General features: G+C 38.7%; 50 protein-coding genes, 1 tRNA gene and 3 pseudogenes (1 of these 54 running past the window's edge). 23 read left to right on the top strand and 31 right to left on the bottom strand.

All coding sequences use genetic code 11. The annotated features are described in order from the left end of the window. The 7 genes from EA365_13560 to EA365_13530 all read right to left on the bottom strand — a co-directional run. Nucleotides 1-347, bottom strand: the 5' end (the start) of a protein-coding gene (locus EA365_13560; protein TVQ43092.1) for a hypothetical protein. 394 nt of this gene lie to the left of the window's left edge; 347 of the gene's 741 nt are visible here — the first part of the coding sequence; the start codon lies at nucleotides 345-347; its stop codon lies beyond the left edge, outside the window. 76 nt (nucleotides 348-423) lie between these two features. Beyond that, entirely contained in the window at nucleotides 424-1,230 is an 807-nt protein-coding gene (locus tag EA365_13555) for an SDR family oxidoreductase (GenBank protein ID TVQ43091.1), read from the bottom strand. After that, on the bottom strand, nucleotides 1,227-2,300 hold the full coding sequence (locus EA365_13550; protein TVQ43090.1) for an N-acetylneuraminate synthase: 1,074 nt from the start codon (nucleotides 2,298-2,300) through the stop codon (nucleotides 1,227-1,229). The genes EA365_13555 and EA365_13550 overlap by 4 nt, the downstream gene beginning before the upstream one ends. A gap of 415 nt (nucleotides 2,301-2,715) precedes the next feature. Beyond that, nucleotides 2,716-3,648, bottom strand: a complete 933-nt coding sequence (locus tag EA365_13545) for a glutathione S-transferase family protein (protein ID TVQ43089.1) — start codon at nucleotides 3,646-3,648, stop codon at nucleotides 2,716-2,718. A 24-nt stretch (nucleotides 3,649-3,672) separates the two neighbouring features. Then, a complete protein-coding gene (locus tag EA365_13540) occupies nucleotides 3,673-3,771 on the bottom strand; it encodes a GTP-binding protein (protein ID TVQ43088.1) in 99 nt (32 codons plus the stop codon). Between the two features lie 150 nt (nucleotides 3,772-3,921). Continuing rightward, entirely contained in the window at nucleotides 3,922-4,866 is a 945-nt protein-coding gene (locus EA365_13535) for a GTP-binding protein (GenBank protein ID TVQ43087.1), read from the bottom strand. A 166-nt stretch (nucleotides 4,867-5,032) separates the two neighbouring features. Next, nucleotides 5,033-5,980, bottom strand: coding sequence for an asparaginase (locus EA365_13530; protein ID TVQ43086.1), 948 nt, complete (start codon nucleotides 5,978-5,980; stop codon nucleotides 5,033-5,035). Nucleotides 5,981-6,096: 116 nt separating this feature from the next. Here EA365_13530 and EA365_13525 point away from each other — a divergent pair, with 116 nt between their 5' ends. The 4 genes from EA365_13525 (at nucleotide 6,097) to EA365_13510 (ending at nucleotide 10,840) form a co-directional block, all read left to right on the top strand. Then, the gene (locus EA365_13525) at nucleotides 6,097-8,208 is read left to right on the top strand and encodes a TIGR00300 family protein (protein ID TVQ43085.1); all 2,112 of its coding nucleotides are present in this window, start codon (nucleotides 6,097-6,099) and stop codon (nucleotides 8,206-8,208) included. A gap of 174 nt (nucleotides 8,209-8,382) precedes the next feature. Next, nucleotides 8,383-9,342 carry a hydroxymethylbilane synthase gene (locus tag EA365_13520; GenBank protein TVQ43084.1) on the top strand — a complete coding sequence of 320 codons (960 nt, stop codon included), beginning with the start codon at nucleotides 8,383-8,385 and terminating at the stop codon, nucleotides 9,340-9,342. Between the two features lie 114 nt (nucleotides 9,343-9,456). Beyond that, nucleotides 9,457-10,332, top strand: a complete 876-nt coding sequence (gene ppk2, locus EA365_13515; GenBank protein TVQ43083.1) for a polyphosphate kinase 2 — start codon at nucleotides 9,457-9,459, stop codon at nucleotides 10,330-10,332. Between the two features lie 121 nt (nucleotides 10,333-10,453). Further along, nucleotides 10,454-10,840: a hypothetical protein gene (locus EA365_13510; protein ID TVQ43082.1), complete on the top strand. Its 387-nt coding sequence runs from the start codon at nucleotides 10,454-10,456 to the stop codon at nucleotides 10,838-10,840. Here EA365_13510 and EA365_13505 read toward each other — a convergent pair. Together EA365_13505 and EA365_13500 are read right to left on the bottom strand one after the other, a co-directional pair. Further along, complete coding sequence (locus EA365_13505) at nucleotides 10,821-11,804, bottom strand: hypothetical protein (GenBank protein TVQ43081.1); 984 nt, start codon at nucleotides 11,802-11,804, stop codon at nucleotides 10,821-10,823. The genes EA365_13510 and EA365_13505 overlap by 20 nt on opposite strands. 45 nt (nucleotides 11,805-11,849) lie before the next feature. Next, nucleotides 11,850-12,653: a phosphorybosylanthranilate isomerase gene (locus tag EA365_13500; GenBank protein ID TVQ43080.1), complete on the bottom strand. Its 804-nt coding sequence runs from the start codon at nucleotides 12,651-12,653 to the stop codon at nucleotides 11,850-11,852. A 102-nt stretch (nucleotides 12,654-12,755) separates the two neighbouring features. Here EA365_13500 and EA365_13495 point away from each other — a divergent pair, with 102 nt between their 5' ends. The 5 genes from EA365_13495 to EA365_13475 all read left to right on the top strand — a co-directional run bounded on the left by EA365_13495 (nucleotide 12,756) and on the right by EA365_13475 (nucleotide 18,996). Then, nucleotides 12,756-13,745 carry an NAD-dependent epimerase/dehydratase family protein gene (locus tag EA365_13495; protein TVQ43079.1) on the top strand — a complete coding sequence of 330 codons (990 nt, stop codon included), beginning with the start codon at nucleotides 12,756-12,758 and terminating at the stop codon, nucleotides 13,743-13,745. Nucleotides 13,746-13,763: 18 nt separating this feature from the next. Beyond that, nucleotides 13,764-15,023: a colanic acid biosynthesis glycosyltransferase WcaL gene (locus tag EA365_13490; protein TVQ43078.1), complete on the top strand. Its 1,260-nt coding sequence runs from the start codon at nucleotides 13,764-13,766 to the stop codon at nucleotides 15,021-15,023. Nucleotides 15,024-15,093: 70 nt separating this feature from the next. After that, nucleotides 15,094-16,413 (top strand): 30S ribosomal protein S12 methylthiotransferase RimO, encoded by a 1,320-nt coding sequence (rimO, locus tag EA365_13485; GenBank protein TVQ43077.1) that lies wholly within the window; start codon nucleotides 15,094-15,096, stop codon nucleotides 16,411-16,413. A 58-nt stretch (nucleotides 16,414-16,471) separates the two neighbouring features. Continuing rightward, nucleotides 16,472-17,878: a DEAD/DEAH box helicase gene (locus EA365_13480; GenBank protein ID TVQ43076.1), complete on the top strand. Its 1,407-nt coding sequence runs from the start codon at nucleotides 16,472-16,474 to the stop codon at nucleotides 17,876-17,878. 26 nt (nucleotides 17,879-17,904) lie between these two features. Beyond that, on the top strand, nucleotides 17,905-18,996 hold the full coding sequence (locus tag EA365_13475; GenBank protein ID TVQ43075.1) for a threonine synthase: 1,092 nt from the start codon (nucleotides 17,905-17,907) through the stop codon (nucleotides 18,994-18,996). On the opposite strand, the gene EA365_13470 is transcribed toward EA365_13475, so the two are convergent. The 5 genes and pseudogenes from EA365_13470 to EA365_13450 form a co-directional block, all read right to left on the bottom strand. Then, nucleotides 18,977-19,810 carry a sulfotransferase domain-containing protein gene (locus tag EA365_13470; GenBank protein TVQ43102.1) on the bottom strand — a complete coding sequence of 278 codons (834 nt, stop codon included), beginning with the start codon at nucleotides 19,808-19,810 and terminating at the stop codon, nucleotides 18,977-18,979. The two genes, EA365_13475 and EA365_13470, sit on opposite strands and share 20 nt — an antisense overlap. Nucleotides 19,811-19,849: 39 nt before the next feature. Continuing rightward, nucleotides 19,850-20,809 (bottom strand): annotated as a pseudogene (locus EA365_13465) (phosphoglycerate dehydrogenase). Next, nucleotides 20,806-22,764, bottom strand: coding sequence for a single-stranded-DNA-specific exonuclease RecJ (gene recJ / locus EA365_13460; GenBank protein TVQ43074.1), 1,959 nt, complete (start codon nucleotides 22,762-22,764; stop codon nucleotides 20,806-20,808). Before recJ ends, EA365_13465 begins: the two are co-directional and overlap by 4 nt. Then, nucleotides 22,761-24,644, bottom strand: coding sequence for a cadmium-translocating P-type ATPase (cadA, locus tag EA365_13455; GenBank protein ID TVQ43073.1), 1,884 nt, complete (start codon nucleotides 24,642-24,644; stop codon nucleotides 22,761-22,763). The genes recJ and cadA overlap by 4 nt, the downstream gene beginning before the upstream one ends. A gap of 174 nt (nucleotides 24,645-24,818) precedes the next feature. Beyond that, a complete protein-coding gene (locus tag EA365_13450) occupies nucleotides 24,819-25,784 on the bottom strand; it encodes a carbohydrate kinase (GenBank protein ID TVQ43072.1) in 966 nt (321 codons plus the stop codon). 107 nt (nucleotides 25,785-25,891) lie between these two features. Between EA365_13450 and EA365_13445 the strand changes: the two genes are divergently transcribed. From EA365_13445 to EA365_13435, 3 genes are all read left to right on the top strand, one after another. Beyond that, nucleotides 25,892-26,167, top strand: a complete 276-nt coding sequence (locus tag EA365_13445; GenBank protein ID TVQ43071.1) for a DNA-binding response regulator — start codon at nucleotides 25,892-25,894, stop codon at nucleotides 26,165-26,167. A gap of 123 nt (nucleotides 26,168-26,290) precedes the next feature. Further along, nucleotides 26,291-27,328, top strand: a complete 1,038-nt coding sequence (gene glpX / locus EA365_13440; GenBank protein TVQ43101.1) for a class II fructose-bisphosphatase — start codon at nucleotides 26,291-26,293, stop codon at nucleotides 27,326-27,328. Between the two features lie 119 nt (nucleotides 27,329-27,447). After that, on the top strand, nucleotides 27,448-28,734 hold the full coding sequence (locus EA365_13435; protein TVQ43070.1) for a glutamyl-tRNA reductase: 1,287 nt from the start codon (nucleotides 27,448-27,450) through the stop codon (nucleotides 28,732-28,734). Nucleotides 28,735-28,760: 26 nt separating this feature from the next. Here the strand turns inward: EA365_13435 and EA365_13430 are convergent. Then, nucleotides 28,761-28,841 (bottom strand): annotated as a pseudogene (locus EA365_13430) (YjbQ family protein). A 175-nt stretch (nucleotides 28,842-29,016) separates the two neighbouring features. After that, nucleotides 29,017-30,270, bottom strand: a complete 1,254-nt coding sequence (gene ftsZ, locus EA365_13425) for a cell division protein FtsZ (protein TVQ43069.1) — start codon at nucleotides 30,268-30,270, stop codon at nucleotides 29,017-29,019. A 152-nt stretch (nucleotides 30,271-30,422) separates the two neighbouring features. On the opposite strand from ftsZ, the gene EA365_13420 reads away from it, so the two are divergent. Then, nucleotides 30,423-30,905 (top strand): GNAT family N-acetyltransferase, encoded by a 483-nt coding sequence (locus EA365_13420; protein ID TVQ43068.1) that lies wholly within the window; start codon nucleotides 30,423-30,425, stop codon nucleotides 30,903-30,905. Nucleotides 30,906-30,938: 33 nt separating this feature from the next. On the opposite strand, the gene EA365_13415 is transcribed toward EA365_13420, so the two are convergent. The 4 genes from EA365_13415 to EA365_13400 all read right to left on the bottom strand — a co-directional run bounded on the left by EA365_13415 (nucleotide 30,939) and on the right by EA365_13400 (nucleotide 33,198). Next, complete coding sequence (locus tag EA365_13415) at nucleotides 30,939-31,427, bottom strand: DUF4079 domain-containing protein (GenBank protein TVQ43067.1); 489 nt, start codon at nucleotides 31,425-31,427, stop codon at nucleotides 30,939-30,941. Nucleotides 31,428-31,432: 5 nt separating this feature from the next. Next, the gene (locus EA365_13410; protein TVQ43066.1) at nucleotides 31,433-31,705 is read right to left on the bottom strand and encodes a hypothetical protein; all 273 of its coding nucleotides are present in this window, start codon (nucleotides 31,703-31,705) and stop codon (nucleotides 31,433-31,435) included. A gap of 21 nt (nucleotides 31,706-31,726) precedes the next feature. Then, nucleotides 31,727-32,107: an adenosylmethionine decarboxylase gene (gene speD, locus EA365_13405; protein ID TVQ43065.1), complete on the bottom strand. Its 381-nt coding sequence runs from the start codon at nucleotides 32,105-32,107 to the stop codon at nucleotides 31,727-31,729. 89 nt (nucleotides 32,108-32,196) lie between these two features. Further along, the gene (locus tag EA365_13400; GenBank protein ID TVQ43064.1) at nucleotides 32,197-33,198 is read right to left on the bottom strand and encodes a low-complexity protein; all 1,002 of its coding nucleotides are present in this window, start codon (nucleotides 33,196-33,198) and stop codon (nucleotides 32,197-32,199) included. Nucleotides 33,199-33,583: 385 nt separating this feature from the next. On the opposite strand from EA365_13400, the gene EA365_13395 reads away from it, so the two are divergent. After that, complete coding sequence (locus EA365_13395; protein ID TVQ43063.1) at nucleotides 33,584-33,823, top strand: NifU family protein; 240 nt, start codon at nucleotides 33,584-33,586, stop codon at nucleotides 33,821-33,823. Between the two features lie 99 nt (nucleotides 33,824-33,922). Here EA365_13395 and EA365_13390 read toward each other — a convergent pair whose 3' ends face one another. The 4 genes from EA365_13390 to EA365_13375 all read right to left on the bottom strand — a co-directional run bounded on the left by EA365_13390 (nucleotide 33,923) and on the right by EA365_13375 (nucleotide 37,225). Then, a complete protein-coding gene (locus EA365_13390; GenBank protein ID TVQ43062.1) occupies nucleotides 33,923-35,092 on the bottom strand; it encodes a citrate synthase in 1,170 nt (389 codons plus the stop codon). A 90-nt stretch (nucleotides 35,093-35,182) separates the two neighbouring features. After that, nucleotides 35,183-35,917, bottom strand: a complete 735-nt coding sequence (locus EA365_13385; protein ID TVQ43100.1) for a dienelactone hydrolase family protein — start codon at nucleotides 35,915-35,917, stop codon at nucleotides 35,183-35,185. A gap of 1 nt (nucleotide 35,918) precedes the next feature. Beyond that, the gene (gene thyX / locus EA365_13380; GenBank protein TVQ43061.1) at nucleotides 35,919-36,647 is read right to left on the bottom strand and encodes an FAD-dependent thymidylate synthase; all 729 of its coding nucleotides are present in this window, start codon (nucleotides 36,645-36,647) and stop codon (nucleotides 35,919-35,921) included. Continuing rightward, nucleotides 36,644-37,225 carry a dCTP deaminase gene (locus tag EA365_13375; protein TVQ43060.1) on the bottom strand — a complete coding sequence of 194 codons (582 nt, stop codon included), beginning with the start codon at nucleotides 37,223-37,225 and terminating at the stop codon, nucleotides 36,644-36,646. The genes thyX and EA365_13375 overlap by 4 nt, the downstream gene beginning before the upstream one ends. Before the next feature lie 10 nt (nucleotides 37,226-37,235). On the opposite strand from EA365_13375, the gene EA365_13370 reads away from it, so the two are divergent. Then, a complete protein-coding gene (locus EA365_13370) occupies nucleotides 37,236-38,306 on the top strand; it encodes a glycosyltransferase family 1 protein (protein ID TVQ43059.1) in 1,071 nt (356 codons plus the stop codon). 207 nt (nucleotides 38,307-38,513) lie between these two features. Here the strand turns inward: EA365_13370 and EA365_13365 are convergent, their stop codons facing one another. Both EA365_13365 and EA365_13360 read right to left on the bottom strand, forming a co-directional pair. After that, nucleotides 38,514-39,176 (bottom strand): N-acetylmannosamine-6-phosphate 2-epimerase, encoded by a 663-nt coding sequence (locus EA365_13365; protein TVQ43099.1) that lies wholly within the window; start codon nucleotides 39,174-39,176, stop codon nucleotides 38,514-38,516. Between the two features lie 4 nt (nucleotides 39,177-39,180). Next, a complete protein-coding gene (locus EA365_13360) occupies nucleotides 39,181-41,457 on the bottom strand; it encodes a hybrid sensor histidine kinase/response regulator (GenBank protein TVQ43058.1) in 2,277 nt (758 codons plus the stop codon). Between the two features lie 118 nt (nucleotides 41,458-41,575). Here EA365_13360 and cobN point away from each other — a divergent pair, with 118 nt between their 5' ends. Then, on the top strand, nucleotides 41,576-45,184 hold the full coding sequence (gene cobN / locus EA365_13355; GenBank protein ID TVQ43098.1) for a cobaltochelatase subunit CobN: 3,609 nt from the start codon (nucleotides 41,576-41,578) through the stop codon (nucleotides 45,182-45,184). Here the strand turns inward: cobN and raiA are convergent. Then, on the bottom strand, nucleotides 45,178-45,774 hold the full coding sequence (gene raiA / locus EA365_13350) for a ribosome-associated translation inhibitor RaiA (protein TVQ43057.1): 597 nt from the start codon (nucleotides 45,772-45,774) through the stop codon (nucleotides 45,178-45,180). The two genes, cobN and raiA, sit on opposite strands and share 7 nt — an antisense overlap. Before the next feature lie 174 nt (nucleotides 45,775-45,948). On the opposite strand from raiA, the gene lipB reads away from it, so the two are divergent. Next, nucleotides 45,949-46,605 (top strand): lipoyl(octanoyl) transferase, encoded by a 657-nt coding sequence (lipB, locus tag EA365_13345; protein ID TVQ43056.1) that lies wholly within the window; start codon nucleotides 45,949-45,951, stop codon nucleotides 46,603-46,605. Here the strand turns inward: lipB and EA365_13340 are convergent. The 3 genes and pseudogenes from EA365_13340 to EA365_13330 form a co-directional block, all read right to left on the bottom strand. Further along, the gene (locus EA365_13340) at nucleotides 46,576-47,259 is read right to left on the bottom strand and encodes a DUF3120 domain-containing protein (protein TVQ43097.1); all 684 of its coding nucleotides are present in this window, start codon (nucleotides 47,257-47,259) and stop codon (nucleotides 46,576-46,578) included. The genes lipB and EA365_13340 overlap by 30 nt on opposite strands. 186 nt (nucleotides 47,260-47,445) lie before the next feature. Then, nucleotides 47,446-47,518: transfer RNA gene (locus EA365_13335), tRNA-Ala, on the bottom strand. Between the two features lie 194 nt (nucleotides 47,519-47,712). Further along, nucleotides 47,713-49,191, bottom strand: a pseudogene (locus EA365_13330) (alpha-amylase). 84 nt (nucleotides 49,192-49,275) lie between these two features. Between EA365_13330 and EA365_13325 the strand changes: the two are divergent. Beyond that, nucleotides 49,276-49,938 carry a class I SAM-dependent methyltransferase gene (locus tag EA365_13325; protein ID TVQ43055.1) on the top strand — a complete coding sequence of 221 codons (663 nt, stop codon included), beginning with the start codon at nucleotides 49,276-49,278 and terminating at the stop codon, nucleotides 49,936-49,938. 49 nt (nucleotides 49,939-49,987) lie between these two features. Here EA365_13325 and EA365_13320 read toward each other — a convergent pair whose 3' ends face one another. After that, nucleotides 49,988-50,290: a hypothetical protein gene (locus tag EA365_13320; protein TVQ43054.1), complete on the bottom strand. Its 303-nt coding sequence runs from the start codon at nucleotides 50,288-50,290 to the stop codon at nucleotides 49,988-49,990. A gap of 409 nt (nucleotides 50,291-50,699) precedes the next feature. On the opposite strand from EA365_13320, the gene EA365_13315 reads away from it, so the two are divergent. The 5 genes from EA365_13315 to EA365_13295 are packed head-to-tail and all read left to right on the top strand — an operon-like array spanning nucleotide 50,700 to nucleotide 57,504. Next, nucleotides 50,700-51,248 carry a helix-turn-helix domain-containing protein gene (locus EA365_13315; GenBank protein ID TVQ43096.1) on the top strand — a complete coding sequence of 183 codons (549 nt, stop codon included), beginning with the start codon at nucleotides 50,700-50,702 and terminating at the stop codon, nucleotides 51,246-51,248. 19 nt (nucleotides 51,249-51,267) lie between these two features. Further along, nucleotides 51,268-54,243: an ATP-binding cassette domain-containing protein gene (locus EA365_13310; GenBank protein TVQ43053.1), complete on the top strand. Its 2,976-nt coding sequence runs from the start codon at nucleotides 51,268-51,270 to the stop codon at nucleotides 54,241-54,243. Nucleotides 54,244-54,257: 14 nt separating this feature from the next. Beyond that, nucleotides 54,258-55,757, top strand: coding sequence for an HlyD family efflux transporter periplasmic adaptor subunit (locus EA365_13305; protein ID TVQ43052.1), 1,500 nt, complete (start codon nucleotides 54,258-54,260; stop codon nucleotides 55,755-55,757). Nucleotides 55,758-55,761: 4 nt separating this feature from the next. Beyond that, complete coding sequence (locus tag EA365_13300; GenBank protein TVQ43051.1) at nucleotides 55,762-56,511, top strand: peptidylprolyl isomerase; 750 nt, start codon at nucleotides 55,762-55,764, stop codon at nucleotides 56,509-56,511. Nucleotides 56,512-56,514: 3 nt separating this feature from the next. After that, the gene (locus EA365_13295) at nucleotides 56,515-57,504 is read left to right on the top strand and encodes a hypothetical protein (protein ID TVQ43050.1); all 990 of its coding nucleotides are present in this window, start codon (nucleotides 56,515-56,517) and stop codon (nucleotides 57,502-57,504) included. Nucleotides 57,505-57,671 lie beyond the last annotated feature (167 nt).

Below are 57,671 nucleotides of genomic sequence, written 5' to 3'. Positions count from 1 at the left end.
GGGTCATTTTGACTATCAACAGCGAGTTCATAGATTTTGCTTAAGGATACAGGTACAACCCTGACTTGGCTTCCTAAATCGGGGTTTTCTTGTTGCAATCTTTGCACAAATTCTTGAGCATCTGCTTGACTGATAAATACTCCCGCTACTTGGGTATTATTTTCTCCTGTAGCTACTAGGGGTGCTCCCGTTTCGTCTGCTACTGTAAATACTGGAATTGGTTCTAATTTAGTCACTATTTGTTCCATGGGTAATGCGATCGCAGGTAAGTTTTGACTCATTACAGAGCCAAATAATGTTGTACTTATTAAACTAGCTGTTATACCAAGGCGTAACCATGATTTCATCTTTATTATCCTCAAGAATTTTATTTAACATTTTTTGATAGAGTTCATCCCTATCTTAGCTTTTCTTTTTTTTGATTTACCAAGCAGTAAAACCACCATCAACTTTCAACTCTATTCCCGTTACATAAGCTGATGCAGCTGAGGCTAGAAATAACAATGGTCCTGTTAAATCTTCTGATTGAGCCATTCTAGCTAGGGGAACACGAGCACAGAATTTCTCTTTAAAGGTCTCGTCTTGTCCTCCTAATACTCCTCCTGGAGAAAGAGTGTTTATTCTAATACCATATTGTCCCCAATGGGTAGCTAGATAACGAGTCAGATTAGCCAAAGCCGCTTTAGAAGCGCCGTAGGCGGGTGGTTTGAGAAAGGGGGGAACACAGTCTAGATGGTCGTAAAAACGAGAGTCAGGAGAGACGCTACCATAGAGAGAGCCAATATTGATTATTGAACCTTTTCTGGCTTTAACCATTGGTGCGCCAAATACTTGACTCACTTGAAAAGCACCTAAGACGTTTACTTCTAGAACTTGGCGAAATATTTCTGGAGGGACATCTTCGATGGTATAGGTTTTAACTTGACCGGGGGGTTGATCTATCCCTGCGTTATTAACTAGGATACTTGGAGTTCCTATTTCTGTTAAACAGCGATCGCGCAATAGTTCTAGACTTGAGCGTTCTGTTACGTCTCCTCTATACAAGTATAATTGGTTTTCTCGGTATTGTTCTCTTAACTGGTTAAATTGAGGGTTGAGGGGCGCTTTGGCTAAGTCTATCCCTAGTACAGTTGCTCCAGCTCCCAGTAAAGTCTCGATCCAAACAGGACCTAAACGACCTAAAGCGCCCGTTACTATTGCTATCTCACCTGAGAGGTTAAAATAGTTCACAGTACTGCTGTTTCTACTTTATCTGTTAGTTTTGTCCAAGCGATCGCCTCATCTATGGCTAGAGACTCGGTTAACATTTTTCCTACTACTTTATCTAATTCATAGGGAGGGATACCATCTCCTGGACATTTGATTTGTAAATCTGCTTTAGTAAGTATATGACCTGCGGGTAAATCTTGGGTTGCTACTAATTTTTTCCCCATTTTCATGACCGCGGGACGTTCACTGAGATAGACTTTTTTCTGACCATCTCCTAAAGCTTGTTTTGTTCTGCGCAAATCTCTGACCATTTTTCTTAATCCCGTTGGTTCGAGGGAAAAGGCGTGATCTGTTCCTTTGAGAGCGCGATTGAGGGTAAAATGTTTTTCGATTACTCTTGCTCCTAGTACATAAGCTGCTACAGCCATAGCTATACCGTTATCATGACTAGATAATCCCACACTGATCTCGGGGAACATTTCTTGATAGGTTTGGATTACTTTGAGGTCTAATTCTTCAAAACTAGCGGGATAACTTGCTGTACATTGGAGGATACATAATTGAGGATTAATCGGCATGATTTCCTGATATACCCTTTGTACATCTTCTAGGGTAGCTCCTCCTGTACTAACAATCATGGGTTTGTTGAAGCTAGCGATATACTTGATTAGGGGGATATTTTTGATATCTCCTGATGCTATTTTATATAAAGGTAGATCCAAGGCTTCTAAAAAGTCCGCACTAGGGAAGTCAAAAGCGGTTGCAAAGAAAGTGATCCCTATTTGTGCTGCGTATTCTTTTAATTCTAGATATTCTGCTTGACCAAATTCTAAAAATTCCCGATGTTCCCCGTAAGTACTTCCGAAGCTATTCTCGTGTTCATAGGGTTTATCAAAAGCTGCTTTGGTGTAGAGACTGCGATTATCTCGCTTTTGCAATTTAACTGCATTAGCGCCACATTCTTTAGCCACCCGAAACATTTCTTTACACTTATCTAGGTTTCCCTGATGATTATTGCCAATTTCGGCGATGACATAGCAATCACTTTGATCGTGAATCGCTACTCCATCGATATTTAAATACCGATTCATACCATTACTCCTCAAACCACTCTGTACATATTAGTATAAGGGATCAAGAATCGGCAACATTTGTTGAATCAATTAAAATCTGGAGATATTTAAAGGGTTTGTTTTCTTGATGACCGCATTGAAGTCAGGTTTGACTAGGCTTTACCTTAGTAGTAGGAACTTCAAAAATAAAAGTTGTCCTACGGGGACTTCTCACTCACAAATCGTTAAATTTTTCTGAAATTCCCTTAGTAACTTCCATTAGGTATGTAAAGATAGTTCATAATTCTCTTTAGACTTGTGACTATTATGACACCCCATGAACTACTCTTGCTTGTTACTTTACTTTCACCTGGCATTTTACTATCTATTCTAGTCATGGTTACTTTTGCCGCAGGAGGTTAAATTCAGATCTCATACCAGGTCTTAAATTTAATTAAATACTCCAGTCAATTTCTGGTCCTCTAGGTACTATTCCTGTAGGATTAATGGTTTGATGACTTTGATAGTAATGTCCTTTGATATGTTGAAAGTTAATGGTTTCAGCTATCCCTGGTGTATGGTATAATCGTCGTAGGTAAGCCCAAAGATTAGGATAATCTACGATGCGACGTAGGTTACATTTGAAGTGACCCACATAAACAGCATCAAATCTGACTAAAGTAGTAAATAGTCTCCAGTCGGCTTCTGTAGGGTTGTCTCCCATAAGGTATTTTTGTGTTTCTAAACGGGTTTCTAACCAATCTAAGGTATCAAAAAGAGGTCCAATAGCTTCGTTATAAGCTTCCTGAGTAGTAGCGAATCCTGCTTTATAGACGCCATTATTGACTGTATGGTAGATGCGATCGTTAATCTGATCAATCTCTGCTCTCAAAGCTTCTGGGTAGTAATCTCCTGGTATTGCTCCTAATTCGTCAAAAGCAGTATTAAATATCCGAATAATTTCCGATGATTCGTTATTAACTATGGTCTCGGTTTGTTGATCCCAAAGTATGGGAACTGTTACTCTTCCAGTATAGTTGGGATCTGCTTTAGTATAAATCTGATAAAGATAACTAAAACCAGACAGGTGATCTGGTGTCACTTCTTTCCCTGGAGCAAAAGTCCAACCATTTTCCCCCATATACCAGTTAACTACAGATACAGAAATAATCTTTTCTAAACCTTTTAACTTACGAAAAATTAAGGTACGATGAGCCCAAGGACAAGCATAAGAAACATAAAGATGATAACGATTAGCTTCGGGTGGGAATTTTCCTTGAGGAGTTATTGAGTTGCGAAATTGAGAATCCTTTCGAATAAAGCGACCTCCTGTACTAGTGGTATCGTACCATTGGTCGTGCCAAACTCCTTCTATCAGTAGTCCCATAATTTTTTCCCTAGTTAAATAACTTTAGCTTAACAAACATTCTTCAAGTCCTTGATTAATTTCTGCAACGTTTAAATTACGACCAATTAAGACTAGATAACTTTGAGAATCCTTTCGAATCAAGCGACTTTATGTAGTTAACCATACTTAAATAACCAGATAATTTTTTAAGAGTGCGATAGCTTGTTCTAATAACTCTATCATATTTTTTAATCCTTACCTTAACAAGTCTTAATAAGTTTTTTATTAATAATTTTCCCTAGTTAAATAACTTTAGCCTAACAAACATTCTTCAAGTCCTTGATTAATTTCTGCAACGTTCAAATTACGACCAATTAAGACTAATTGATTCTTTTTCTGAGTTTTCCATTGGTCAGTATGAATATCATAACGTTTACCACTGAGTTGGAAAATATGACGTAATTGACTCTCAGCAAACCAGAGAATACCTTTAGCACGAAAAACTTGATTAACTTTAGCATCAGCGAAAAAATTCTGAAATTTTGCCAAATTAAAGGGGCGATCGCTTTCAAAAGAAATAGACACAAAATCATCTATTTCCAGATGGTGAGAAGGATGATCGTGATCATGATGCTCTTGCTTTATATTCTCATAAATACTAGGCTCACATAAATCTATATCTAGTAATAAAGGTAAGGGAACTTTACCATATTCAGAGTGAATAATTCTTGCTCCTGGTTTGATTAATTGAATATCTCCCTCTAAAGATTTTAATTTAGTTGCTGTGACTAAATCCGTTTTATTTAAGATAATAATATCCCCATAAATTATTTGTTTTAAAGCAGCATCACTATCAAAATGTTCTGATGTAAAACTTTCTGCATCTACAACAGTTAAGATAGAATCAAGTCTAATAAGTTCACGTAAATGAGTACTTAAAAAAGTTAAAGCAATAGGTAAAGGATCTGCTACTCCCGTTGTTTCTACTATTAAATAATCAACAGGTTGTTCTAGGTCTAAAATTTGCTCAATAGCTTCTATCAAACTCTCATTAATACTGCAACAAATACAGCCATTACTAAGAGTAATCATATTTTCATCAACGGATACCAATAATTGACTATCTATATCAATATCCCCAAATTCGTTGACTAAAACCGCTACTTTTAACTTATTATTACTGAGAATATGATTAAGTAGAGTAGTTTTACCACTCCCGAGAAATCCTGTAATTACTGTTACGGGCAATTGTTTCATGATTATTAATTAAGGGAAGAGGGAAGAGAGGGGGAGTAGGAAGTAGGGAGATGGGGAGTATGATATATAGTAATAATAAAACCGTTCTACCGTTCTAGCGTTCCACCTAAAACCTAACTCCAAACTGTTTATAATGATAACCGTTATCAATATTTAACAGCAATCCTTAAGGATAAACTAACTCACCTACTGCTTCTAAACGCTTATAATTACCCAGATTCATAAACTTATCAGTCAAAGATTCTGCCAAAGTCGGAGTAATCCAGCCCATTTGTTTAAGTAGATGGATAGCAGCGGCATGTTTAGCGCGTTTAGAGCCATCAAGTACTTTAATAGCTAAACCCATACCCTCACCAACGCGACCAATACATTGTATTCCTTCTGCACCAGATTTACTAACTAATTCTCCTTCAGTTAAGCGCATTAACTCTGTATCAAAAGCTCCCTCACCAGCTACCATATGAGGATGACGAGTCATAGCTCTAACGATTCTTTCTAACTCTAGATTGTTACCTGAAGCGAGTTGAGCATAGAGAAGAGCCATCTGTCGTAACTGCATAAAATAAGTAGGTGCACCACAGTCATCATGAGCACAAATCAACTCTGCTCCTGGCATTTCCAAAAGTTCAGCTATTTTTTTTAAGATCAACTGTTGTACAGGGTGAGAAGGGTTTAAATAGGTTTCTAAGGGCCAATTGCATTGTTTGGCTACAGCCAACATTCCCGCGTGTTTACCTGAGCAGTTATGTTGTAGAGGACTATTCTGGTTTTCCCCCACAGGACATTGTAATCTATCTGGTTCAATTTCAGCCCTCCAGAGAATGTGAAAGACTTGTCTAGCTTGTTCAATTGTTCCCTGATGCGAACCGCAAATAATCGCTAAATCTTGGTCAGAGAGATTATAACGTTCTAAAGTACCATTAGCAGCAACAGCGAGAGCTTGAAATGGTTTGAGAGCAGAACGAATAAAAGCACCCTTTTCAGGGTTTCCCGCTGCTAATAATACTCTCCCTCGTTGATCACAGACACTTGCTTCAATCTGATGTACAGACTCAGTGATACCCTCTCGGAGTAAACGCACTTCTATTGTTGGTATTTCTGTTCTTTTGACCATGGAATTTGATTAATTTTGCTGATTCACTTTCTTAAATTATAAGAGTTAATGTTATATTAGTAAGTTGGTCTATTAAAATTTTAGACATATTGTTATTTTGAGTTCCGAATTAAGTTATGACTGAACCGATTCGTTTTCTGATGTGCGCACCAAAGCACTACGACGTTGACTACGTAATTAACCCCTGGATGGAAGGGAACATACATAAATCATCACCAGAAAAAGCAGTAGAGCAATGGGAAAAACTATATCACGTAATTAAAGAACACGCTATAGTAGATTTGGTAGAGCCTGCCAAGGGTTGGCCCGATATGGTATTTACCGCTAACGCGGGACTAGTATTAGGTGATAACGTAGTTATCAGTCGCTTCTTTCACCCCGAGCGTCAAGGAGAAGAACCCTATTTTAAAGAATGGTTCGCCGCCAAAGGTTTTACAGTACAAGAATTACCTAAAGATTTACCCTTTGAAGGAGCAGGAGACGCACTCTTTGACAGAGAAGGGCGTTGGTTATGGGCCGGTTATGGTTTCCGCTCAGAATTAGACTCACACCCCTATTTAGCCAAATGGTTAGACACAGAGGTACTATCACTACGGTTAGTGGATGAACGATTTTATCATCTCGATACTTGTTTTTGTCCTTTGAGTGGAGGTTATCTGCTCTATTATCCTCCCGCTTTTGATAGTTATTCTAATCGCTTGATTGAGATGCGCATTCCTGCAGAAAAAAGAATAGCGATCGCCGAAGCAGACGCCGTGAACTTTGCTTGTAACGCGGTAAATATCAATAGCTTGGTGATTATGAACCAAGTCAGTGATAACTTAAAACAAAGATTAAATGCTCGTGGATTCCAAGTAATTGAGACTCCTTTAACCGAATTTCTCAAAGCAGGTGGTGCTGCTAAATGTCTAACCCTGAGAGTAACTGAACCTAGACTACCCGATGTCCACGCAACCACAGCGGTAGAAAGTCGCACCATACGCATGGAAGGACATTTACTCGACGCGGGAATTATGAATCAAGCTCTAGATTTAATTGTAGAATCAGGGGGAAGTTTCCAAGTTCTTAACTTCCATCTCGGAGAACAAAGAGCGAGTACTTCTGTAGCGGATGTGCGCATATCAGCTCCTTCTCACGACATAATGGAAGACATTATGACTCAATTAATCGATTTAGGTGCGGTAGCTCCTCCCGCTGAAATATGCGATACCAACCTAGAAGTAGTGACTAAAGATGGTGTAGCCCCAGATGATTTTTATGTTACTACGATTTATCCCACAGAAGTCAGAGTCAATTGTCAGTGGGTAAAAGTCCAAAATCAACGCATGGATGGAGCTATAGTAGTAAGTCAAACCCCATCAGGACTAGAAGCAACTTGTAAAATTCTGCGCGACTTACAAGTAGGAGATCAAGTTATAGTCGGTGTCGAAGGTATTAGAAGCGGTCGTAAAAACTTGACTAGAGAAACTCAATCAAATCAAGAATTTAGCTTCATGGGAGCAGGTGTATCCAGTGAACGTCGCGTTGAGTTATTAGTAGAACAAATAGCCTGGGAAATGCGCCATATTCGCGACCAGGGAGGTAAAGTAGTAGTAACAGCAGGACCTGTAGTAATTCATACAGGAGGAGCACAACACCTCTCTAGACTGATTAGAGAAGGTTATGTCCAAGCTTTACTAGGCGGAAACGCGATCGCCGTTCATGATATCGAACAAGCGATGATGGGAACTTCTCTCGGTGTAGATATGCAGCGGGGAATACCCGTTAAAGGTGGACATCGTCACCATCTCAAGGTAATTAATAGCATCCGTCGCTACGGTAGCATAGCAGGAGCAGTAGCAGCAGGAGTAATTACTCAAGGGGTAATGTATGAATGCGTCCGCAATCAAGTACCCTTCTGTTTAGCCGGTTCAATTCGTGATGATGGTCCTCTACCGGATACAGAAATGGATTTAATCAAAGCCCAAACAGAATACGCCAGACTATTAGAAGGAGCAGACATGGTATTAATGCTATCTACTATGCTCCACTCCATAGGTGTAGGTAATATGACTCCGGCTGGTGTAAAAATGGTTTGTGTAGATATTAACCCAGCAGTTGTGACTAAATTAAGCGATCGCGGCTCAATTGAATCCATTGGAATCGTTACCGACGTAGGTTTATTCTTGAGCTTACTAATTAACCAACTCGAACAGCTAACCACAGCTTACGAACCAGTTCAAGTCTAAATTCCAGGGGAGTAAGAGGAATCAGAGTTCCGAAGAAAGGGGTTAAGATATCGAATGAGTTAATTAATTATTACATCTCTTGCCTTATTCTTCACTTTCCTATTCCCTATCCCCATTTGAGCTAAGATTTACTTCCCCCTCAATCAGCCATTTAGTATAAACATTAAGATAAAAATGACCGTTTCTAGCCCTTCTCGTACGATTCGTATCGGTTCACGTAAAAGTCAATTAGCTTTAGTACAGACTCATTGGGTACAAGGAGAATTAGCCAAAAACTTTCCCAATATCTCCTTTGAAGTAATAGAGATGAGTACCCAAGGGGATAAAATCTTAGATGTAGCCCTAGCTAAAATAGGCGATAAAGGTTTATTTACCAAAGAATTAGAGCAAGGAATGCTCAATCAAGACATAGACTTTGCGGTACATTCTCTTAAAGACTTACCCACTAAACTTCCCGATGGTTTAATTCTTGGTTGTGTTACCGAAAGAGTCAACCCAGCAGATGCTCTGGTAGTTAACGCTAAACACCAGGATAAACAACTAGACACCCTCCCCGAAGGAGCAGTAATCGGTACATCCTCTTTACGGAGATTAGCACAACTAAGACATTACTACCCTCATCTAGCTTTTAAAGATGTGCGCGGTAATGTTAATACCAGACTAGCCAAATTAGACGCGGGAGAATATGACGCCATTATTCTAGCCGTAGCAGGTTTAGAACGTCTCGGGATGAGCGATCGCATTCATCAGGTTATACCAGCTGAAATATCCCTACACGCTGTCGGACAAGGAGCCCTCGGGATCGAATGTCGTCAAGGTGATCAAGAAATTCTCCCAGTCATTAAAGTCCTCGAAGACATCCCCACACGCGATCGCACTTTAGCAGAAAGAGCATTTTTAAGAGAATTAGAAGGAGGTTGTCAAGTTCCCATCGGTGTCAATACCAGTATCACAGAAGAGAATCTTACCCTGATGGGAATGGTAGCTAGTTTAGACGGTCAAACCCTGATTAAAGACCAAGTTACGGGAAAAACAAGTTCAGCAGAAGCCCTAGGAGTAGAATTAGCCCAAAAACTCCGCCAAAAAGGAGCAGGAGAGATTCTCGCGGCTATTTTTGCCGAAATTCAACGTTAAGATAACCTTTAGGTGCTTTCTTAAAGCCTCCCATAATGTCTGTACTTGACAATTCTGGTGGGGAGAGTCAAGTATAGTAAAATACAATAGTCAAAAATAACCAAGGTATAGCATATGGGTAAAAAAAAGAAGAAAAAACTTGATAATGAAGACCTTTACGAACCATCTCTATTGCTTGATAATGGCTATAATATCAGCGAAGAAGAATTAAGCAAACTAGATAAAAAATTCTACGAAAAAGAATTGCGCAGACTCCACGTAGAATTAGTCAAGATGCAATATTGGATTAAACACGTTGGTTTGCGCGTAATAATCGTTTTTGAAGGACGAGACGCAGCGGGTAAAGGTGGTACAATCAAACGCATCACCGAGCCTCTTAATCCTCGTGGTTGTCGCGTCGTCGCCCTTGGTGTACCTTCAGACCAAGAAAAAACTCAATGGTACTTTCAACGTTATGTAACCCACTTTCCCTCAGCAGGTGAACTAGTTCTCTTTGACAGAAGTTGGTATAACCGCGCAGGAGTTGAACGAGTAATGGGTTATTGTACTGAAGAAGAATATCAAGAATTCCTGCTCTCTTGTCCTGAATTAGAAAGAATGTTAGTGCGATCGGGAATAGTCTTACTTAAATACTGGTTTTCAGTGAGCGATCGCGAACAAGACGCTAGATTTCATTCTCGTTTAACCGATCCCGTGCGTCGTTGGAAACTCAGCCCCATGGACTTAGCTTCTCGTGAACGTTGGGTAGAATATTCTCAAGCTAAAGATAAAATGTTTGCTCATACCAACATTCCTGAAGCCCCCTGGTTTACAGTAGATGCTGACGACAAAAGAAGAGCAAGACTCAACTGTATCAGACATATTCTTAGTAAAATACCCTACGAAGATCTCACCCCTGATGCAATAGAGTTACCACCACGTGAAGCAGCTCCTAGTGATTACGTGCGTCCACCCCTCAATGAACAGTTTTTTGTCCCTAGTTATTACTAGTTTCAAAAAAATTTAGTCTCCTTAAAAAATTTTCCGAAAATTGTTGGACAAAAAATGTAGCTAATTATTGTCAAGTTCAAACAACTTTCGTAAGCAATAATTAAGGAGACTCGTTAGAATCATGCTCAAACTTACCTACACAGAAGATAACGTTAACCTAGAATTACTCGAAGATTCCTTAAATAATTGGCTCTATGCTCGACTAATTCTCTCGGTTTCCGCTAGTATTCCTATTAACTTTGAACCTACTATCGCTTCTTTTAATATCCCTAAAGATTCCGAACTTACTGAAGAAATAGAAGCTATGGTAGAACTCGAAAACAACTTAGAAATTGACGGTCATCTCAGTGATTCTGTAGAAATTATTATCAAAGGTATTTGGATTGTTTCTCCTCCCCAACAGCAAGAAGGAATTTTCGTGACTAGTTTAAGTACTCGTACTGAAATGCTCTTATTTCGCGGTTGGGTTAGAACTTTAGCCACAGAAACTAACGTAAACTATATTTAAAATCGGTTTGACCTTCATAACCCGAGAATTGAGCAAGATTTTCTAGAGTTTGCGTACCCCTATAAATTTCTCCGTTAATTTCCCAACTTGGATAAGATTGAATTTGAGCATCAACACAAGCTTGGGATTGAGGATTAACCCCATTGGGATCGCATTCTAGATAATTGATTTTTTTAAGCGCTGCTGCACCAAAAAGTTGTTTTTGCTCATGGCAATGTGGACACCAAAAAGCACCATAAAACTTAGCCCCAATTGCTGTAAGGTGTTCGGCTAAAGCAATTTCAGCTTCACCAGAAGTGGTAGTAACTTCCCATCCTTCGGGTGGTTGAGGTTGTGTAGTAATTACAGGAATAGCAATTCTCCCCGTTGGGTCTGGTTGCTCTGCTATTTGACTAGAATTGTTGAAAATAACCAAAGTAGCAATCAAAGTAATCAAACTTACAATAATTCCTGTAAACCAAATTTGACCGAGATCATCCCAGTCTCGACCCACAATGGTTAAAGTTAGTAAGCTAAAAGCAAAAATAGCCGAGGTAATGCAATATAAACAAGGAACTTTTAACTCAGAAAAGAGGATAAACATTAGGTAAGTGCTAAATACAGCCATAGCAACAGACCCAATCAATAAAAATAACCAAGTCCAATTATCAACCTCTCTTTTTAGGGTTTTACTGGTTTCTCCCTTTAACAGATAAGGTCCTAGAGCAAAACTGAACATAGCTAGATAAGCTAAAAAACCAAATAAACTCAAGGGAAGACCAAAAACTTCTCCATAACGACTATTCAGTACATCATTACAATTAGAGCTACCTCCACTACCACCAACAACACAGCCAACATCTCCTTGTTGTAATTTAACAATAGTAAGATAGGCAGTCAAAATAGCTCCTGCTATAGCGATCGCCCCGATTAACCAACGAGACCAACGGTGAATCCAAGGTGTAGAACGTTTACGACTAATCATTTTCTTAGTAACTCAAATAATTGGTTTATTGTTCATTTTAAAACTTTAGTCTTCATTTCTGGGGAAAGCTTCTACAAATTGAGACACTCGTAAGGGGTCGATTGGTTCAGTAATTTTGCCATTACGTTTTAAAGAACTAGCCACAATCACACCATCAGCCACTTTCATCAATTGGCTCACATTTTGCCAAGTAGCGCCACTTCCTATGAAGATAGGGGTATTGTTAGCTACTCCTGCAGCTAAGTGTAAATCTTCTAAACTAGGAGGAATTCCCGTCGCAGGTCCTGAGATAATTACTCCATCGGCTAAACCTCGCTCAATGGTTTCTTGGATCGCTGTTTTTAAATCAGTTGTCCCGAGGGGGTGAGCGTGTTTGACTAAAACATCGGCTAAAATCGCACTATTGCTGCCTAATTCTCTTCTATAGCGTAATAACTCATGGGCGCAACCCTCGATTATGCCTTGATCTGTCGCCATCACACCCGTTAAGACGTTAACTCTAATAAAAGGCGCACCCACACAATTAGCGATCGCTAAAGCACTTTGAGCATCATTTCTTAAGACATTGACTCCTACTGGCAACATAATTAAATTCATTAAGCGTTCAATAACCAAAGTCATCGCACTCACTACCGCGGGATCGACTTTACCTTTAGTAAAAGGAGCATCAAAAAAATTCTCTACGATAATAGCATCTACTCCACCCGCGGCTAAAGCGGCGGCTTCTTGTTCTGCTCTTTCAATCACAGTCTTTAAATTACCTCCCCAACGAGGAGAGGTAGGTAGGGGTAACAAATGAACAACACCAATAATGGGGTTTGCAGTTTGGAAAATTTGATTTAAATCCACTCTCTATTTACCTAATAACCTATCATTGTTTAAAAATACTATTCATAATGCAGTATCATGCCAAAAATTCAATTGTACAAGAGAACCTAGGAAAAATAGTTTATGAAATTATTAGTTACAGGTGCGTCAGGTTTTCTCGGTAGTTACGTAGTCTCAAAGGCTCTAGAGCAAGGACACCAAGTTAAAGCCGTAGTGCGACCACAAACAAACTTAAATAACCTATCCTGGACTAATCATCCAGCTAGAGAAATTATTACTCTAGATTTAACTCAAAACCAGGGGATAGTAACAGCATTAGACCAAATAGACGCAGTGATTCATCTTGCTGCTGCTAAAACCGGTGACTATGCTACTCAATATCAAGGAACTGTTGTTACTACAGAAAATTTACTAGCAGCAATGAGCCAAACAGGTGTCACAAGACTAATCGCTATTAGTACTTTTTCCGTTTACGACTATTTGTCAATCCCTGTGGGAACAACCCTAGACGAAAACTCACCTAGAGAAACAAATCCCCAAACCAGAGATATCTACGCTCAAACTAAACTTATCCAAGAAGAAAAATATCGAGAATTCGCTCAAGCAGGAGGTCAAGTCACCATTATTCGTCCTGGAATGATTTATGGTAAAGATTATCTCTGGAATGCTTGTTTAGGTAATCCTGTTTCTGAGAAACTATGGCTACGTATTGGCAATAATAGTATTATGCCTTTGATTTATGTAGAAAACTGCGCCGAAGCAATCATTCTCGCTGTAGAAAGTGATACAGCTATTGGGGAAACCATTAATCTAGTTGATGATGATTTACCTACCCAAAAAGTTTACGTTCAAAAACTGCAACAAATATCATCTCAAAATCCCGCTAGTATCGTTATGCCACTTCCTGTTATGTTGGCGATCGCCAATTTAGCTTGGTTTATTCAGCAAAAATTACTACAAGGCAAAGCTAAAATACCAGGAATTCTCATACCATCTCGTCTTAATGCTCGCTTTAAACCCTTAAACTACAGTAACCAAAAAGCTAAACAAGTTTTAAATTGGCAACCGAGTTACTCTCTAGAAGAAGCTTTAGCCAAAATCTACCATAACTAAGGAGTAAAAAAGATAAATATGCGTATCGCTTATATGACGGGTGAATACCCTAGAGCAACAGATACCTTTATACAACGAGAAATAGCAGCATTGCGCAATCAAGGCGCTCAAGTTTATACTTTTTCCATTCGTCCCACAGGTGATGAACATATAGTAGGACCTGAACAACAACAAGAAAGAGATAACACCTTTTATATCTTACCAATTAAGCCTATACAGTTACTATTAGCCCATCTGAGCCTATTATTTACTCGTCCTGGGAAATATTTACAAACCCTAGGTTTAGCTTGGAGTACTCGTCGCTATGGAGTTATAGGGACAATCTATCAATTATTTTATTTTCTCGAAGCAGGGATAGTCGCTCAACAAATTCGCCAAAAGCAAATACAGCATCTACACAATCATTTTGGTGATTCGAGTTGTACTGTAGCGATGTTGGCTGCTGCTTTAGGAGATTTTAGCTTTAGTTTTTCTCTACATGGTCCTTATATTTTTTTTAATCCCTATGTTTGGAGACTTGACGCCAAAATTGAGCGCGCTTTATTTGTTGCTTGTATCAGTAACTATTGTCGCAGTCAAGGCATGATTTTTGGCTCTACAGATACCTGGAAGAAAATGTATATCGTTCATTGTGGAGTAGATCCAGAGTTATTTACTCCCGTTACTCATGAGGGGTTAGGGTTAAATCTACTGTATTTAGGCAGATTAGCTTCAGTTAAAGGTTTACCCATACTCTTTGCCAGTATCGCCCAACTGAAAACCATTTTTCCCGAATTATGTCTCAATTTAATCGGAGACGGTCCAGAAAGAGCTAAATTAGAATCTTTAGTGCAAGAATTAGGGATAGAAGATAACGTCAAATTTCTTGGTTATAAATCTCAAGCCCAAGTCAGAGAACAATTACAACAAACCGATATTTATGTACTGCCAAGTTTTGCTGAAGGAGTCTCAGTATCCTTAATGGAAGCAATGGCCGGGGGAGTACCAGTAGTAACTACTCAAATTGCAGGAGTAAATGAATTGGTAGAAAATGGGGTTAGTGGTTATATAGTACCTGCAGGAGATGTAAACAGCTTAACAGAAAAATTGACCCTACTGATTAAAGACGCCCAATTGAGACAGGAATTAGGGACAGCAGGTAGAAAAAAAGTAGCCACAGACTTTAATCTTAATCAAGAAGCTAATTGGTTAGCCAAAATCATGAGAACCTATCTTGATGCTCCAGAACAAGTAGCCCACTTACCTGTCAGAGAAAATCTGCAAACATCTTCACTATAACTTAAATTAATATGTTAAGATTTTTAAAAGATAATTAAAACTGCATGAGTAAAACCTGTAACCATTACCTATGGGCAAAAAGCCAATCATCGCTATATCTCACTTAGGCTGTGAAAAAAATCGCATAGATTCAGAACATATGTTAGGCTTGCTAATACAAGCAGGCTATCAAGTAGATGCAAATGAAGAAATAGCCGATTATGTCATCGTCAATACCTGTAGCTTTATCGAAGCTGCTAGAACAGAATCAGTAAAAACCCTGGTAGAACTAGCAGAAGCTGATAAGAAAATAATTATAGCAGGTTGTATGGCGCAACACTTCCAGTCAGAGCTACTAGCAGAATTGCCAGAAGCTAAAGCGGTGGTGGGTACAGGAGATTACTATAAAATTGTCGAAGTGATCGAGGCGGTAGAACAAGGAGAAAGAGTCCAAGCAGTATCTAAGCAACCAGTATATATAGCTGATGAGAATTTACCTCGCTATCGGACTACCACAGAAGCAGTAGCCTACCTCAGAGTAGCCGAAGGCTGTGACTATGGTTGTTCTTTTTGTATTATACCTCAATTGCGCGGGAAACAGCGATCGCGCTCCATCGAATCAATCGTCAAAGAAGCAGAAACACTAGCAGATCAAGGGGTAAAAGAGATAATCTTAATTTCTCAAATTACCACCAATTATGGTCTAGACCTATACGGAGAACCAAAACTAGCCGAATTACTTAAAGAGTTAGGGAAAGTAGATGTCCCCTGGATTAGGATACACTATGCCTATCCCACAGGATTAACAGATAAAGTAATAAAAGCAATTCAAGAAACGCCAAACGTTATACCCTATCTGGATTTACCCCTACAACATTCCCACCCAGAGATTCTCAAAAAAATGAATCGACCCTGGCAAGGGCAAGTTAATGATAGAATAATAGAAAAGCTCAAAAATGCTCTGCCGGATGCTATATTAAGAACAACGTTCATTGTAGGATTTCCAGGAGAAGAAGAAACCCACTTCGAGCATTTGGAAAAATTTGTAGAAACTCATCAGTTTGATCATGTGGGGGTTTTTAAGTTCTCGCCAGAGTCTGAAACACCCTCTTATAATCTTCCCAACCAAGTACCAGAAGCAATCAAAGAGTTACGCCACAGTAAAATAATGGCAAGACAACAACCGATAGCGGCTAAGAAAAATCAAGCCTGTGTTGGTCAAACGGTTGAGGTTCTAATTGAACAGGAAAACCCATCTACGGGAGAGTTGATAGGACGCTCAAGCAGGTTTGCTCCCGAGGTAGACGGGCTAGTTTATGTTCAAGGTCAAGCATCACTCGGAAGTATAGTACCAGTGACTATCACCGGAGCTGATATCTATGACCTCTATGGAGAGGTTGTAGTCAATTAACCAATCTACGTTAAGTAGAGAAAACTAGAAAAAGCAAACAAAAATCAATCAAAACTATATGACCATTTCTTTCAAAAATTTAGGATTATCAGACGCTCGTGTAGAACACCTAGAAGAATTAGGGTTTACAGAACCAACTGAAATACAAATCCAAGCTATACCCCAACTATTACAAGGACAAGATGTAGTAGGTCAATCCCAAACAGGGACAGGAAAAACCGCAGCTTATTCTCTACCTCTGTTAGAACAAATATCAGTAGATAATCCCGCTGTACAAGCCCTGATTTTAGCACCAACTCGCGAATTAGCTCAACAAGTAGCCCAAGCGATCGAAGACTTTAAAATAAACAGAAAACTAAGAGTTTTAACAGTATGTGGTGGACAATCCCTAGAAAGACAAATTCGTAGTCTCGAAAGAGGAATACAAGTTGTGGTAGGGACACCAGGAAGAATCATTGACCTGTTAGAACGCCGAAAACTAGACCTATCGGAATTAAGATGGGTAGTACTAGACGAAGCAGATGAGATGCTGAGTATGGGGTTCATCGATGATGTCAAAAAAATCCTCAAACAAGCTCCCACAGAACGTAGTACAGCTTGTTTCTCGGCTACCATGCCCCCAGCGATTAAAGAACTAGTACAAAACTTCCTCAAAGATCCCGTTACCGTAAGAGTATCACAACCCAAAGCAGCACCGACAAAAATCGAGCAGCAAGTGTATATGATTCCCCGTAGCTGGTCAAAAGTCCAGGTACTGCAACTAATTCTAGAACTAGAGGAACCAGAAGCAGCGATTGTCTTCGTGCGTACCAAAAAGACCGCAGCAGAACTCTGTCAAAAACTGCAAGAAAACGGACAAAATATTTATGAATACCATGGTAACCTATCTCAAGTACAACGAGAAAGATTAGTACAACGTTTTCGTGATGGTAGCATCCGTCTAGTAGTAGCAACAGACATCGCCGCCCGAGGATTAGACGTAGAAAATCTCAGCCACGTATTCAACTACGACCTACCAGATAACGCAGAAACCTATATCCACAGAATAGGTCGTACAGGTCGCGCTGGAAAATCAGGTAAAGCAATATCTCTAGTACAACCGATTGATCGCCGTTTACTGCGTCAAATAGAACGCAGACTCAGACAAACGATCACTATTAGTGAAATACCCACCCGCGCTCAAGTAGAAGCTCATCGCATCGCTAAACTGCAAGAACAAATCAAAGAAGCCCTAGCAGGAGAAAGAATGGCATCATTCCTATCCATAGTTAATGAATTAAGCAGTGAATACGATTCTCAAGCGATCGCCGCGGCGGCTTTACAAATGATTTATGACCAAAACTGTCCTAGCTGGCTGAAAACAGATTGGGAAGTACCAGAAAAAGGTGTTTCTAAACCCATTATCAAAGGCAAATCTAACGGGCGCGTTTTTAAAAAAACCCCCGCATCTAATCAGTCACGTTAATTGTTGTTATAAGTCAATAGTCTCCAGTGGTCAAGCTAGCTAATAACCCAACCTCTCTAACCCAGGGCCGGTCTGGTATCATCGAAGCCTATCGCCCTTATCTCCCCGTAACTGAAACCACCCCTGTGGTCACCCTGTTCGAAGGGAATACCCCCCTGATACCAGTACCTCAAATAGCAGCCCAAATCGGTCGCCAAGTCCAGGTATATGTTAAATACGATGGTCTCAATCCCACAGGATCATTTAAAGACAGGGGGATGACTATGGCAATCTCTAAAGCCAAAGAAGCAGGAGCAAAAGCCGTAATCTGTGCCAGTACTGGTAATACATCGGCAGCAGCAGCAGCCTACGCCCGTCGTTGTGGAATGCGCGCTCTGGTAATTATCCCTGATGGTTACGTAGCCTTGGGAAAATTAGCACAAGCTTTACTATACGGAGCAGAAGTAATCGCTATTGATGGTAATTTCGACCAAGCTTTAACCGTTGTTAAACAACTCGCCGAGAATTATCCAGTAACTTTGGTTAATTCTCTCAACCCCTATCGTCTCGAAGGACAAAAAACAGCAGCCTTTGAGGTGGTGGATACCCTAGGAGATGCTCCCGATTGGCTCTGTGTACCAGTAGGTAACGCGGGTAATATTACCGCTTATTGGATGGGATTCTGTCAATATCATCAACTGGGTAAATGTCAAAAATTACCCAAAATGATGGGATTTCAAGCCGCGGGATCTGCTCCTTTAATCGCAGGTCATCCTATCGCTTCCCCAGATACCGTCGCTACCGCTATACGTATCGGTAACCCCGCTAATTGGGATAAGGCGATCGCTACGCAAGAATCTAGTCAGGGAGAATTTAACGCCGTTACAGACGCAGAAATTCTGGAAGCTTATAGATTATTAGCTAGTAAAGAAGGTATTTTCTGTGAACCCGCTAGTGCAGCTTCAGTAGCAGGATTACTGAAATGTCGAGATCAAGTTCCTTCTGAGAGTACGGTAGTTTGTGTACTTACTGGAAATGGTTTAAAAGATCCCGACGCAGCGATTAAATACAGTAATAATAGCGTCAAATCTGGTGTAATTCCTGATTTAGAGGTAGTAGCTAATCTAGTAGGATTTTAGCATCGGGAATAGACCAAAGTTTGGCTAATTCTGTACCTTGAGTTTTGGTGATTAATTTTTGTTTAAGTAAGGTTAACTGTTGCTCAGACAAATAATTACGCCAATCTCCTACCTCTCCTTTACGGATAAAAGGTGGCATATTTTGTGGTCTTTGACTACACCATCTTTGTTGTTGTTGACTCATCTGATTAAAACTACTATATTCAATAACTTTAGATAATATTTCCGAATTTTGCAGTTTTTTTAGATAATTATCCCCTAAAAATTGGGCAATATCTTTAATCTTATCCTTGGGGTTAGCCTTTAACTCTTCATAAGTTAACCACAGAAGATTATCATCATCATAATGCTCATACCAAGATAACAAGTGCTCAAAATAATCCCCAAAATCTACCTCTCCTGCTAAAAAACAATCAAAAAACTCAGCAAAACTACCCTCAGCAAAATCATAATGTTGGACAAAACCGCGGGTATGGTGATAAAAAGAAACCACACAATCAAAAGGATTGCGCGCGACGTAGATGTATTTAGCTTCAGGATGATGAGGAGTGAGATGATAGGGTAAATGAGTTTTAATGAATCTTGGAGGAGATAATGCGCTGACTATTTCTTTACCTACTTCCTCTAAATGGGGTAGATCTTGACTAAGAGTTTGATTACCATCCATAGGTTGTCCATCGTGAATCAGTAACCAGATAATATACTGTGTCCAGGTTGTACCGCATTTAGGATAAGTAACGATAAAAGTATCTTCAGGGGTTGCCTGATATTGGATACCACTAGTAAATCCTTCAGGAGGGAAGCCTAGGGGCATCCTGAAGCCATTATAAAGACGATAACTAGGTTTTAGTCCAAAATTCCTGGCTTTAGCTAGCATAGCCTTATCTAGGGCTTGTTGACATTCAGGGCTAGCAAAAGCTTGATTATGGGCGATATCCAGGTGTGGATACTTAATTTTAGCAGACTCGGCATGACGTTTAGCGGTATCGATACGCAGGGTTAAACATTCTTGTTGGGCTAAATTAGCCATTGCTGCTAAAGCTGTAGGGGAGAAGATACCAGGTACTGAAGCTGAGACTATAATAGCATTTGCTGCTAAACTATTTATATGCTCTGCAGTAATTAAATTAGCGTTGGGTATGCCTGACTCATTTAACCAGGGTATAGCTATAGCTACATATTTTGCGCCTTGAATAGCTGCGGTAAGACTCGAAGCACAAGTTACTTGTGTGGAGTCAATTCCGCGCTTATTTAAGGTTTCTAAACGTTTATTGACGTCTTGTAAAGAGGGACTAAAGAGATGTACATTAAGTTGGTAATTAATAGCTTCAATAGCGATTTCCTTACCGATATTACCTACACCAATAATAGCTATTTTACTATGTTCTTGGGCTTGGTCAAGTTGTAAATATTTTAATAAATGTTGTGCAACGTAGGGAGAGTTAATCCCAGGAAGGTTAGTTACTTGAATATTTTGTGTTCCTGCTGCTACTACGTCAATAGCTCTTGTATCTACTCCTCTGCGAATGATTAGGAGTTTTGGTTGGTTACCTACTGCTTCGCGCCAACTTATCATAGCTCGTTTAGGCACTGCATTACTACCAACTATCAAAACATGGGGTTGAAAATCTCTAAGAGTTTGACATAATTGAGTAATAGTGGGGTCGTTTTGTTCATCAGGAATTTGGTTAGCGCCAATTTCGGGAAGATATAAATAGATATGATTATCAACTTTAGTGACTACAGAGTTGACCAATCCTAATTCAGTAATTGTGCTTTCATGAATAGGATGGGTAATCAAGATTTTGTTCATTGTTGACCTAAAACTTGTTTAGCGAGATGGATAATTTCAGGGTAGGGTGGTTGAGTGATATCTACAGAGTAAGCATTATCTCTAGAAGTTCCTAATATACCTTGATTTTTAACCATATTGACCACTAAAATTTTACCTGTGGGACTTTTTATTCTGATTTCTTGTACAGATGCCCAATAACTGCAATAATAAAGATGATCTCTATAGGTAAAATTAGCCTTAATAGTAGCCATTTCAGGAAGACGAATACTGACTAATTCTAATTGAATATTGATTTGTCCTTGATAATTATTTTCTCTGAGTTGATAAGCTATATCTATTTCTGGTGGTAGAGGAAAATATTCGCGCCAACGCCAGGCGATCGCTTTGATGGTATCATCTTCTTGAGCTAGGGTTAGTTTGAGATGTTGTTTACCTACTATTTGTTGTTCTAAAACTTTTACTCTCGGAGTCCAAAAGATAGGATAATCATTAGCGATACCCCAAGGATGTAAACGATCTATTTCTTGATACAATTGTTGATTAAGTTCCCTAAAATTTGCTGCTGCGTCGATTTTCACTAAAGGTTTGAGATGATGAGGTTGCAGACATTGATGGGCAAATAAACTTAATTTCTCCTCAAAAGCTGCTAAATTAGCTGTATATAAGCCAAATCCTCCCGCTGCTTTATGTCCACCGTATTTAATCAAGCATTCTTGAGCAAATTCTAAGGCTTGAAAGATATTAAATTCTTCAATACCACGAGCTGAGCCTCTAATCAATTCTGGGTTATCTTCTTCATAGGTAGCAATAAATACGGGGACTCCGTAACGTTCAACCAAACGAGATGCTACAATACCAATAACACCATGATGCCAATCTGATTGTACAATGACTAAAACCCGTTTCTCTCGCCAAGGAATGGGTTTAGTTTCAATCAGGGCGATCGCTTGTTGTTCGATTTCACTACAAAGTTGTTGACGTCGTTGATTCACTTGTTCGCATTTCATCCCCAACTCTAAAGCTAATCCCTCATCTTCGGTGGTAAGTAAATCAATCACTATTTGGGGATTATCTATCCTTCCAATCGCGTTGATACGTGGTCCTAATCTAAATCCTATATCTTCAGGGCGAAGTTGTTTAAGTGTATCACTAACTCCCGCTACTTGCATCAAAGCTTGAATACCTTTAATTGAGGATTGAGGAAGTAACCTTAAACCCTGTTGTAACCAACGACGATTTACACCAATCAGAGGAGCTAAATCAGCTATAGTACCTAGAGTATATAAAGCTAATAATTCTGATTCTAATTCTCTAGAGTTATCATAATTAGCCATTAAATTACTCGCGAGAAGATAAGCTACACCGACTCCTGCTAAACCATAATAGGGTGATTGAGTAGATATTAACTTAGGATTTAAGATAGCATTAGCAGGAGGTAAAGTTTCGGGTAAATCGTGATGATCTGTAATAATGACTTTTAGATTTAATTCTTTGGCTAAAGCGATCGCTCCATAAGCTGAGATACCATTATCTACTGTAATAATTAAACTAACTCCTTCTTCAGCAAATTCTCTGACTATACGTTCATTTATACCATAACCATCATTCATCCTACTAGGGATAGCATAATCAACTTTTGCATCTAAATAACGTAAAGTGCGCAATAATAGAGCTGTACTCGTCATTCCATCAGCGTCGTAGTCTCCACAAATAGCTATTTTGTCTTGATTGGTGATCGCTTCTACTAGGAGAGTCACACTTTTACTTAAATCGGGAAATTCTGCTAAAGGTAAGGGTAAAGATACCGATTGGGGTTGTAGATGAAATTGAGCATCTTCTAGGTTATCAAAACCTCGATTAATGATTACTCGCGCCATTAAACTAGAGATAGCTAATGATTGAGTCAATAATTCTATTTTGGCTAAGTCTGGTTTAGCGAATAACCAACGGGATTGGGGTATCTTTTTATTCATTTTAATAAACGCATTCCACTGAGAGTCACGATTAAAGTTGAACCTTCATGACCAATTACTCCTGTAGTCATATTAATTTGACCTAAAAAATTAGCCAAGAGTAAAATTACGATAAAACTAAGAGCAAAAATGATATTTTGTTTAACTACCCTATTAACTCGCTTACCTAATTTTAAAGCTAGGGGAAGTTTTTCCAAACTATTAGCCATGAGAATAATATCTGCGGTTTCTAAGGCTACATCTGTACTAACTCCACCGATCGCTATTCCTACATCAGCTAAAGCTAAAGCGGGAGCATCATTAATACCATCTCCCACCATAGCTACCTTACCATATTTAGTTTGTAGTCCACGTATGATAGCTAGTTTATCTTCTGGCATTAATCCATGGTAAACATCGGTAATACCCACTGCTTGAGCGACATTAAGTGCGGTAGTTTTACTATCACCTGTGAGCATAACTATCTCTTTTATACCTCGATCCCGCAATTGTTGGACAATATTAGTAGCTTCTAAACGTATAGTATCAGCCAAGAGAATTTTTCCGATAATTTGTTCTTCTTGAATGACTAAAACTTGAGTTGAGGTGTGATAATCATCGCTATCTAAAGATATCTTCAGTAAATCAGCGATAAATTGGACTTTACCCACACTAACAGACTTATTTTGAATATAACCAGTAATTCCCTGACCTGTATAGGCTTGAATCTGAGTTGCTCTTTGTAGGGTTAAAGCTTGATTGTGCGCTGCTTTCACAATTGCTGCACCGATAGGATGTTCCGAATATGTTTCTAAAGAAGCAGCTAAAGCTAATACTTGTTCAGGGGTATAATTTTCAGTAGGGATAACCTCAACTACCCGTAACTCTCCCGTAGTCAAAGTACCAGTTTTATCAAAAGCGATCGCCTCAATATTACCAATTTTTTCTAATTGAGCACCATTTTTAAATAAAATACCATTTCTAGCGCCATTAGCGATACCTGAAAGTAGTGTAGGCATAATCGCAGCCATGAGAGCACAAGGAGAAGCTACCACTAGAAAAATTAAAGCACGATAAATAGTATCTGTCCAACTCCACCCTAATAAAACTGGTGGTAAACTAGCTAAAAAGATACTAGCAATAATAATTACCCGAGCGTAGATTTTCTCAAATTTTTCGATAAATAACTGATTAGGGGGAGATTCTTGAGTAGCTGACTCTACCAATTTAACTACTCGTTGAATCAGACTATTTTCTGCTAATTCTGTCACAACTAAAGTAAGTACACCATTACCATTTAAACTTCCTGCGAAGACTTCATCTCCAGCGTCTTTATCTACAGGGATAGACTCACCGGTAATTGGTGCTTGATTAACCGTACTTTGACCTGAAACTACTTTAGCATCAATAGGTATTAACTCTCCTGGTTTCACCAAAACGCGATCGCCCAATTCTAATTGATTAACATCGATAATTTTTTCTTGATGGTTATTAATTACTCTAGCTGTTTCGGGTGTATTTTCCATCAAAGAGCGGATATTACGTTCTGTGCGTTGCATTGCTATAGTTTCTAATGCTCCACTAATAGCAAATACCAGAATCAAGATTCCCCCATCGAGAATCAGACTATAATTATTTTGCCAAATACCTAAACCTGCAGCACCAATAGCAGCTACAATCATCAACAAATCAACGTCTAACTCTTTTTCTTCAATCAGGGTACTTATCCCCGAAATCGTGCTAGCATAACCCCCAATAATATAAGCACTAAATAATAATATTAAAGATAAAACTAAGCAATCTTGTTGATAACTTTGCCAACCGAGGATTAATAATAAAGCACAGATAAAAGCGGCAATGGCTTCTGATTGTTGATTAAACCAATTAAACTTTGTAATCATCTTAATTCAGGTAAAAAAACTAACAGATTTTGTTGTATCTATGTTGATAAGTAAAACTTAGAGGGAGAGGGGTAAGAGGGAAATGAAGAATGTAGAATGAGCGAATGCGCGAAAAAATAATTAATTCTTAATTCTTAATTTGCGCATTTGGAATAACCCCTAAAACCGTTCAACCTAACATATTAACCGTTGTACATCTGCTAGGGTTGGTTGAGCAGAAATCGCTCCTAATTTAGTGGTGGTTAAACCCCCTATTAAACAAGCATAATTAACTATATCTTTAGCTGTATCGGGATTGTCGAGAGCATTAATACCTTGTTGAGTTAATTGATGAATAAAACCCGCGAGAAAACTATCTCCTGCTCCCGTGGTATCTACTACTGTAAAACTTTTGGGTGTAACTTTACCTTCGTTATCTCTTAAACAATAACTAACTTGATTTGCTCCTGCGGTGACTAATACTCCTTCAAAATCACCCCCACGATGGGCGATTGCTCCTGCATCTGTGCTATTGAATAACCATTCTGCTTCTTCTTGAGATAGTTTGAGAAAATCTACAGACTTTAATAACTGCTTAATCAGTGGTTTAGCTTCATCAGGGTTAAGCCAAAAACACTTACGCCAATTAAGATCAACAACTACTTTGAGGTTATAATAATCGGCTAATTCTAAAGCTCGCCAAATTGCTTTACGAGTTATAGGGTAAGCTAATTCTAATGTTCCGAGTACCAAAAAATCTGCATTGATAAATAAATCTTCACGTAGGTTAGTTGGTTGTAAATAAGCATCAGCAAAAGCATCGGGGGAATAATCCCCAAATCCTGCGAAGGTGCGCTCTCCATCGGGCGATCGCAACACATAGATTCGACGAGTTGGAGCACTAGGCAGGATTACTAACCCCGTTGTATCTACTCCTACTGCTAACAAGACTTTTTCTAGTTCTTTACCCAACTCATCTGCACCAATACAGCCAATATAAGCTGATTTTGTGCCTAATTTGACCAAAGAACAGGCTACATTAGCCAATGCTCCTCCAGGATAAGCCGTCCATGATTTAACTAGCTCTAGATTAGTTTCTACTTGATCTGCTAAATAGTCAATGAGAATTTCTCCCAAACACAAAACCTGAATTGTTTTCATGATTAATTGCCTTAATTAAAAAAAAACTGTAATTTTTGCCTAGGTTTAAAGAACATCATCTACAATATAGCCAAAGATTAAGTAATTATACTACTGAATAAATACCTATGAATAATAAAAAAAGTCCGAGTTATGCGACTCTTTCTGATCGAGAATTAGAAATATTAGAATTAGTAGCTAGTGGCTTAACCAATCAACAGATTTCGGAAAATCTAGAGATCAGCAAAAGAACAGTTGATAATCATATTAGCAATATCTTAACCAAAACAGGTACAGATAATCGCGTAGAATTAGTGCGTTGGGCGCTGCAATGGGGGAAAATCTGTATTGATGAGGTAAACTGTTGTACGATCCCCGAATCGGCTCAAGAATCAGAAACTTAAAAAGTTCATAACAAAACTTAACATAAACTAACTTAAGACAACAATCAACGCGATCCCCTACTCTGATAGACTTTTGAGTTGAGAGGTAGATTAGAACAGCAAAAACTCAATCAGGAGGAATCAGTGGATAGTACTCTCAGCTTAGAAATCATAGAAGTTGTAGAACAAGCAGCGATCGCGTCTTCTAAATGGATGGGAAAAGGTGACAAAAATACCGCCGACCATGTAGCAGTAGAAGCAATGCGCGAGAGAATGAATAAAATTCATATGCGTGGTCGTATCGTCATCGGTGAAGGTGAAAGAGACGAAGCGCCAATGCTCTACATTGGGGAAGAAGTAGGTATTTGTACTCAAGAAAACGCTGGATTATACTGCAATCCCGATGAACTAGTAGAAATAGACATCGCTGTAGATCCTTGTGAAGGTACAAACTTAGTAGCTTATGGACAAAATGGCTCGATGGCTGTTTTAGCTATTTCTGAAAAAGGTGGCTTATTCAGAGCGCCGGATTTCTACATGAAAAAACTCGCAGCACCTGCTGTAGCTAAAAACCACGTAGATATTAACAAATCCGCTACAGAAAACCTTAAAATTCTCTCTGATTGCATGAATCGCACCATTGAAGAATTAGTAGTAGTGGTGATGGATCGCCCCCGTCACCAAGAATTAATCCAAGAAATTCGTGAAGCAGGAGCACGAGTCAGATTAATCAGCGATGGAGACGTTTCTGCAGCTATTTCTTGTGCTTTTTCAGGAACTAATATTCATGCTCTCATGGGTATTGGTGCAGCACCAGAAGGAGTTATTAGCGCAGCTGCTATGCGTTGTTTAGGTGGTCATTTCCAAGGACAATTAATCTATGATCCCGAAGTTGTCAAAACTGGTTTAATCGGTGAAAGCAAAGAAGGAAATATCGCCAGACTCCAAGAAATGGGTATCACCGATCCAGATCGCGTTTACAGTTGTGAAGAACTAGCTAGCGGTAATACCGTATTGTTCGCGGCTTGTGGGATTACTCCTGGTACACTAATGGAGGGTGTACGCTTCTTTCATGGTGGAGCGAGAACACAAAGTTTAGTTATCTCTACTCAGTCAAAAACCGCTCGCTTTGTAGATACAATCCATCTGTTTGATGAACCAAAAGCCTTACAATTGAAGTAAGATCTAACTAGAGGTGGTATTATTGCCATCTCTAGGATAAATATGAATTTTTTTAGCAAAATATTTTTTCAACCGCAATGTGAGTTTACATTGCAGATAATAAACACTTGGGAGAACACATGAATATTGTAGTTGTAGGTTTAAGTCACAAAACAGCACCAGTAGAAATTCGTGAGAAACTCAGCATACCTGAAGCGAGAATCGAAGAAGCGATTAATCGTTTACGTAACTATCCCCACGTTTTAGAAGTAAGCATCATTAGTACTTGCAATCGCTTAGAAATCTATGCAGTTACTAGAGATAGCAAACAAGGGGTAGTAGAAATCATCCAATTTCTTGCTGAAACAGGAGAAATACCTCACCAATATTTACGCAAACACCTATTTATCTTACTTCATCAAGACGCAGTTAGACACCTGATGCGCGTAGCTGCAGGTTTAGAAAGTCTCGTACTCGGAGAAGGACAAATTCTCGCTCAAGTTAAAACTGCTCACAAATTAGCCCAGAAGTACCAGGGAATTGGACAATTATTAGACCGTTTGTTTAAACAAGGGATGACAGCGGGAAAACGAGTTAGAAGTGAGACTAATATCGGTACAGGTGCGGTTTCTATTAGCTCGGCTGCGGTAGAATTAGTCTTTAATAAACTTAGTGATCTCAGGAGTACTAGGGTTACCATTATTGGTGCGGGTAAAATGTCCCGTTTACTGGTACAACATCTCCTCTCTAAGGGAACAGAAGATATTACCATCGTTAATCGCTCGGAAAGACGCGCTCAAGAATTAGCTCAACAATTCCCCAACGCTACTCTCAAAATTCAACCACTCTCAGCTATGTTAGAAGCGATCGCTAATTGTGATGTAGCTTTTACTAGTACTGGAGCAACTCAACCGATACTTAACCAAGAATTATTGCAAGGGGTGTTAACACCTGAACAGCAATTAATGATTGTAGATATTTCTGTACCTCGTAACGTTGCTGCTGATGTTAGTGCTATCCCTAATTTAGAGTCTTATAACGTTGATGATCTTAAAGCGGTGGTGGCTGCTAATCACGAAACCCGTCGTCAAATGGCAATAGAAGCAGAAAACTTGTTAGAGGAAGAGGTAGCAGCATTTGAGTTATGGTATCAATCTTTAGAAACTGTACCAACTATCGTTTGTTTGCGCAGTAAAGTAGAAGACATTCGCGAACAAGAGTTAGAAAAAGCTTTATCTCGTTTAGGTGCAGAATTCGGCGAAAAGCATCAAGAAGTTATCGAAGCTCTCACCAGAGGGATTGTTAATAAAATTCTCCACGAACCTATGGTACAATTAAGAGGACTTCAAGATGTAGAATCTCGTCGTCTCTGTCTTGAGTCTCTACAGATGTTGTTCAATCTTGATACTACTGAGCAATATAGTTAAAGTGAGAGGGTGCTTTTGCACCCTTTTTAGATTCCTTGGATATGAACGACAATTTCTCTGTGATTACCGCGATCGCGATGTTCCCAAAGATAAATACCTTGCCAAGTACGTGACATACTGATACAGCTAATCAAAGATTACGATGTAGGCATCTTACCTTTTCTGATAGTAAAGAATTAGCCGTTTTTGAGTGAGGCGATGCCCATCCCCACTTTTTTTTGGTTCAACCAGCATTTTAAGCTTTGTTGACTTCTTTCATTATACAATAAAATCGCGGTTAAGCTAACTATCAGAATTAGGAAAACGGCGTTTTTGCAGGAAATCGGGGATATCTAACCCCGAGGATGATTCTGGTTTAGGGAGAGGACGTGTTGGGGGAGGTGGAGTTGTTGAACGTACAGAAGTTCTGGTGGTTGTACTCTTAGTTGGTGTTTTACCTTCCCCTGTAAAACCAGTAGCGATGACGGTTACTCTGATTTCTCCTTGAAGATCCTCATCAATAACCGCACCGAAGATAATATTAGCATTAGGATCTACTATCTCGTAGATTGTTTCTGCGGCTGAGTTAACTTCGTGAAGGGTTAAGTCTCTACCACCAGTTATATTTAAGACTACCCCTTTTGCACCTTCGATCGAAGATTCTAATAAGGGTGAAGAAATAGCTGCTACTGCTGCTTCTTTAGCGCGAGATTTTCCAGATCCTAGACCAATTCCCATTAAAGCTGAGCCTGCATCTGCCATAATGGCTCTAACGTCGGCGAAATCTACGTTAACTAAACCAGGGATAGTAATAATATCGGATATACCCTGCACACCTTGACGTAGTATATCATCTGCGGTTCTAAAGGCTTCCTGCATAGGGGTATCTGGATTAATCACCTCTAGTAACTGATTATTAGGAATCACGATCAAGGTATCTACTCGTGTTTGCAGGGCGTTGATTCCCTCTTCGGCTTGGCTTGTCCGTCTTCTTCCTTCAAATGTAAATGGTCTGGTGACTACTCCCACTGTCAAGCAACCCATTTCCTTAGCTACTTCCGCTACAATGGGTGCTGCACCTGTACCAGTTCCTCCCCCCATACCTGCGGTAATAAAAACCATATCGGTATTTTCTAGGGCGTTGGCTATTTCTTCCCGGGATTCTTCGGCTGCTTTTTGACCAATGGCTGGATTTCCTCCCGCGCCCAAACCTCGGGTAATTTTCTTACCTACCTGCAAGCGACATGAGGCAGAAGCGTGGGCTAATGCTTGAGCATCTGTATTAATCGCCCAAAATTCTACACCGCTTAATTCTCTTTCGATCATGCGGTTAACGGCGTTACAACCACCACCACCAACCCCAATTACTTTTAATTGAGCTATATTACTAGGGAGAATTTGGTTACTACGAGATTTGTCCTGACTATAGGTGCGATTATCGCTGTTATTCGGCAGAGACAGGATACTATTATTTAGGTTACGATTATTACTAGGTGTTTCCGATGAGTTAGAAGATGAAGTCATTAATGGTGTATATGTATCATTATTTATAGTCATAATCCATGATTGGGAGATTAGTTTAATTTTATTATTATGGTAATCTCTTTAGAGGTTAGTTTTCATTTACTATTATCCTTTGATAGGGAAATGATAACACTAAAATCTGGATTTTTTTATTTTTTTCGTCCTCTCTTGATATACTTATACTAATGCTTAATTCTCAAATACGTCCTGCACAAGTTGAAGATATCCCCACTGTTTTTAGTTTGATTCAAGCTTTAGCTGCTTATGAAAACCTTAGTGATGCAGTGACGGGAAATGCTAGTAATCTAGCTCAAGATGTTTTTGGTGATGATCCCTGTGTTGAGATTATCGTTGCTGAAGTAAATCAAGTAATAGTTGGTTTTGCTTTATTTTTTACTAATTATTCTACTTTTTTAACCCGTCGCGGTATCTATTTAGAAGATTTATTTATTTTACCCGAATACCGTCGTCAAGGTATAGGTAAACAATTACTGACTTATCTAGCTAAGTTAGCAGTGGAACGTGAAGCTGGTCGTTTAGAATGGAGTGTACTTGACTGGAATGAGTCAGCGATCGCCTTTTATCAGAGTATTGGTGCGGCGATTTTACCTGATTGGCGTATTTGTAGGGTTACTGGAGATAATTTAACTAGTTTAGCTAATATCTAAAGTTAGAGGCGCTTCCGCGCCTGTAGATTACATTTAAATGCTTAAACCTAATTTTAGTCCTAAGATAGCATGAACTACCAATAACCCTAAAGCAAGAGTTCCTAAGTAGGCATGAACCGTTCTCCAGATAGGTTGTCCAGTTTTAAAACCTAATAAGGAAATACTACCATTAAGGGCTAAAAATCCTAAAACAAGCGAACCTGTCCAAAAATGGGGGCTTTCGAGAATCGGTTTTCCTTGCATTAATAGAGAGAGAATCCCTCCTGTATAACCCGAAGCTAGGAATAAAAATAACCAGGGAGCTAATTTACGATGAGCTGAACTACTTTGTAGGGCTGCTTCCTTATCTGTTTCTCTTAAAATTCTCCCTTTCCATCCTGCTATCCCTACAAAAGTGCCCATGATAAAGATGACGATCGCCATCATTAAGGGATGTCCCCAATGTACGATTGGCTCAGGAGTACCCAGGGAGCTAAACCAGTCGGCGATGGGTGTTAATTTTTCAGTTAAAAAATCCGACATTTTCTCTACCTCGGTTGATAATCTAGGCAATTTTGACATGGACCTGCTGGATTAACGGCGCAACGGATATAGGGTGAACGAGCGTTATAGACACAACTAATATCACCTATGATCTGAGTAGGATAACGATTTACCCTGGTTTGGTTAGGGGTTATTCTAGCTCGATTTCTTGCTTGTCTTAATCTTGTTTCCCATCTCTGCTTAGCTTTGGGCAGCAATAGCAGAGATAGTAGCAAAGGTGTTAAGCTAATTAGCAAAATTACGAAGACAGTGGTCATTGTTGCGCCGAGTTGGTTACTTTATGCTACTCCTTGCAGAGAAGTATTAGCTGTTACTCCTGGAAAGCCTCTGTCTATTTGTTGAGACTTAAATTCTTTCGCTTGTAAAGCTATGCGTAAAATTCTCATTGCTTCTTCTGGTTTTCCTCTACCACAGAAAAATAAATCTGCAGCAAAGTAGCCGTATTCTGGCCAGGTATGAATAGCAATATGGGACTCAGCTAAGGTAACTGTGGCTGTTACGCCGTGAGGACTAAACTGGTGGACGCACATATCAATCAATGTTGCCTCTCCTGCTTCCACGGCTTCGAGTAAAGCACGACGAATTCTTTCTGGATCGTTGAGAAGGTCAGCGGGTGATTGCCAGGCATCTACTACTATATGAGTCCCCACTTTGTTCATTCTTTTCAATACTCCGCAATATTCAAGTTATCAGACACTCTAATATAACATAAATTTTCTGATTGCTCAAGGATTTTATGTATTCTAGACTACATTTTACCCTGAGTTTTTGTTCCGTTGGGTAAAATGGTGTTTTCTACGGAGGTAGCTAAAAAATTTGCTCCCCTGAGATTGACTCCAATTAGGTTAGCTTCATCGAGGTTAGCATAGGCTAGATTTGCTCCTGTGAGGTAACAGAGTAATAATCCTGCTTGGGTAAGGTTAGCTTGTGCTAGATTTGCTTCTGATAAGTCAGCTTTGAGTAGGTTACTTCCTCTGAGGTTAGCGTAACTGAGTCTAGCGTTTCTGAGATTAGCGCGGGCTAATTCTGCTCCTTCTAGGTTAGCTTTATGGAGATTAGCGTTAGTGAGATTAGCATCGGATAAATTTGCTCCTACTAAAGAAGCTCCCCTCAAATTAGCTTCTCTGAGGTCGGCGTGACGTAAATCGGCTAAACTTAAATCACAACCTGTTAAATTAGCTCCACGTAGATTAACTCGGGTTAGGTAGGTACGAATTAATCTAGCTTTGCTTAAAGAAGCTCCCCTCAGATTAGCTTCAGTGAGGATAGCACGAGTCAAGTTAGCTTGAGTTAATTGAGCTTCTGCTAAGATAGCTTTAGCTAAAACTGCACTGGTAAGATTAGCTGATTGTAGGTTAGCATAGGCTAAGTTACAGCTGATCATACTAGTACCGATTAAACAAGCTTCGGACAAATCAGCTGAGGTTAAGATGGCGTTGCTCAGATTTGCTCCGCTCAAGTCTGCTAAAGTTAGTTGAGCTTTGCTTAAATTGGTTTTAGCTAAATTGCTTTCTATTAATAAGCTTTTACTCAAGTTAGCTTCTACTAAATCTGCTTCAGAAAGATTAGCGCTAATTAATTTGACTTCGATAAATTTTCCTCGTCCTAGTCTAGCTTTTTTGAGGTTAATTTGATTAAGATTAGCTTGGTTAAAATTGGCTAATTCTAGGCTAACCTCTGTAAAGTTACGTTCTCCTTGCTGATACAAACTCAAGAGTTGGTTAACGCTTTCTAGCTTTGTAGTACTCATAAAAATGTTAAATTTTACCTGGTTTTTCCTTGACCAAGTTGATGTTGTTGTTTTTTGTGTTCTAAATTGTCTTAAATCTTGGGTAAATCTTACCTATAGCCTTCTACCTGGTTTACTTTACCAACCAGGTCTGGGCATTAAGCTAGAGAAGTCTCTAACTACGTTCATTTTTTTGATACAGACGATTAATTTTTTACCTAAGTCTTGCCTGGGTATCATACAAATGTGATTGGTTAAACTTGATACGAAGCAACCATCAGCTTGACGTTAATGGGTTTATTATACTTAAAATCAGCTATTTTGACAAGATTAACTTTTTGTTTATTTATTTTTTGTTACAGTAATTATATGTTCAGATAATTCAGATAATGGAGAGAACCAGAATATGTCAACCTTAGCCCTTACTCCTGATAATGTCGAAAAAGTTTTAGATGAAATGCGCCCTTATTTAATGGCTGATGGTGGTAATGTGGAGCTTGTGGAAATTGATGGACCGATCGTCAGATTACGTCTTCAAGGCGCTTGTGGTACTTGCCCTAGTTCAACTATGACTCTAAAAATGGGTATTGAGCGTCGTTTACGTGAGTTTATTCCTGAAATAGCTGAAGTAGAACAAGCTTTCTAGTAAATTAGTTAACCCACGGTTTAACCGTGGGATATAAGGGAAAAATTAAGAATTAGGAATTAGGAATAACTCCTTTCTACTTCCTACGAACCCTTGATATTAGCTGTCGCCGTTGCGTTCCCTGTCGCAGATTCTCTCGTCAATAGGAATATAACTGAGCTTATGTTCTCCCGTGTATATTTGTGTAGGACGAAAGATGCGATTAACTCCTAGTTGTTCTTTCCAGTGGGCTAACCAACCTGCGACGCGGGCGATCGCGAAGACTGGAGTAAACAAGTCTCTAGGGATACCTAATTTTTGATAAACCAAACCGGAATAAAAATCAACATTAGGATAAATACCCTTGCTACCGAGTTTTTCTTCCACTACTTTTTCTACTTCTACTGCTAACTGATAATAGTCATCTTCACCACCTGTAGTAGCAAAGAGTTGTTCAGCGAGATTTTGTAAGATTGTAGCGCGAGGATCTTTAACTTTATAAACTCGATGTCCAAAGCCCATAATTTTGTCTTTATTGGCGATACATTTTTCTATATAAGGACGGACATTTTCTTTTGAACCTATTTCGTCTAACATAGTTAAGACTTCTTCGTTAGCGCCACCGTGGAGTGGTCCGGCGAGAGTGCCTACAGCTGAGGCTATAACCGCGTAGGGGTCTGTTAGGGTAGAAGCTGTCACCATGGCTGAGAAGGTAGAAGCGTTAATGGTGTGTTCCGCGTGGAGAGTTAAACAAATGTCAAAGATATGGGCTTCTATGGGGTCAGGAACGCGTTCTGTTAGCATATACAAGAAGTTAGCTGAGTAGTCTAACTCGTCGTTAGGTTGCACTGGATCGTTTCCTTTGCGCATTTGTTTAAATGCAGCTACCATGGTGGGTATTTTGGCGAGTAATCTGACTACCGCTTCTCTGATATAAACGGGGTTATCCAGGGCGCGACGGGAGTAGAATAAGCCTAAAGCTGCAGCTGATGTTTGTAAAGCATCCATGGGGTGACCTGTTTCGGGGAAACATTTCATCATGTCCCGAATTCTGTATTTAATCCGACGATGATAACGTATGGTTGTTTCAAACTCGGTTAATTCTGCTTGAGTTGGTAATTTTCCCCAAATTAATAAGTAGGCTGTTTCTAAAAAGGTACTTTTTGCGGCTAATTCTTCGATCGCAATGCCTCTATATTCTAGTATTCCGTTTTTGCCATCGACGTAACTAATACTCGATTTTGTAGCGGGAATACCTTCTAAACCTGGACTATATTCGCAAACTGTCATATCTGTTAACCTATAGATATATTTTGACGCTAACTTACCTAAGAATAATGTAGAGTAGCCTAGACTACTAAAAACCGCGATCGCTCTTCATTATAATACTTGAGCGTACAGTTTTAATACTTGTTGCCAGGCGTCTTCGGCTGCTTGTTGATTATAACTAGCCCTTTGGTCACAGAAAAAACCGTGATCTGCATTCGGATAACGATATACTTGGTGAGGAATCTGATATTTTTCTAATTCCTGTTGGATTTGATCTACTTCTGCTACTGGTATCGAAGCGTCTTCTAAGCCAAAAAAAGTGTATATAGTACCTTTGATATCTTTAGTTTTGCTTAGGGTAGGTTCTCCTTCTCCAGGTGTCCAAGTGGTAATTCCTGCACCATAAAAAGACGCCGTGGCTTTGATTGCTTCTATTGTAGCGGTTAGATAGGTAACGTGACCACCAAAACAGAAGCCAATCGTTCCTACTCCTGTGGTTTTGACTTGGGGTAAGCTATAGAGATAGTCTATGGTTGCTTGAATATCGCTGATTAGTTCTGTAGCTTGGGTTTGATTTTTATATTCTTTGCCTATAGTGATATCTTCTGGTGTATATCCTAGAGCTAATCCAGGGGCTAGACGTTGATAAATAGCAGGGGCGATCGCTACGTATCCTGCTTGGGCTATGCGTCTGGTTACGTCCTGTATATGGTTGTTAACCCCGAAGATTTCTTGTATGACGATTACTGCTGGTAATTTCTCTGCTGTTTGGGGTATGGCTAGATAAGCATCTATGCGTAAATCACCGTTTTTGATTTGGACTGTTTTTGTATTAATTTCTACCATTTTAGTAACCAAAAGCTTGCAATGATTCTTGAAAGGGATTTCCTTCTATTTCTTTGACTAATGATAACATTTGACTGGCTATTTCTTTTATTTCTTTTTGGGCTTGGGGACTATTTCTTAATTTCTGAAAGTGCATAAAACTGCGAAAGTTAAACATAACATCAAAGTCTAACTGTTTGTTATATGGTAAGAAATATCTCGCTGTTTCTTTGGCTCTTTTTCTCCCTATTTTTTGACTTAATTCTTCACAAGCTAAATGATATAAATTATGTCCTAAGACTGTATAATTATTGAGAATATCTTGCCAACTATTAGCATTTTTAAATAATTCTTGCTTGAGTAATTCTTCGTTTTCTACGGGTAAATTTAACCAATCTTCAGGGAGATACCATTTATCTTCTAACTCTTTATAACGAGCTGATTCACTATTAATACTAACTGCTATTCTATGTTTAATTAAATGAATATGACTAGCGATATCTGCTCTGATTTGGAAGTGTAAACAGCTTTTTTCAAATGGTGTATGGTGTTCATGTTCTGCTAAAAAGTGCAATAATTCAGCAGAACTTTTTTGTTTATTTTTAATGGTTTCGTTGTATAAAAAGGCGATTCTATCTTGTACTTTTTCGGGTAATTCTACGCCTAAATCTAGGTTAGTAGATTGCCAAGCGGAAAGACAGTGGGTTTGATCACTGCCATAATAACCTAATAAAGTTACTTGATTATTCATACTCTAGAGACGATAACTTCTTCGGGTTGATCTTGATATTTACCTAGACGAGTTTGATAGCTAATGCTACAGGGTTCACCTTCTAGAAAGAGCAATTGTACCACACCTTCGTTAGCATAAATTCGACAATCTGCACTAGAAGAATTAGAAAATTCTAGCGTAAGATGTCCTCTCCATCCCGCTTCAGCGGGGGTTAGATTGGCGATTAACCCTACGCGTGCATAAGTACTTTTACCTATACAAAGTACAGTAATATTTTCAGGTACGCTTAATTTTTCTTTGGCGACTCCTAAACCGTAGGAATGAGCGGGTAAGATAAAATAAGAACCGTTGGAGTCAGTATGGAGTTGAGTAGGTTCGAGATTTTCTGGGTTAAAATGTTTAGGGTCAACTACTGTTCCGGGAATATGTCTAAAAATACGAAATTCTGAGGGAGAAAGACGGATATCATAGCCATAGCTACTTAAACCGTAGGAAATCACTGGTAAGTTATCAAGTTTACGAATTAATTGTGATTCAAAGGGTGTGATCATCCCTTCTTTAGCCATATTAGCGATCCATATATCGTTTTTAATCACTTGTCTATAAATGAAAATATTAATTAACCTAGGGATGTTGCTAGATAAACCAACGGGTATTAGCAACTATGCCCTGAATATTCTACCTTATTTAAAACCATTAGAACCTACGTTATTGGTAGGGAAAGCCAAACAGGGGTATAATTGTCGTTTAATTGCTGATAATTTAGGACCAAATCATGGTAGTAAGGGACATTTGCGGCGATTAATTTGGACAGAGAGGGAATTACCGAGAATATATCACCAGGAGAAGGCTTCTTTACTATTTTCACCGATTCCTGAAGCACCAATTACCAGAAAGCTTCCCTATATAGTTATGGTACATGATTTGATACCTTTACGCTTTCCCCGTTGGTTTTCACCTTTGACTCCTTATTTTCGTTACTATATACCTAGAGTAGTTAAAAATGCTGAACATATTATCTGTAATTCTTTAGCTACGGCAGAAGATATACAAGAGTTTTGGGGCATAAATCCACAGCGGATTACCCCAATTCATCTTGGTTATGACGCGCAACATTTTCAACCTTTGGAGAATTTACCCCCATTGGATATTCCCTATTTTATCTATTTAGGACGTCATGATCCACATAAAAATTTGGCTCGGTTGGTGAGTGCTTTTGCGAAAATAGCTGATAATTGTCAGGAAGAACTCTGGTTAGTAGGACCGTTTGATCGCCGTTATACACCACAATTGCAACGACTGGCGATCGCCTTAGATATAGCTTCTCGGGTTAAATTTATCGATTATGCGCCTTATTCAGAGTTACCTAGATTATTTAATCAAGCTACTGCTTTAGTTTTTCCGAGTCTTTGGGAAGGATTTGGGTTACCAGTGGTAGAGGCTATGGCTTGTGGTACACCAGTTATTACTTCTAATCTATCTTCTTTACCAGAAATAACCCAAGATGCAGCTATTTTAGTTAATCCCTATCAGGTGGAGGATGTATCTGCAGCGATGGAGTTATTAGCTACTGACGAGAAAAGGCGATCGCGTTTAGCTAAGTTAAGTTTAAGACAAGCTAGTCAGTTTAGTTGGGCGAAAACGGGAGAGACTACTGCTAGGGTTTTACTTGGTTGAGTGTGAGTAGGGACTCAAGGCTTGTGCTAATCTATAAATTTAAAGTGTTTCTATGTCTCTCATACCACGTTGAGATAAACTGATTTAACTTCCGCAGCTAGCTTTTTATTTCACCACAAAGTCTTAACATCGTAATTAGTAAAAGCAGCGATCGCTTCAGTAGCTGTTTTACTCAATTTTTCGGGTTGGACTAAGTATAGGAGCATTTTAACAAGAATGGCTAAGAAAGTCTGTAACTTTTTGGTCAATACCAGTAATTGCTGTACCTATTACTATACTATAAGCACCGAGGCTTAAAGCTTGTTTAGCCATGATGGGGGAATTAATTCCTCCTTCACAGATAAGGGGGGTAATCAGTCGTTGTGATAATGTGGATAGTAAAGAAAATCCTGGAGGGGTTAATCCACAGGTTGCTTCTGTATAACCGTAGAGAGTGGTAGCGATGAGATCAACCCCTAACTCTTCTGAGGCGATCGCGTTTTCTACAGTGTCAATATCAGCCATGGCTAGTTTATCTTGTTGATGGATATAGTTAATCAATTCTGCTAAGGATTCCTGGGGACGTTGTCTAGAGGTTGCGTCGATAGCGATAATATCTGCACCTGCGCTGATTATCTCTTTAACTTCTGTTAGAGTAGGGGTAATATAAACTGGGGAGTTAGGATAAATACGCTTCCATAAACCAATCACGGGTACATTTGGTAAAAGCTTTTTAACCGCGAGAATATGACTAGGAGTATCGATTCTGACGCCGATCGCCCCTCGTTGTATACAAGTTTTGGCGATCGCCGCGATGATTTCGGGTTGGTGAAGGGGTGAGTCAGAAGGGGCTTGACAGGATACAATCAGCTTAGATTGTAGGGAAGCTATTAACTCAGGTGTCATGAACATTACCTGCTAAAGTGTTTATTTTCTCTAAAAATAAATCCGCTTCGATGGGTTTAGCTACATAATCATCAATAATCTGACGAGAGAGGTATTCCCAGTCTTTTGTTTCCATTTGATTGCTTAAAACTAATATTTTGACTAGAGATAAAGCGGGTATGCTTTTTAATAGTTGACTAATTTCGTAGATATCTGGTAAATCCTGGTTGAGAATAATCATAAATGGTTCTAATACTTCCATCTGTTCTATTGCTGTTGCACTATCAACTAACCAGATAATCTGATAATCAGCTGCGGTTAGCAATTCACAGATTAGTGTAGCAATTTCATCGTCTTGTTCCACTAAAACTATAGTTCTTTGTTGATTGATGAATAAACCTCCTGGATGTTGCATAGATGTTTGAGATAGAGAATTAAATTGATTGGGTAAACAAACGGTAAACAATGAACCTTGTCCTAGACTTGATTCTACTTCAATAGTACCCCCTAATAACTCTACTAGTTGTTTAGTAAAAGCTAAACCTAATCCTGTTCCACTATAACTACGTACTCTAGCACTTTCTAGCTGTTGAAAGTTTTCAAATAATTGGGGTAGGGAATTCTCTGGGATACCAATTCCGGTATCTTCTATTTGAAAAATAGCTTGATCTTCTTCTCTCCATACCCTGAGAATTACTTTTCCTTGGGGTTGGGTAAATTTAATGCCATTATCGAGTAAGTGTAATAAAATTTGTTCTACTCTTTCTGGATCTGTCCAAAAGCGATCGCTTTCTAGATGAACTTGTAAGTCTAATTCTAAGATAACGTTTTGATTTTTGGCTTTTTCGGCGAGATAATCCACTACCATACGACAAATATGACGCAAGGAAAATTGTTTGATATTCAATACCGATTTACCCGCGTTTACTTGGGAGAAGTCTAATAAATCATTAATCAGATTCAGTAGTTTTTTACCGTTTTCTTGGATAATTTCTAGATAATGTCGTTGTTTTTCTTGAGTCAAGGGGGATTTTCCCCCCGTCCAATGTAGCAATGTATTTGACAAGCCAATTACACAGGTTAGGGGAGTACGTAACTCATGACTCATATTATCGAGAAATTCACTTTTAGATTGATGGGCTATTTGGGCTGCTAATAAAGCTTCTTGTAATTCTTTTGCCCTTTGATTTACTTGAGATTCGAGACGTTTTTTTTGTTCTTGTAGTTGTTGGTAACTTTGGTCTTGATAAATGGCGATCGCCAGATGATCCGCGACATAACGCAAAAATTGAATCTCGTTTTCTTTCCAACATCTCGGAGAAAGACACTGATGTGCGATTAAAAATCCCCATAATTGGTCTTGTACTAAAATGGGTATAACTAGTTTAGCCTTGACCTGTAGTTTTTCCATCAATGTTTTTAAACAAGGAGATAGACGAGAAGTTGTCTCAACATTATCTATAGCTAAACTAAAACCATGACGATATTTATTTCTATAGTCCAACATTTCTGAGAAACAGGATTCATCTTGAAAGTATAAAATTGACTCAATCTCTTGGGAAGACTTTGCTTCATAGGTTACTGTGTCAACAGTAGTTTTCTCTCCAATCAGGGTTGAGGGTATTTCTACGTCTAACTGATACACCACTAAACGATCTAATTTTAATAACCGTTGTACTTGTTCGAGGGTTTTTTTGACGATGACTAACCAATCTTGATTTTGACTGATTTGTAAGCTAACTTGATTGAGTATTCTTTCTTGTTCGAGTTGATGATGCAAGACTTGATCAACCTGATTACTTAAAAAGCGAGGATAATCACTAGGAGTCTGATTGTCTTGATTTCCTTGGGGAGTTAAAATATCTAATAGCTGTACGATGAATTGGTTATGTAGATTGGTCTCGTAATTGAGTTGAGTGAGGTTGATTTCTTTGAGACGTTGACGCAATCCAGAATTATGTCGTAACTGCTGTTCGAGTTGGTCTAAAATAGTACCAATTGCTTTAGGTTCGAGAGTTATTGTTACTTGACAGTTGGCTAGATCATCATTTTGAGGATTACCTAGTAAAAAAGCGCTAAACTCCTGACAGACTAAGATAGATAAGCGTTCTTTTTGTCCAAAAGTTCCTTGATCTTCTGGATTGGGAGTTAAAATATCTTCTTCTGTGATTAAAACAGCATTTTGACCCTGTTGTTGAGCATTTTCTAGCATTTGATCCCAAAGATCACATAATTGCTGAAATTTTTCTCTAGGTAAAGTTCGACTTAAAATAGATGTTTGAGACATGGTAGCTACTGCTATTTATGCAGGTAAAACCCTCTTACTTATAGCATCACCCATAAATTGGCTAACTGATGTTTCTATTATTTTTTTTAAAGATATCCCCTTTACATTTCTTTACATTATGCACAGAATCGCTAGTATCCAAAGTGGTAATAATTCCTCGGGAGAGGGAGTGGTTATAGTAACACAAACTCCTGCACCTATAGTCATGCTAACGGCGGCTGATACCGATATTCAAACTCTAGCTAGTTGTTTGAGTTTACTTCCTGTTGATTTTCCTGAGTTACGAGTGGTTAATCTTTTAGGGTTGCAACAACAGATTAGCATCGATAGTTATGCAGACACAGTGTTATCCCAGGCTAAGATAATTATACTGCGTTTATTGGGGGGACGCTCTTACTGGTCTTATGGTTTAGAAGTGGTTAAGGAAATAGCTGCTAATACCCAAGCTAAATTATTGGTTTTACCAGGAGATGATCAACCAGATGGGGAGTTAATCAGTCATTCTACGGTTTCTTTAACTATAGTTAATCGCTTTTGGCGTTATCTAGTCGAAGGTGGAGTTATTAATTTTGCTAATGGTTTACAGTATCTAACTGATTATATCTTTAAGACTACCTATCATCCTCCTTCCCCTGAAGTTGTACCGAAAATAGGGGTTTATCGTAGTCTAGAGGCTAATTCTAATCATAAAGTAGCTATCTTATTTTATCGCGCTCATTATTTAGCGGGTAATCTTTTACCTATAGATAGTCTTTGTGAATCTATTATCTCTAAAGGTATCTCGGTGGTAGCTATTTTTCTCTCTTCTCTACGGGATACAGAGATACAGATTCCTTTGTTAGAGTATTTAGCAGATGTACAACTAATTTTGAATACCACTAGTTTCTCCACAGAAAAAAAATACTCTCAACGTTTAAATGTCCCGATATTCCAAGTTATTCTCAGTAGCAGTACTTATCAAGAGTGGGAAAGTGGTTTTTCTGGTTTAAATCCCCGAGATGTGGCGATCAATGTTGCTCTTCCTGAAATAGATGGTAGGATTATTACTAGGGCGATTTCTTTTAAATCAGTACAAAATTGGCAACCAGAATTAGAAACAGAAGTCGTCGTCTATCAACCTGTTCAAGATAGGGTAGATTTTATCGCTGATTTGACGAATAATTGGTTAAAATTACGGGCTAAATCCCCCCAAGAAAGAAAAATAGCCATAATTCTAGCTAATTATCCTAATCGTGATGGTAGAATCGCTAATGGTGTGGGTTTAGATACTCCTGCTTCTTGTTTGATTATTTTAGAAGCTTTACAACAACAAGGTTATTATCTTCCTTCACTTCCCTCTACCGTAGAAGAGTTGATGACTGCTTTACTCAGGGGTGTAACTAATGATCCAGAAAGTAGAGAGTTGCGCCAAGTCTATCAATTTCTCACTCAATCAGAGTATTTGGCTTATTTTACTAGGTTACCTGAACAAGTACAACAACAAATCAGCGATCGCTGGGGTGAATTAACTCAAGCAACTATTCCGATTCCAGGGAGACAATTGGGTAATATTTTTATTGGTATTCAACCTTCTCGGGGTTATGATTTAGATCCTAGTCTTAATTATCATGCACCAGATTTAGAACCAACTCACCATTATTTGGCTTATTATTTCTGGTTAAAGCAAGTTTTTGCTGCTGATGCTATTATTCATTTAGGTAAGCATGGTAATTTAGAATGGCTACCTGGTAAAAGTATCGCTTTAGGCAATAACTGTTATCCTGAAATTACTTTAGGAACTTTACCCCATTTTTATCCTTTTATCGTCAATGATCCAGGTGAAGGTTCTCAAGCTAAAAGACGTGCTCATGGTGTCATTATAGACCATCTTACCCCTCCTCTAACTCGTGCACAATTATATGGTCCTCTACAACAGTTAGAATTACTCCTCGATGAGTATGATCAAACCCAAAGTTTAAACCCTTCTAGATTACCCCTCATAGCCGAGAAAATTCGTAGTTTAGTCCAAGAATATCATCTCGATCAAGAATTAAATCTCTCTCAATCCCTTGACCAATTTTTAACCGAAGCTTCTGGTTATCTGTGTGAATTGAAAGAAGCCCAAATTAGAGATGGTTTACATATCTTTGGTCGTTGTCCTCAAGGTGAACAATTGCGGGATTTATTACAGGCAATTGCACGTTTTCCTAGTGGCAATCGTCCTGGATTAACCCAAGCTATGGTTGAAGATTTAGGCTTAGATTGTGACCCCCTTATCCCTAGTGCCGTTGTAGCCGAGTTAGAGGATCAAGCTGCCATCTGGTTAGCACAATTATTGCAACAACAACCCTTCAACCCTGTACCTGGTGCAAAAACAGCCCTAGTTTTACAATGGATTAAGTCTTCTTTACTTCCTTCTCTAACAGCAACTGAACAAGAAATAACCAATCTCTTACTAGGTTTAGAGGGTAAATTCGTTGACAGTGGCCCTTCAGGCGCACCTACCCGCGGGAGACCTGATGTACTGCCCACTGGTCGTAATTTTTATAGCGTGGATATTCGCACTATTCCTACCCAAACCGCTTGGGATGTAGGCAGAAAAGCTGCTGAGACGGTTATTGAACGTTATACTCAAGAACATGGAGAATACCCCCAACATTTAGCTATTTCTATTTGGGGTACTTCTACCATGCGTACTGGTGGAGATGATGTCGCGGAGGTCCTCGCTTTACTCGGAGTTCGCCCCATTTGGGAGGGAATTAACGGAAGAGTTGTAGATTTTGAAATCCTTACTCCGTCAGCTTTAGGACGTCCTCGCGTTGATGTTACAATCAGGGTCTCTGGCTTTTTTCGCGACTGTTTCCCCAGTTTACTAATTTTACTATATCAGGCAATTGAGGCTGTGTCAAGCTTAAATGAGGCAAAAGAAATAAATCCTTTAGCGGCTAAAGTGAAGACAGAGCAAGAGTTCTGGCAAAAAGAGGGCTTAAGTGAGTCAGAAGCTGCCAGGCGATCGCTTTATCGGATTTTTGGGTCAAAACCTGGAGCTTATGGAGCGGGTTTACAAGGGTTAATTGAGGCGCAAAATTGGGAATCTGAACAGGATTTAGCCAGAGCTTATCTGAATTGGAGTTGTTATGCCTATAGTTATAACCAGGGCATCAAGGCTACAGCTGCTCCAGAAGCGTTTACCGAGCGTTTAAAACAGCTAGATATAGTGCTCCACAATCAAGATAATCGGGAACATGATTTATTGGATTCAGACGATTATTACCAGTTCCAAGGGGGATTAACCGTAGCGGTAAAAGCAATAACTGGTAAGAATCCCGAGGTTTATTTTGGGGATAATTCTCTACCCCATCAGCCGAAGGTTAAGAAATTACAAGAAGAAATTACCAAGGTTTATCGCTCTCGTGTGGTTAATCCTAAATGGCTCAAAGGGGTGATGCGTCATGGCTATAAAGGGGCTTTTGAGATGTCAGCGACGGTAGATTACCTCTTTGCCTATGACGCTACCACTGGTTGTGTGGAAGACTATCTCTATGAAGGAGTAGCTCAAGCTTATGTCTTTGACTCACAGGTGCAAGCTTTTTTAGAAGAGCATAACCCCTGGGCTTTGAGAGATATCGCTGAAAGGCTCTTAGAAGCCCAACAAAGGGGTTTATGGACTCTGGCTGAGGATAAAACCCTTAATGGCTTACGCGCTATCCTACACCAAGCAGAGGCGATCATTGAGAATTTTCAGTGATTACCGTTGCCGTTGCTACCGTTACGAGGTTGAATAACACCATAACCACCATGATTGCGTATATAGATAACGTTGATTTCATCGGTAGCGCTATTACGGAACATATAGAAGTCGTGGTCAACTAATTGTAGTTGTTCTAAGGCTTCTTCTATAGTCATTGCTGGCATACTGAAATATTTCATTCTGACCACTTCTGAGGGTAATTCAGGAGTGCGATCGCCGATTAAATTATCTGTTACCGGATCTTCGGCGACTACATCGGTTGCTTTAACTTGAGCGTGGGTTTTCTTCTCTAGTTTTCTTTCTTTGTATTTACGCAATTGACGTGCAATTTTATCAGCCACTAGGTCTATACTAGCGTATAGATTCTCACTACCTTCTTGAGCACGAATAACTGCACCATTGGCATAAACTGTGACTTCTGCTTTATGTTTATCACTGATTCTTTCATTACGTGCTACTGATAGATGAACATCTACCTTAGTAGTAAGACTGTGAAAATGTTTAACTGCTCTTTCTAGCTTCTGTTGGACATAATCATGGATTGCTTCGGTAACGACGATATTGTTGCCCTGAATCAAAAGCTTCATAGTTTCTACTCCATTTAGATTTAACTTAAAAAAAATTGGGGTTTTTGGTTGAGAATCTCGTTGATGTGTGGTTGAGTTAGTTCTTGAACCTTTCTCCTCATTAAGTGATCTTCTTATCTTCTAGATTAGCACTATGTATAGTTGAAAACATCTGATACTTAATGTCTCTTTATAATGCTAAAAAAATGTTTACTAATTCAAGATGATTTAATCCCTTACCCAATCGCTTGGCAACGACAACAAAAACTAGTTAAAGCTAGATTAGACAACCAGGATTTAACTGATATTCTCTGGTTACTTGGACATCCTTGCGTATATACTCTAGGTACAGGTGCAAATTTAGCTTATTTAAAAGACCTCAATCAGAGTGAATACCAAGTTTATCGTATTGAAAGAGGAGGAGAAGTCACCTATCACTATCCAGGACAAATAGTGGGTTATCCTATTCTGAATTTGCACCATTATCAAACAGATTTACACTGGTACTTACGTCAACTCGAAGAAGTCATTATTCAGTTATTAAAAATCTATGACCTTCAAGCCTACCGTTTACCAGGGTTTACTGGAGTTTGGCTTGAAGGTTATAAAATAGCAGCTATTGGTATTAAAGTTAAACGTTGGATTACTATGCACGGTTTTGCTGTCAACGTTTATCCGGATTTAGCAGGTTTTGGGCGTATTATTCCCTGTGGAATCAGCGATAAACCCGTAGGATGTTTGACTCAGTTTTTACCCGAATTAACTCTAACTCAAGTCAGGGATGATTTACCTCAAGTCTTTGCTGAAGTTTTCCAGGTATGTTTAGACAAAAGCTGCACCTACCCAGAATAAAGCATCTACCAGAATTGTACATAAAACCGCTCCTGCAAAAGCCCACCAGTGTAATTGGTTTTTTTGCATAGCCCATAGACTTACTCCTAAAAGGAAATTGGCTAAAACTACCGCCCAACTAATACCCCAAGGAGTGGCTACCTGCGCGATCGCCTGTTGTAAAATAGGACTAACTAAAGCAGTATCTGTAACCATAATTTGACGCCAATAGGGGATTAAATCATTGATATAGAAGTATAAATCGGTGATAGCTGTACCTAAGAGTGAACCTAAGTAGAAATAATTACCAATTTTGCCTATTCCTCGCCCTAAACACCACAAAGCTAAGGGTAACATCAATGATTCTATAGGAATATGAACTAAGGGTTCATAGCGTAACCATCCCCAATAAATTGAACCTGTTAACCAACTCCAACTGAAGCCAAATAACAAGTCTCCCCAGATTTTATTCTGTTGATTGCTATAGAGATAATGGGCTAACCATAGCCAACCCAAGGTTAATAACAGGGTAAATTCGGGATAATAGCGTACTAAGGGTGCTTGGACAAAAACGGGTACTGAGACTAAAAAGCCTGCACCCCAAAACATTGACCAGGTTGAGCACCATCTTAATAGTAGCTTGACAGGGTTATTAATTAAGGTCTGATTAATCAAGGTTATTTTTAATATTCTTAACTTAACTTTACTTAGTTTAATATAAGTCGCGAGCAAAAATCCCCCCTGGGGGTATTTTATTTGCTCAGATTTTCCCTCCTTACCAAAAAGGCACTCTTGCAAGAGGCAACAGGCACTCCTGCCCTAATCGCTGAAAAGCTTACTAGAGATATTTTTGACGATTTATGGAGCTAAGCGGATTCGAACCGCTGACCCCCTCAATGCCATTGAGGTGCTCTACCAACTGAGCTATAACCCCTTTTGTGAAGTAATCTTAGCTGTCGGTGAAAGCCCAAGCTAAAAGCTTCTAACTTCATTGGGTTGTGCGTATTATCTTGAGATAACATTCCCATTGTTTAAGATTGTAAGGCAAACTTTTGTAATTTGTCAAGCTCGACAATCGGAGGAAAGAAGTTCGATCAGTTAATTAACTCCTCGAACTCACCTTAAATATTAAGCTTCAACCCAAACGGACACAGAGCCACCCTTACAAGCAAATTCACCCCAGCCCTGATCATTAGTATAGATAGGTTCGGTGATATGTTCGGTCAGGTCAATAAATTTAGTATTGGGTTTACCCACCTCCATCCATTTAGTGCCACCTGGTCCATCACTTAGTAATACTGCCATAGCCTTGGGATGTTCTTCATCTCCTAAACGAGTCCAACCAACACGATTCCAATGATCAAAGTAGTCGTATTGAGGTCCATAGCCGTAATTATGGCGTGCATAGAGGAATTTATCGATAATCTCACGATGGGAGGGTAAATGAATATGGTATTTATTCCCGTCTTTACCGTAGTCTTCGTAGTCAGCACCGTAGTAATCGGGATAGAAGATACAGGGGTAACCTTCGGCTCTGAGCAGAATAATGGCGTAAGCTAGGGGTTTAAACCAAGGATCAACTACCGATTCTAAAGCTTGTAAGGGTTGAGAGTCATGATTTTCGACAAAGGTTACGGCGTGATATGGTCTCTGCTCCATTAATGTACCTTTGAGTATATTTCTCATGTCAAAGTTACCACCTGCTTTACTAGCGTAGTGAAAGTTATAGTGGAGGGTGACGTCAAACAAAGACATTCTGTCTCCCATGGAGTCTAGATACCAGTGGAGACTCTCTAAATCTGGTGACCAATATTCCCCGACTACAAATAAGTCTCTACCCGCGTGTTTTTCCATCTCGTCTAACCATTGGGGGAAAAACCAAGCAGAAATATGCTTAAGTGCGTCTAAACGGAAACCATCTGCTCCTGTGGTATCAAGATACCATTTACCCCAGTGGGTTAATTCTCCTCTTACCCACTCATTCTCAAAGTCTAAATCTGCTCCCATTAAGTAGGCGAAGTTACCATTTTCTAGGGCAATATAATCGTCAAATTGTTTACCTTCAAAAAGATAAACCACATTTTGTCTTGAGGGATGATAATCATTATAATCTACCCCGTCAAAATGCCACCAATGCCATTCAAAATTAGAATATTTACCTTGACGTCCAGGAAAATAAAAATGAGTATATACCTTGACGTCTTCTAAATCTCCTATAGGATTGAGGCGATCGTCCTGGGGATAGGGTGTAGCTTTGGCTTCTTCTGTAGCGTCTCCACCCATTTTGTGATTGAGTACTGTATCAGCGTAAACTTTGATATTATGATCGTGTAGGGTTTTAATGGCGTTGAGATATTCATCTTTTGTACCATATTTGGTTCTGACTGAGCCTTTTTGGTCGAATTCTCCTAAATCGAATAAATCATATACCCCATAACCTACATCATAACCACCTCCATTGCCTTTATAGGCAGGAGGTAATCATAAAGCAGTAATCCCCACTTTAGCTAAATCCGCTGCATTTTTAGCTACTTGTTGCCATAATTGCCCATCAGCTGGATTATACCAGTGAAAATACTGCATCATGACGCCATTAACTTGAGACATACAATTATTTCCTGTTGCCTTAAAATGATATTATGATTTAGATAATAAATCCTTAAAAATGTCATCAGTATAGATACTTAATTTATGTCTGAAATAGAAAAGTTAGTCAATAAAGCATTAGCAGAGGGGAAACCTAGCGCTTGGTTTGAGTCGGTTTATCAACAAGCTAATCAAGATCCCCGACAAATTCCCTGGGCAAATTTGACCCCCCATCCCCTATTAGTAGATTGGTTGAATGAAGCTAAACCCGATGGTAGGGGTAAACAAGCTTTAGTGATTGGTTGTGGGTTAGGTGATGATTGTGAAGTGTTATCTCAAGTTGGTTTCACGGTGACAGCTTTTGATGTCTCCTCTACAGCTATAACTTGGTGTCGTCAACGTTTTCCTGCTTCTGAGGTTAACTATCAGGTAGCTGATTTACTAGATTTACCTCTGAATTGGCGTCATCAGTTTGATTTGGTGGTAGAAGTGCGCACTATTCAATCTCTCCCCATCGAAATTAGAGACCAAGTCTTAGAGGCGATCGCCAATTTAATTAAACCAGGAGGGTTGTTGTTATTGGTAACTAATTTTAGGGCAGAAAATCAACCTAGATCTGGTCCTCCTTGGGCTATGTCTGAAAGTGAATTACAACGATTAGAAAGCCTAGGTTTAGCTAAAACCACAGAAATTAAGTTTCCTTCTCTTGTTCGTATTGTCTATCAAAAACCTAACTCAATAAAAAAACAGGATACTAGATCCTGTTGAAAATTTTCATTATTTAACTATTCTAATGACGCAAAGCTAAGTAATCGGTCTATGCTCCAGCTGCTTGTTGTAAGAGACTTAAAGGAATGAAAGCAGCTTGTGTAGCTAAGAAACCAAAACTACCACCATGTAAAACTTCACTAACAAAACCATTGCGACCTGCATAGTCGATAGATAATTCTAACGCTTCTAATACGTTGGGATAGTTACCACCAACAGGAGTGAAAACGATAGAGGTCATGGGGTTAGCAAAGCCAACAAAGTTTTCGATTAAAGCTCCACCAATAATAGCAGAAGTGTTTTCTACTTCGGTGATATAACTAACTTCGATATTTCTAATTGCAATAGTCATTGATTTAAACTCCTAAATTTGTTCAGGAAAACTAAGGTGATTTCTCACAGTTCAACTTTATATTTTTCATCTTGAGCTGTCAAGTAGTAAATCAATCTTTTTTTCGCTAAAACACTTTAATTATGTCTCTAAATTAGAGGTAATAGAAAATAAAACAATCTTGTTGAGTTAGGGTTTAGGTGTTAACTCTTGTTATTTTTCTATGTCATATTATTACTATTGGTTTAGCAAATAAGGGCTATTTTTTAGACACAATAACTAGTTTTATGTCTTTTTTTTATTTGTAGCAAAACTTAATTTTAATCTAGTTGACATTAAATTATTTTCTCTTTACAATACAGTTACATGCCTAGCAAAACAATTAAATGGTATTAATATCATGATGTTACAAAAAGCTTGTGATGAGAAGATGTCTCAGGATAATCAAGATACGGGCAAGAGAAATAGATATCCATCGATTAATGGCAAGTATTTAACGGATTTTCAACGAAATTTTCTTAAAGAAAGCCTTAAAAAAGAGCATCGTAAAGCATATCGTCAAAGAATTGAAATAATGCTTTTAGCTGATGAAGGATTTGCTCAAACAACTATATGTAAGACTTTACAATGTGCTCCCGATACCGCTCGCTATTGGATGACAATGGCAAGAATAGGTTTAGCCCATCTTTGGGGTGAAAGATTAATCGGTCGTCCCAGAAAAGTCAATGAAGCTTACTTAGCTCGTTTGACGGAATTAATAGCTAATGGTCCGAAAAACTATGGCTATTCTTTTAATCGTTGGACGGGACAATCTCTAAGTAAACATTTAGCTCAAGAATTTGCTATTGAGATCTCTCCTCGTCATCTTAATCGTTTGTTAAAAAGCCTGAATTTATCTTTAAAAGACAATCATGTCACTCCTCCCCCAAGTATTTGTACTCCTGGTGGAATAGTGATTAGAGATTTAGAAATCAATTAAGGATTGAACAACAGTTATGATGCCATCTTTACTGTCTCTCAAAGACTTGTCTGAATTATTTGGGTTTCAACTGTCACCTATAGACTATGAGCAATGTTTAACTAAGATTGAAACCCTAGAACCAACCCCTTATCAATTATGTTGGAACTCATCTAATCCTCAAACAGGACTATTCATTATAGTTGAAGGTCAAGCTAGGATTCTTTTTGATGGTGATAACCTATTATTAACCTTGAAACCTGGTTCTTGTTTTGGTGAAGCAAGTCTGTTTAGAGAAGATAATTTTCAAGACTATTCAGTCAAAGCCTCTAGTAGATTAAAGTTATATTATCTCGGAGCAGATTTACTAGAAACCTTGATAGCGAAATATCCTCAGATTAGTAAAAATCTCCATCAACAAGCAATGTTGAAAGATTTATTGATTCTTTGGTGTAGAGTAGTTCAGCTTGATCATCAACAAAAATTACAACTCAAGGAAATTGTCCCCTTATTAGAGCGACATACACTGGTTGAAGGTGATGTATCAGCACAGTTACAGAAAAAATCGGCTTTTTGGTTAATCCGTCAAGGAGAATTAGAAAATAACTCAGGAAAGAGATTAACAGGGGGAATGATTGAGATCCCTTCACCAAATACTGAACATTGGCGCGTTAAAACTTTCACTGAGTTATATACATTAAATCAAACAAATTGGCTTAAAGCCTTAACTATCATACCATCACTAGGAACAATTCCTCATCAAGTACCCAAACCTGTTACAATTCGTCAACCATCTTCCCAAGCAACAGTTAAGGATTATTTTCCTCTCTCTAAGCAAAAACTAGCTCATTGGTGGCAAAAAACCTTTAAAAAATATCCCATTTACTATCAACAGAGTATTACAGATTGTGGGGCAGCTTGTTTAGTCATGGTGAGTCGTTACTATGGTAAACAATTTAGCCTCAATCGTCTCAGGGATATGACCAACGTCGGTAGAGAAGGAGCATCTTTGGGGAGTTTAGCTAGAGCAGCAGAAGGTATTGGTTTTACAACTAAACCACGACAAGCTACCCTAGATAAATTAGCAGAACAAACACTACCTGCGATCGCCCATTGGGAGGGAAATCATTATCTAGTCGTCTATGAAATTACCCCTAAAAAAGTAATTATTGGCGATCCCGCTCAAGGACAACGAGTCCTGAGTTATAAAGAGTTTCAAGCGGGTTGGACTGGTTACGTATTATTACTTGAACCTACCCTCAAGCTAGAGAAAACAGTTAATGATAAATCATCTTTGTGGCGATTTTTTACCTTACTCAAACCCCATTGGTGGATCTTAACAGAGATATTTATTGCTTCGTTGTTTATACAGTTATTTGGCTTAATCACTCCTGTTTTTACGCAATTACTATTGGACCGAGTCGTAGTGCAGCGGAGTACTAGTACCTTAGTAGCAATAGGCTCAGGATTACTGATTTTTGGCTTATTTAAGGTAATCATGAGTGGTTTACGCCAATATCTGTTAGAACATACCGCCAATCGTTTAGACGTAGCGTTGATCGTTGGTTTTATTCGTCACACCCTTCGTCTCCCCTTATCCTTTTTTGAATCCCGTTACGTAGGAGATATCATCGCTAGGGTACAAGAAAATACTAAAATTCAACGCTTTCTCACAGGAGAAACCCTTTCAATTATCCTGGATTTACTTACCGTGTTTGTCTATATCGCGGTGATGTTTTGGTACAGTGCTAAACTCTCATTACTAGTGTTAATGACTGTTCCCCCTTTAGTCTTACTAACTTTGTTAGCTACTCCCATACTGAAAAACATATCACGTCAAATGTTTAAAGCAGGAGCAGCTGAGAGTAGTTATCTCATCCAAGTTTTGACAGGAATTCGCACCATTAAATCAATGGCTGTTGAACATACAGTGCGTTGGGAATGGGAAAAACTATTAAACAAACTGGTCAAAAAACGGTTTGACTCTCAAATCATTGGCAACAAACTGCAAATACTCAGTGGAGCTTTACAAACCTTCTCAACCACCGCTTTACTCTCCTATGGAGCTTGGTTAGTAATTCAAAATGAGATGACTATTGGACAGTTAGTGGCTTTCAATATGCTAGTAGGTAATGTGATTAGTCCTTTTCAGCGATTATCAGGATTATGGAATGAGTTCCAAGAGGTGACTATTGCGGTAGAAAGAATCAATGATATTTTTGATACTGATCCCGAACAAGATCTAGAAAATCAATCTCGTCAGAATTTACCCTCGATTCAAGGTCATATTCGCTTTGAACAGGTAACCTTTCGCTATCACCTGGAAAATAAGTTTAATGTTCTCGAAAATATTAACTTTGAGATTAAACCAGGTCAAACCGTCGCCTTGGTTGGTTACAGTGGCTCAGGAAAAAGTACGATCGCTAAGTTAATCCTAGGGCTATATTCTCCAACGAAAGGGAAAATCTTGATTGATGGTTATGATCTTCAGGAAATAGCCTTACAATCTCTACGTCAACATATAGGAGTGGTTGACCAAGATACTTTTCTCTTTGGTAGTACTATTGAAGAAAATATCGCTCTCGGACGTCCTGAAGCCACTCATGCTGAGATTATAGAAGCCGCTACTAAAGCGGGAGCACATTCTTTTATCAAAAAATTACCACAAGGTTATGACACTAATATTGGTGAAAGTGGTGGCTTATTATCAGGTGGACAACGTCAGAGAATTGCCATCGCTCGTGCTTTGTTAGGAAATCCTCCCGTACTAATTTTTGATGAAGCTACTAGTCATTTAGACGCGGAATCAGAAGCAGTCATTCAAGTCAATTTAGAGAAAATTCGCGAACATCATACCACCATTATTATTGCTCATCGTCTCTCAACTATACGCCACGCTAATCTCATTTTGGTTCTCAATGAAGGTATTTTAGCTGAACAAGGCACTCATGGGGAATTAATGAGCAAACAGGGTATTTATTTCCATCTCTATCAAAGACAACTCGCTAACGTTTAAAAGGTGATTTAATCATGACTTCTGAAATAGTTAATTCCCCAAAGAAAGCTCCAGATACTTCTTCTCTAGTATCAGAGCCTACAAGAGAGATTTGGTCTGATAGTACTCTAGAGTTTTTAGAAGGTTTACCACGTCCCTGGACAAGAGGTTTATTGTATGCTTTTATCCTCTTTACTAGTATTCTTGTCCCTTGGGCTATGCTAGCTAAAGTAGATGAAACAGGTACAGCCCAAGGCAGACTTGAACCTAAAAATAGACCGATTGAACTAGATTCTCCCATTGTCTGTACTTTAGTTTCTATTCCTAAACAAGAGGGAGAATACGTTAGTTTTAATCAAATCCTAGGTGAATGTGATAGGGATTTACTTAATAACGATTTGGCTAAAACTCAGCAAAAATTACAGAGCCAAAACGAACAATTTTTACAATTAGTCAATCTTCAGAATCAACTGCAGATTACTTATCAAACTCAAGTACAACAAAACCAAGCTCAAGAATTAGAAAAACAAACAAAACTTCAACAAGCACAAGAACAAATAGATTCTTTAATCGCTAACTTTGAATTAGCTAAACTAGAAAGAGAGAAGCAACTACAACAAGCTAGAAACGCTGTAGAAGTTAAACTCACTAACTATCAATCAGCTTTAATTAGATTAGAAACAGCTCAAGAAAAAATTCCCCGTTATCAAGAAGCTTTCGATAATGGAGTTTTACCATTTGAACATTTACAAGATACTATCCAGTCTGAAAAAGAAAGACAACAGGAAGTAGAACAAACTAAATTAGAGGTAGAACAAGCAGAAATTTACTACAAAGAACAAGAAAATAGCTATCAAATCATGGAGCAAGAAGCTACAGCCAAAATTGAAGAAGCTCGTCTGATTTTAGCCCAAGAACAACAAAGTTATCAAAGTCTTATTTATGCTAATCAATTGGCTTTAGCTAAAATTACTGAACAAATCAAAAAAACCGAAGGAGATTTAACTAGTCTTAGGGCTAATATTGACGAAACCAAAGCTAATATATTTTCTCTAGAAAAACAACTAGAACAATATATTTTTCGCTCACCTATAGAGGGAGTAATTTTTAATTTACCCGTTAAAGAACCAGGCTCTGTCATTCAAACTGGGGAATTATTTGCGAGTATTGCTCCTCAAAATAGTCCTTTGATTCTTAGGGCTGAAATACCAGCTGCTGATAGTGGCTTTATTAAGTTAGGACAAACTGTCAAATTAAAATTTGATGCTTATCCTTTTCAAGATTATGGAGTAGTAGAAGGAGAGGTTAGCTGGATTGCTCCTACTTCAAAAATTCAAGAAACAATTCAAGGTACAGTCAAGGTTTTTGAGCTAGAAATAGTTATTGATCATCCCTACATTAACCATAAAAATGGTCAAATAGTCCTCACCCCTGGTCAAACTGCGACAGCAGAAATTGTTGTGCGTCAACGTTCTGTTATGGATTTTATTCTTGAGCCTTTTCAAAAATTACAAAATACTGGTCTGGAACTCTAAAAATATGTCAATTATTCTCATCCCCAACAAGAAAATTATTAAGTATCTACAACTGTCTTTAAGCATTTCTTCTCTAATTGAAGACGTTGTTAAACAGGAAATTGTCATGACTAAAGCTCAAGAATTAGAAATTCAAGTTAGTGAACAAGAATTACAACAAGGTTGCGATCGCCTGCGAATTGCTAAAAAACTCTATAAAACCGAAGATACTTTATCTTGGCTGGAAGAAAACTATATTTCTCCTGAAGATTTTGAGGAATTAATTCGCTTTCAGATTACTGCGGAAAAACTCAGAGAACATTTATTTTCTGAGCAAGTTGAACCTTTTTTTTACCAACATCAACAGGATTTTATCGGTGCGGTTATTTATGAGGTGTTCTTAGATGATCATGATCTAGCTTTAGATTTGTATTATTCGATCACTGAGAATGAACTGACTTTTAATCAAGTAGCACATCAATATATTTCTGACCCCCAACTACGACGTCTAGGTGGTTATAAAGGTATTGTTAGTCGCGAAAACCTAAGACCAGAAGTTAGTTCAGCCATTTTTGCTGCTCAACCACCACAAGTTCTCAGACCAATTATTACTCCTACTGGAGTATTATTAATCTATGTTGAGGAAATTATTCAACCAGTGTTAAATGATTCGTTGAGAATTCAAATTCTCAATAGGTTATTTAGCAATTGGTTGCGACAGGAGATGACCATGATCGAAGTCGTCACCCCCGAACTTGATCACAACCATGATTAGTCTTTGGGGTTACCTGTAGTGTTTTTTTTTGCACAATTAACTCAACCAGTAATATTATGTCTTAGTGTTTCTTTCAGTTTTCTTTATCTAACTATTGCTTCTAGTCAAGCTGCAACTTTTGTGAACTCTAGTAGCTCACTAGAGGCTAATAGTTTTAGCCATAAACTCCAAGAATCCTCTGTTTTTAGCTCGGCTTTTGCTTTAATTTCTACCACTGAGCAAACCTTTTTTGGTGCATCAGATCCTCAATTTGTAACAGGACCAACGTTTATTCCTCATCCTGACGCGATTAATCTTCCTGTTGTTGAGCAACTTCTTCCTAATGGTGTTAGTACTTTTTTACCTTTAGACCTTGATTTTATCAATGGTGAAGTGACAGGAACAAGCCAGATTATTTTAAGTGAAAATCGACAACTATTATCGGCTAATTTAACTTCTCAATTGCAATATAAACTAGCAGAGAATCCAGTGGCTGTAAGTTCAATTGTAGGTCAATCGGGTTGGCAAATGAGCTTTTTTATCCCTCAAGAGGAAGTGTTTTTTTTTGAATTTACTAGCTTAATTAATTCACAGTTTACTAGTCAAGTTCCCTATTCCCGAGAAACCATTGTTATTTATTTTTATACCTTACCAATTGGAGCTAGTCTCGTTAACCAAATTATATCTTTTTCCTTAAATACTAAACCTATGATCAGTTCCAATCACCCCGAAATCAATGTAGGTTTATTAGCAATAACCCCAGGATCTGAGTCTTTAGAAATATTAGGAAATAGTAGTCCTTATTTTGCAATTGACGAGATATCTAGTCAACAAGTCAAAGGAGCATTAAAATATTTCCCTGAGCAACCAACTAATTTAACTATTATAGCTTATACTTCTAGTTCCCTTACTAGTTCAAATGATCATATTGTTGTTTCTGAACCATCTCCTAGTTTAGGGATAGTTTTTGCTTGCTTGATTCTAATTATAAGAAAAAGGATTAACAATAAGTAGAGTCGCTACCAAGACTCCTTTATGGAATAATATCAACGTGAGGAAAGGGTTTCGGTGGAACGGTGGAACGGTATTCCTTTCTCCCTCTCCCCACACTCCCCCTCTCCCCCTCCTCACAGGTGTAGGTTTTTGACAATGAGATTCTGGCGAAGGTGAGACAAGGAAGA

The organism is Gloeocapsa sp. DLM2.Bin57, from assembly GCA_007693955.1.
Classification (GTDB): Bacteria; Cyanobacteriota; Cyanobacteriia; order Cyanobacteriales; family Gloeocapsaceae; genus Gloeocapsa.
This window is presented reverse-complemented; position numbering and strand designations above follow the sequence as displayed.

What these genes read in the sequence shown, in the direction of transcription:
- raiA (TVQ43057.1), bottom strand. Translation starts at nt 45,774, where the DNA reads ATGAAGCTTTTGATTCAGGGCAACAATATCGTCGTTACCGAAGCAATC.
- EA365_13480 (TVQ43076.1), top strand. Translation starts at nt 16,472, where the DNA reads ATGACCATTTCTTTCAAAAATTTAGGATTATCAGACGCTCGTGTAGAA.
- EA365_13495 (TVQ43079.1), top strand. Translation starts at nt 12,756, where the DNA reads ATGAAATTATTAGTTACAGGTGCGTCAGGTTTTCTCGGTAGTTACGTA.
- EA365_13305 (TVQ43052.1), top strand. Translation starts at nt 54,258, where the DNA reads ATGACTTCTGAAATAGTTAATTCCCCAAAGAAAGCTCCAGATACTTCT.
- EA365_13490 (TVQ43078.1), top strand. Translation starts at nt 13,764, where the DNA reads ATGCGTATCGCTTATATGACGGGTGAATACCCTAGAGCAACAGATACC.
- EA365_13420 (TVQ43068.1), top strand. Translation starts at nt 30,423, where the DNA reads ATGCTTAATTCTCAAATACGTCCTGCACAAGTTGAAGATATCCCCACT.
- EA365_13520 (TVQ43084.1), top strand. Translation starts at nt 8,383, where the DNA reads ATGACCGTTTCTAGCCCTTCTCGTACGATTCGTATCGGTTCACGTAAA.
- EA365_13445 (TVQ43071.1), top strand. Translation starts at nt 25,892, where the DNA reads ATGAATAATAAAAAAAGTCCGAGTTATGCGACTCTTTCTGATCGAGAA.
- EA365_13325 (TVQ43055.1), top strand. Translation starts at nt 49,276, where the DNA reads ATGTCTGAAATAGAAAAGTTAGTCAATAAAGCATTAGCAGAGGGGAAA.
- EA365_13390 (TVQ43062.1), bottom strand. Translation starts at nt 35,092, where the DNA reads ATGACAGTTTGCGAATATAGTCCAGGTTTAGAAGGTATTCCCGCTACA.
- recJ (TVQ43074.1), bottom strand. Translation starts at nt 22,764, where the DNA reads ATGAATAAAAAGATACCCCAATCCCGTTGGTTATTCGCTAAACCAGAC.
- EA365_13310 (TVQ43053.1), top strand. Translation starts at nt 51,268, where the DNA reads ATGCCATCTTTACTGTCTCTCAAAGACTTGTCTGAATTATTTGGGTTT.
- EA365_13320 (TVQ43054.1), bottom strand. Translation starts at nt 50,290, where the DNA reads ATGACTATTGCAATTAGAAATATCGAAGTTAGTTATATCACCGAAGTA.
- EA365_13385 (TVQ43100.1), bottom strand. Translation starts at nt 35,917, where the DNA reads ATGGTAGAAATTAATACAAAAACAGTCCAAATCAAAAACGGTGATTTA.
- rimO (TVQ43077.1), top strand. Translation starts at nt 15,094, where the DNA reads ATGGGCAAAAAGCCAATCATCGCTATATCTCACTTAGGCTGTGAAAAA.
- thyX (TVQ43061.1), bottom strand. Translation starts at nt 36,647, where the DNA reads ATGAATAATCAAGTAACTTTATTAGGTTATTATGGCAGTGATCAAACC.
- EA365_13505 (TVQ43081.1), bottom strand. Translation starts at nt 11,804, where the DNA reads ATGATTAGTCGTAAACGTTCTACACCTTGGATTCACCGTTGGTCTCGT.
- cobN (TVQ43098.1), top strand. Translation starts at nt 41,576, where the DNA reads ATGCACAGAATCGCTAGTATCCAAAGTGGTAATAATTCCTCGGGAGAG.
- EA365_13535 (TVQ43087.1), bottom strand. Translation starts at nt 4,866, where the DNA reads ATGAAACAATTGCCCGTAACAGTAATTACAGGATTTCTCGGGAGTGGT.
- EA365_13470 (TVQ43102.1), bottom strand. Translation starts at nt 19,810, where the DNA reads ATGCCCCTAGGCTTCCCTCCTGAAGGATTTACTAGTGGTATCCAATAT.
- EA365_13410 (TVQ43066.1), bottom strand. Translation starts at nt 31,705, where the DNA reads ATGACCACTGTCTTCGTAATTTTGCTAATTAGCTTAACACCTTTGCTA.
- EA365_13370 (TVQ43059.1), top strand. Translation starts at nt 37,236, where the DNA reads ATGAAAATATTAATTAACCTAGGGATGTTGCTAGATAAACCAACGGGT.
- speD (TVQ43065.1), bottom strand. Translation starts at nt 32,107, where the DNA reads ATGAACAAAGTGGGGACTCATATAGTAGTAGATGCCTGGCAATCACCC.
- cadA (TVQ43073.1), bottom strand. Translation starts at nt 24,644, where the DNA reads ATGATTACAAAGTTTAATTGGTTTAATCAACAATCAGAAGCCATTGCC.
- EA365_13300 (TVQ43051.1), top strand. Translation starts at nt 55,762, where the DNA reads ATGTCAATTATTCTCATCCCCAACAAGAAAATTATTAAGTATCTACAA.
- EA365_13510 (TVQ43082.1), top strand. Translation starts at nt 10,454, where the DNA reads ATGCTCAAACTTACCTACACAGAAGATAACGTTAACCTAGAATTACTC.
- EA365_13360 (TVQ43058.1), bottom strand. Translation starts at nt 41,457, where the DNA reads ATGTCTCAAACATCTATTTTAAGTCGAACTTTACCTAGAGAAAAATTT.
- lipB (TVQ43056.1), top strand. Translation starts at nt 45,949, where the DNA reads ATGCTAAAAAAATGTTTACTAATTCAAGATGATTTAATCCCTTACCCA.
- EA365_13435 (TVQ43070.1), top strand. Translation starts at nt 27,448, where the DNA reads ATGAATATTGTAGTTGTAGGTTTAAGTCACAAAACAGCACCAGTAGAA.
- ppk2 (TVQ43083.1), top strand. Translation starts at nt 9,457, where the DNA reads ATGGGTAAAAAAAAGAAGAAAAAACTTGATAATGAAGACCTTTACGAA.
- ftsZ (TVQ43069.1), bottom strand. Translation starts at nt 30,270, where the DNA reads ATGACTATAAATAATGATACATATACACCATTAATGACTTCATCTTCT.
- EA365_13400 (TVQ43064.1), bottom strand. Translation starts at nt 33,198, where the DNA reads ATGAGTACTACAAAGCTAGAAAGCGTTAACCAACTCTTGAGTTTGTAT.
- EA365_13450 (TVQ43072.1), bottom strand. Translation starts at nt 25,784, where the DNA reads ATGAAAACAATTCAGGTTTTGTGTTTGGGAGAAATTCTCATTGACTAT.
- EA365_13395 (TVQ43063.1), top strand. Translation starts at nt 33,584, where the DNA reads ATGTCAACCTTAGCCCTTACTCCTGATAATGTCGAAAAAGTTTTAGAT.
- EA365_13525 (TVQ43085.1), top strand. Translation starts at nt 6,097, where the DNA reads ATGACTGAACCGATTCGTTTTCTGATGTGCGCACCAAAGCACTACGAC.
- EA365_13530 (TVQ43086.1), bottom strand. Translation starts at nt 5,980, where the DNA reads ATGGTCAAAAGAACAGAAATACCAACAATAGAAGTGCGTTTACTCCGA.
- EA365_13550 (TVQ43090.1), bottom strand. Translation starts at nt 2,300, where the DNA reads ATGAATCGGTATTTAAATATCGATGGAGTAGCGATTCACGATCAAAGT.
- EA365_13545 (TVQ43089.1), bottom strand. Translation starts at nt 3,648, where the DNA reads ATGGGACTACTGATAGAAGGAGTTTGGCACGACCAATGGTACGATACC.
- EA365_13315 (TVQ43096.1), top strand. Translation starts at nt 50,700, where the DNA reads ATGTCTCAGGATAATCAAGATACGGGCAAGAGAAATAGATATCCATCG.
- EA365_13415 (TVQ43067.1), bottom strand. Translation starts at nt 31,427, where the DNA reads ATGTCGGATTTTTTAACTGAAAAATTAACACCCATCGCCGACTGGTTT.